This window comes from Tabrizicola sp. (assembly GCF_041919135.1).
Classification (GTDB): domain Bacteria; phylum Pseudomonadota; class Alphaproteobacteria; order Rhodobacterales; family Rhodobacteraceae; genus Tabrizicola.
In genome coordinates, this window is sequence record NZ_JAYRUJ010000001.1 from 213,913 (window position 1) to 269,056 (window position 55,144).

Consider the following 55,144-nt stretch of genomic DNA (forward strand, 5'->3'; position numbering starts at 1 on the left):
ACCGGATGAACGCCTTCGCGCAAAGCCAGGGCCTGCCCGGCATGGGCTATATCTTCTGGCGCGAGGCCGAGGATGGCTCGGGGATGGAGGCGGCCGGCCCGCTCGCCAAGAACATCGGGCCCGAGCGGACCGAGGCGATCCGGCAGCAGCTGGGGCTGGAAAAGGGCGATGCCGCCTTCTTCCTCGGCGGCAAGCCGGAGGCCTTCGAGGCGATCGCGGGCCGGGCACGCAACGTGATCGGCGAGGAGCTGGAGCTGACCGACCGCGACAGCTTCCGCTTCGCCTGGATCGTCGATTTCCCGATGTACGAGACGACCGAGGAGGGGAAGATCGACTTCTCGCACAACCCCTTCTCGATGCCGCAGGGCGGGCTCGAGGCGCTGATGGGCGACCCGCTGAAGGTCCATGCCTACCAGTACGACCTGGCCTGCAACGGCTATGAGGTGATCTCGGGCGGCATCCGCAACCACAAGCCCGAGATCATGTACAAGGCCTTCGAATTGGCCGGCTATCCGAACAGCGAGGTCGACAAGCGCTTCGGCGGCATGGTCAAGGCGTTCAAGTATGGCGCGCCCCCGCACGGCGGCTGCGCGGCCGGGATCGACCGGCTGGTCATGCTTCTGGCCGACACCCAGAACATCCGCGAGGTCATCATGTTCCCGATGAACCAGCGCGCCGAGGACCTGCTGATGGGGGCGCCGTCGGAACCCACGAACGAACAGCTGCGCGAGCTGCGGCTGCGCGTCCTGCCGAAAGAGGCCTGAACGCCCCTTGCCCCGCCCCGCGCCGCGTCCTAGCCTGCGCGGGCAGATGCGGCGGGGGGTGGCATGACGGAACGGAAACTGGGAGCCGTGGTTCAGGGCTGGTCCCCGCCCCGCCGACCCGACCACGCCCCGATGCAGGGGCGGCTGGTCCGGCTGGAACCCCTGAAGGCCGATACCCATGCCGAAGCCCTGCACGCGGGTTTTGCCGGGCATGATTCGCTTTGGGACTACCTCGGCTACGGCCCCTTCGCCTCGGCTGCGGACTATCACCAATGGGCCCGCGCGCGCGAGGATGGCGAGGATCCGCGCTTCTTCGTGCTCTGCGACGCGCAGACCGGACGGCCCGGCGGCATCGCCTCCTACCTGCGGATCACTCCCGAGGCGGGCGGGATCGAGGTCGGCCATATCTGCATCGCCCCCCATCTCCAGCGCAGCGCCGCGATGACCGAGGCGATGTTCCTGATGATGCAATGGGCCTTCGACGCGGGCTACCGGCGCTATGAGTGGAAATGCGACGCGCTGAACCTGCCCTCGCGCCGGGCGGCCGGGCGGCTGGGCTTCAGCTTCGAGGGCGTCTTCCGCCAGCACATGATCGTCAAGGGCCGCAACCGCGACACCGCCTGGCTCTCGGTGATCGACAGCGAGTGGCCCGCCCTCTCGCGCGCCTTCACGACCTGGCTCGCGCCCGCGAACTTCGACGCCGGAGGGCGCCAGCGCACCAGCCTGTCCGACCTCACCGGCCCGCTGCGCGCGAATGACGACCCCGCCCTGCGCGGTCAGACCGGCTGAAGCGCCGTCAGCCGCTCGGCCAGAAGCCGCGACAGCGCCTGCCGCCCGGCCTCGTCCCGCGCCCGGACCGCCGCCGCCTCCAGCGGCGCGTCGCCGATCGTGCGGGCAAGTCCCCGGACGAAGCCCGACAGATAGCCCGCGTCCCCCGCCCCCTCGACCAGCGCGGCCGCCCGGGCCAGGTCGTCGCGCAGCGCCATCGGATCGGCGGGCGGGGCCTCCATCGCCTCGGCCGCGACATCCGGCCCGGTGCCGGTGAGAAGCTGCCGCACCAGCCGCAGGAACCCCGCGATCGAGGGAAAGGGCTTGTCGAAGAAGGCCACCGCCCCCGCGTCCAGCGCCGAAGCCCGGCCATCGGGATCGCCGCTGATCGCCAGGACCGGGATCCCCCCTGCCGCGGCGGCGGCGATCAGCGCCTCCCCCCTTCCATCGGGCAGGCCGAGGTCGGCGATCAGCAGGTCCGGCCGGTAGCTGGCCAGATGCGCCCGCGCCGCCTCCAGCGTCTCGACCCGGCGCAGGCGGGCCCCGGCGCGGGTCAGGATCAGGCGCAGCGCGTCGCTGGCGAAGCGGCTGTCCTCGACCGCAAGCACGGTGAGGCCGCGCAAGGGCAGCGGCGAATCAGAGGGCGGCGGCGGGCCGTCGGGGGGGAAGGGCATGGCGGGCCTCGGTCTGGAACGGGGCCAGATTGCGCCCGCCCCGGTAAACAGCCGGTAAACAGGATTGCGACCACCTCGCGCTTGCCCTAATCCCATGGCCGAAACCCTGCGCGAGGACCAGATGATCGGACGCCTGAACCATGTCGCCATCGCCGTGCCGGACCTGACCGCCGCGGCCGAGCAGTATCGCACCGCCCTTGGCGCCAGGGTCGGCGCGCCGCAGCCCGAGCCCGAGCATGGCGTCACCGTCATCTTCATCGAACTGCCGAACACCAAGATCGAGCTTCTGCACCCCCTGGGCGAGAATTCCCCGATCACCGGCTTTCTGGAAAAGAACCCCTCCGGCGGCATCCATCACATCTGCTACGAGGTCGACGACATCCTTGCCGCCCGCGACCATCTGAAGGCGACGGGCGCGCGCGTCCTGGGCTCGGGCGAGCCGAAGATCGGCGCGCATGGCAAGCCGGTGCTGTTCCTGCATCCCAAGGACTTCAACGGCTGCCTGGTGGAGCTTGAACAGGCATGACCATCACCGGGGCCGTCGTCCTTTACGCGATCGTCTGGTTCGTCACCCTCTTCGTCGTGATGCCGCTGCGCACCCGCACCCAGGAGGAGGAGAACCATGTCGTCCCCGGCACGCCCCCCGGCGCTCCGGCGCATGAGGAGGTCGGCCGCATCGCCTGGATCACCACGCTTTTCGCCACGCCGGTCTGGGCCTTGATCGCGGCGATCATCCTCTCGGGCTGGATCGGCATTGCCGACCTGGATTTCTTCGGCCGGTTGAACCGCTAGCCCGCCCAGACCGCCGGGATCAGCCCGCGCAGCGCATTGCCGGCCCAAAGCCGGACCTTCGGCAGGTCCCCGGCCGGCAGCACCTCCTCCGGGCAGGCCAGCTCGGCCCGCAGCACCCCCGGCAGAAGGCCGCAGGACAAGGGCGGCGTGCGCATCCCCTGCCCCCGGTCGAAGAAGACCGTGGTGATCGAGCCGTCGCAGACCTCGCCCCGCTCGTTCAGGAAGACCAGCTCGTCCAGTCCCTCGGGCAAGGCCGCCCGCGCCCGGTCATAGGCCTCGCGCCGCGTCGATTTCACCCGCAGCCAGGGATCGGCCGAGCGCAGCCTTTCCCCCGCAAGCCCCAGCCGCCACACCGCCTTCGCCGGGGGAAGCGCCGCGACCTGCCACTCCACCCTTCCCTCGCGGTCCAGCGTCAGCCGCAGCCGCGCCGGATGCCCGGGGCCCGTCGCGTCGATCCCGGGACAGTCCCAGCCCAGAAGCTCCGCCGACCGCCGCAGCCGCGCCATGTGCAGCGCCCAGCGCGGGGCCCGCGCCCCGTCCCAGAGCGCCGTCTCGATCAGCTTCAGCCCTGGCTCACCGCCGGCTTCACGAAGCGCGCCTTCCACAGCGCCTCCTCCCATTCGCCTTGCACGCTCGAGCCATGCGTCAGCCCGCCGCCCACATTCATCACGATCTCGGAGCCGCTGACCGAAAGCGTGCGGATCGCCACCGAGAAATCCGCATCGCCTGACGGCGACATCCAGCCCACCGCGCCGCAATAGACCCCGCGCGGCCAGGGTTCGACCTCGCGGATGATCTGCATCGCCCGGATCTTCGGCGCGCCGGTCACGCTGCCGCAGGGGAATAGCGCGGCCATCAGCCCCGGCAAGGTCGGCGGCCCGTCCAGCACGCCCTCGACCGTCGAGGTCATCTGATGCACCGTCGCATAGGTCTCGATGGCGAAAAGCGCCGGCACCCGCACCGTGCCGACCCGCGACAGGCGGCTGATGTCGTTGCGCAGAAGGTCGACGATCATCAGGTTCTCGGCCCGGTCCTTCTCCGAGGCGCGCAGGTCGGCGATGATCGCCGCATCCTCCGCCGCATCCCTGCCGCGCGGCCGGGTGCCCTTCATCGGACGGGTGACGATGCGGTCGCCCTGGACCCGGAAGAACAGCTCCGGGCTGCGCGAGACGATCACCGGCCCGACGCCCAGATCGACAAAGGCCCCGTGCCCGACCGCCCCGGTGCGCCGGAAGGCGCCGAAGAGACCCAGGGGCGTGCCCCGGACCAGCCGGGCGGCCATCGGAAAGGTCAGGTTGACCTGATAGCAGTCGCCCGCCGCGATATAGTCGAAGACCCTGCGCGCCGCATTGCCATAGGCCCGCCGCCCGACCATGGGCGCGGGCGCGGTCATCTCCGTCGCCCGCCCCTCCGCCGCCGCCTGCTCCAGCACCGCGTCGGCGGCCTCGGGCGCATCATAGATGCCCAGGGCGACCAGCGGCCCCGGCCGGCGGCGCGGCATCAGGGGCGCGAGCTTCGGCTCCAGCGCGAACCCCGCCTCATAGGCGACATGGCCCGCGACCCAGGCCCCCCGCGCCCGTTCCGCCTCGGCCCGCTCCAGCGCGCGCATGACCTCGCCCGGCGTCTCGGCCAGGATGACCCGCCGCGGCGCCGTGAACAGCGCGGCCTTGCCGCCCGGTCCATGTTCCAGAAGGATCACACCCGCCCCCATCGTCCCTGCCCCGAGATAGGCCGATCCCGCCCCCCGCGCCAGAGCCTTTCCCGACCCCGGCCCCCGCCTTTGCGACCGGCCCCCCGATCCGCCCCGCGAATCTTTTCGAAAGGATCTGCAAAATCCTTCGAAGGATTTCGCCCCGCCCCGCCGCCGCCGTTTCCCCTTGCGCCCCCCCGGTCTCTCGCTATAACCCGCCCAATTTTGCGCATATGGATGGGGGCTGACATGCCGAAGCGGACCGATATCAAGTCGATCATGATCATCGGCGCGGGTCCCATCGTCATCGGCCAGGCCTGCGAGTTCGACTATTCCGGCGCCCAGGCCTGCAAGGCGCTGCGCGAGGAGGGCTACCGGGTCATCCTGGTGAACTCGAACCCCGCGACGATCATGACCGACCCCGGCCTCGCCGACGCCACCTACATCGAGCCGATCACCCCCGAAGTCGTCGCCAAGATCATCGAGAAGGAGCGCCCCGACGCGCTTCTGCCGACCATGGGCGGGCAGACCGGCCTCAACACCGCCCTCGCGCTCGCCGACATGGGCGTGCTGGACAAGCTCGGGGTCGAGCTGATCGGCGCCAAGCGCGACGCCATCGAAATGGCGGAGGATCGCAAGCTCTTCCGCGAGGCGATGGACCGGATCGGGCTGGAGAATCCCAAGGCCACCATCGTCGCCGCCCCCAAGCTCGCCTCCGGCAAGTACGACATCGCCGCCGGGGTCCGCGAGGCGATGGAGGCGCTGGAATATGTCGGCCTGCCCGCCATCATCCGCCCTGCCTTCACTCTTGGCGGCACCGGCGGCGGCGTCGCCTACAACCGCGACGACTATGAAGCCATCGTGAAATCCGGGCTGGAGGCTTCCCCAGTCGCGCAGGTCCTGGTCGATGAATCCCTCCTCGGCTGGAAAGAATACGAGATGGAGGTGGTGCGCGACCGCGCCGACAACGCCATCATCGTCTGCTCGATCGAGAACGTCGATCCGATGGGCGTCCACACCGGCGATTCCATCACCGTCGCCCCGGCGCTGACCCTCACCGACAAGGAATACCAGATCATGCGCAACGGCAGCATCGCCGTGCTGCGCGAGATCGGGGTCGAAACCGGCGGCTCCAACGTGCAATGGGCGATCAACCCCGCCGACGGCCGCATGGTCGTCATCGAGATGAACCCGCGCGTGTCGCGGTCGTCCGCTTTGGCGTCGAAGGCCACCGGCTTCCCCATCGCCAAGATCGCCGCGAAACTCGCCATCGGCTATACGCTGGACGAGCTGGACAACGACATCACCAAGGTCACGCCCGCGTCCTTCGAGCCGTCGATCGACTATGTCGTCACCAAGATCCCCCGCTTCGCCTTCGAGAAATTCCCCGGCTCGGAACCCAACCTCACCACCGCGATGAAATCGGTCGGCGAGGCGATGGCCATCGGCCGCACCATCCATGAATCGCTGCAGAAGGCGCTGGCCAGCCTGGAAACGGGCCTCACCGGCTTTGACGAGATCGCGATTCCCGGCGCGCCCGAGAAGGCGGCCATCGTCAAGGCCCTGGGCCAGGCCACCCCGGACCGCCTGCGCGTCATCGCCCAGGCCATGCGCCACGGGCTGACGAATGACGAGATCCAGGACGTCACCGCCTTCGACCCCTGGTTCCTGTCGCGCATCCGCGAGATCATCGACACCGAGGCGCAGATCCGCGCCGAGGGCCTTCCCGCGCGTGCCGAGGGCCTGCGCGCGCTGAAGATGATGGGCTTCACCGATGCCCGCCTCGCCCGCCTTACCGGCCGGGCAGAGGCCGAGGTCCGCCGCATCCGCAAGAATCTTGGCGTCACCGCCGTCTTCAAGCGCATCGACACCTGCGCCGCCGAGTTCGAGGCCCAGACCCCCTATATGTATTCCACCTACGAAGCCCCCGCGATGGGCGACGTGGAATGCGAATCCCGCCCCACGGCGGCGAAGAAGGTCGTCATCCTCGGCGGCGGCCCGAACCGGATCGGCCAAGGCATCGAATTCGACTACTGCTGCTGCCACGCCTGTTTCGCGCTGACCGAACGCGGCTACGAGACCATCATGGTCAACTGCAACCCCGAGACCGTCAGCACCGACTACGACACCTCCGACCGCCTTTATTTCGAGCCGCTGACCCTGGAACACGTCCTCGAAATCCTGCGGGTCGAGCAGGAGAACGGCACGCTGCACGGCGTCATCGTCCAGTTCGGCGGCCAGACGCCGCTGAAACTGGCGAACGCCCTGCATGAGGAAGGCATCCCGATCCTCGGCACCACGCCCGACGCCATCGACCTGGCCGAAGACCGCGAACGCTTCCAGCGCCTCCTCCAGGACCTCGGCCTGAAACAGCCGCACAACGGCACCGCCCGCAGCCGGGACGAAGCCTTCGCCGTGGCGAAAGAAGTGGGTTATCCGCTGGTCATCCGTCCCTCCTTCGTGCTTGGCGGCCGCGCCATGGAAATTGTCCGCTCGGACGAACAGCTTGACCGCTACATCTCCACCGCCGTCCAGGTTTCCGGCGACAGCCCCGTCCTGCTCGACTCCTACCTCTCCGGTGCCGTCGAGGTTGACGTGGATGCGTTAAGCGACGGTAAATCCGTGCATGTCGCTGGAATCATGGAACATATCGAGGAAGCCGGGGTCCATTCCGGCGATTCGGCCTGCTGCCTGCCGCCGCATCAGCTCTCGGCCGAAACGGTCGCCGAACTGAAACGGCAGACCGAAGTCATGGCCAGGGCGCTGAACGTCGTCGGGTTGATGAACGTGCAGTTCGCGATCAAGGACGGGGTGATCTACGTCCTCGAGGTGAACCCGCGCGCCTCGCGCACCGTGCCCTTCGTCGCCAAGGCGACCGACAGCGCCATCGCCTCGATCGCCGCCCGCCTCATGGCCGGCGAGCCGCTGTCGAACTTCCCGATGCGCGCGCCCTACCCGGCCGGCGTCGGCCCCGACACGCCGCTGCCCCTGGCCGACGCGAACACGCTCGCCGATCCGCAGACCCCCTGGTTCTCCGTCAAGGAGGCCGTCCTGCCCTTCGCCCGCTTCCCCGGCGTCGATCCGCTCCTCGGCCCCGAGATGCGCTCGACCGGCGAGGTGATGGGCTGGGACCGCAGCTTCGCGCTCGCCTTCCTCAAGGCGCAGATGGGCGCGGGCACGATCCTGCCGACCGAGGGCCGCGTCTTCCTGTCGGTCAAGGACATGGACAAGACCGAGGCCCTGGCCGAGGCCGCCCGCGACCTGGTGGCGATGGGCTTCACCATCGTCGCGACCAAGGGGACGGCGCAATGGCTGGCCGCCGAGGGCGTCGCGGCCGAATCCGTCGCCAAGGTCTACGAAGGCCGCCCGAACATCGTCGACCGGCTGAAGAACAACGAGATCGCGCTGGTGATGAACACCACCGAGGGGACCCAGGCCGTCAGCGACAGCCGCGACATCCGCCGCGTGGCGCTGATGGACAAGATCCCCTATTTCACCACCGCCGCCGCCAGCGTGGCCGCCGTGGCCGCGATGAAGGCGCGCGGCGAGGGCTATGGGGTCCGGACCTTGCAGGGGTAAGAGGCTGCGGGCGAGTCTGGCTCGGGCGCCATTCCCGGCCCCGGCCGAGCCAGCGGCCGTGACAATCCCCTGACGCCCGCGCCCAACCCTTTGGAAACGCTTGCCTCTCCCGGCCTGTCCACCGTGGACAGTCAAAGCCCGTTGATCGGAACCTTCAGGAACCGCTTGCCGCTCTCGTCGGCCTCGGGAAGGTCGCCCCCCCGCATGTTGACCTGCAGCGAGGGGATGATCAGCCGGGGCATCGCCAGCGTCGCATCCCGCGCAGTGCGAAGCTGGATGAACTCCTCCCGGGTCTTGCCGGCGAGGTGGATGTTATGGGCCCGCTCCTCGCCCACCGTCGTCTCCCAGCGGATGTCGCGGCCGTTCGGGCCGTAGTCGTGGCACATGAAAAGCCGGGTCTCGTCGGGCAGCGCCAGTACCTTCTGGATGCTGTCCCAAAGCTGCCCCGCATCCCCGCCCGGAAAATCTGCCCGCGCCGAGCCCCCGTCCGGCATGAACAGCGTGTCGCCCACGAAGGCCGCGTCGCCCATCACATGGGTCATGCAGGCCGGCGTATGCCCCGGCGTATGGATCGCATGGCAGGTCATCTGCCCGACCTTGTAGCTGTCGCCGTCGTCGAACAGCCGGTCGAACTGCGAGCCGTCGCGCTGGAACTCGGTCCCCTCGTTGAAGATCTTGCCGAAAGTGTCCTGCACCAGCGTGATGTTGCGGCCGATCCCGACCCTGCCGCCCAGGGCGCGCTGGATATAGGGCGCGGCCGAAAGGTGGTCGGCGTGGACATGGGTCTCGATCAGCCAGTCCAGCACCAGCCCCCGCGCCCGGATATGGGCGATGATCTCGTCGGCATGGTCATAGGTGATCCGCCCGGCGGCATAGTCGATGTCCATCACGCTGTCGACCACCGCGCAGGCATTGGAGGCGGGGTCCTTCACCACATGGCTGATCGTGTTGGTGGCCGGGTCGAAGAAGCTGGTGACCTCGGGTTTGACGGATAGATCGACCTGCATCGGGTCCTCCTGCGATCAGAGCGGCCGGGTCGCGACCGGGGGACGCGAGCGCAGCCAGCGTGCGACGAACATGCCCGCGACCAGCGCGGCGATGAAGATATGGACATCGAGGGCCCCGGTTCCCAGTGCGGGCAATGCGCCGCCGGGACAAAAGCCTGCGATGCCCCAGCCCAGCCCGAAGGTCGCCGAGCCGAGGATCAGCCTGCGGTCGATCACCCGCGTATCCGGCAGCTGGAAGCGGTCCGCCATCCGGGGGGCGGGATTGCGCAGCACCAGCCGGTAGCCGGGAACCGCGACGCCCAGGGCGCCGGCCATCACGAAGGCGAGGCTTGGGTCCCAGGTCCCGGCAATGTCGAAGAAGTTCAGCACCTTGGCAGGGTTGATCATCCCCGAGACCGTGATGCCCAGCCCGAAGATCAGGCCGATGGCGAAGGCGGAGAGAAGGCGCATCTCAGACCCCGTGCCGGATGAGGAAGACGGTCAGCACGGCCGAGGCCATGAAGCTGGCGGTGGCCACCATCGACCGGCGCGACAGGCGCGCGAGGCCGCAGACCCCGTGGCCCGAGGTGCAGCCGCCGCCATGGCTCACGCCGACACCCACGATCAGCCCGCCCAGGGCCACCGCCCAGCCCGGCACCGGCTGGTCCAGCACCGGCCGCTCGCCGGTGGCCAGAAGATGGACGAGCGGCCCCGTCATCATCCCCGCGATCACCGCCGCGCGCAGGGTCCAGTCTGCCGCGTCGCCCAGACGGAACAGCCCGCCCAGAATCCCCGTGGCCCCAAGGATACGGCCATGCACCGCCAGCAGCAGCACCGCCGCTGCTCCGATCAGCGCGCCGCCCGCAAGCGCGGCCCAGGGTGTGAACTCAGTCTCCATAGGCTTGGTCCCGCAGGTTCCAGCCGCCCGGGCGGCATTCGCCCCATGATGCCACCAACCGGGACCGCTGGACAGACCGGAACCGGAGAATCCTCGCGCGCGCGGCGGGACGGTAGAGGCTGCCGGGTCCGCCTGCACCGGGGCGGCCGGGTTAACCCCATGCATTCGTTGTTGTTTCATCCCGGCCGCGTGGATCGTGCAAATCCTTCGCAATAGGTCCGTCGCCGGGCGACAGATTGTTAACGCTTGCGCCGTAACGTCCAGAACACACGCGGAACAATCCCCGGATCTGGAGCATGATGCCATGAGACATTCCTGCAACGTCGCCGCCCTGCTGCTTGCCGCCTTCCCCGCGCAGGCCGGGGATCTGGAAGACCGGATGGCCACCTTCGTCACCGACGAGGTCAAGGCCTGGTTTTCCGATCCGACCGTCGTCGCCATGGTGCAGGAAGCCAACCTCGGCAATGCGGCCCTCACCCCCGGCGACATCGACGCGCTGGAGGCGCGCTGGCAGGCCGAGGTCGGCACCAATGGCGAACTGGTCGCGGCGATCACCGACAATGCCGCCTCGGTCTATCTGCGCGAACGGATCATGGCCTCGGGCGGGAAGGTGACCGAACTGATCGTCATGGACGCCAGGGGGCTGAACGTCGCGGTCAGCGAGCCCACGTCGGATTACTGGCAGGGCGATGAGGCGAAGTATCGGCAGACCTATCTCGTCGGGCCGGCCGGCCTGCATGTCTCCGAGGTCGAGCTGGACATGTCCACCCAGATCTACCAGGCGCAGGTTTCCTTTGCGCTGACCGAGCCGACGACCGGCCAGCCCATTGGCGCGGTGACCGTCGGGCTGAACGCCGAATCCTTCTGACCCGCCCGCCTGCGCGGCCCCAGAACGGGAGATTTCCATGCAATCGCATCCTCGGACCTCCGGGCTCAGATCGCTGTTCGTCAAGATCACCGGCGTGACGGCAATTTGCGCCGCGTGTGCGGCAGGCACGTTGACGGCCCTCAATCATGGCGCGAACCGCGCACAACTGGGTCAGATCGTGCGGGATCGGGTATCGACCGAAACGCCCGACCTGGCCGACGAGATCGCCGGCAGCCTGCGCTTTGGCCGCCCCGACAAGGTGAACGAGGCTTTTGCCCATCTCCTCACGCATTCCAGGGGCATCGCCGCCCTGGCAATCGCGGTGACACCGGACGGCGCACTCTTCGGCTATTCGGACCAGGCCACGGCGACCGATCCCGCCATGACCGAGCTTGCGCGCCGCGCGCTGGACGAAAACCGCCTCGTCACGGCCGAGGACGGCTTTGCCGCGGCCGTTCCCGTCCTTTTCGGCGAGAACGCCGATGTCGTCGGCGCGGTCGCGACGCGCTGGACGCCGGAACCGCTGGTGCAGCGGCTGCGCGAGCAGGAGTTCAAGGCGATCACGATCTCGGCCGCGGCTTTCCTGGCGGCCGTCCTTGCCTTCATGTTCTTCGTCAGCCGTGTCGTCACCCGGCCGCTTGGCCGGATCCGGTCGGTGATCCGCAGCTTCGCCGACCGCGACTATTCCGGTCCCGTCCCGATGCAGGACCGCGGCGACGAACTCGGCGCCATCGCCGCCTCGCTGGAGGAATTGCGCGACACACTGGCCCGGGCCCAGGCCGCCGAGCTTGACAGCACCTGCAAGAGCGCGGCCTTCATGGGATCGTCCGTCGCGATGATTCTGGTCGATCGCGACATGGCGGTCACCCATTTCAATCCCCGGATGGTCGAGCTTTTCCGGGCGCATGCGGCAGGGTTGCGCGCCCGCGTCCCGGGGTTCGATCCCGACAACATCCTCGGCCTCAAGGTCTCGCAGTTCCAGATCGAGCGCCAGCACGCCCCTGCCAGCGGCGAGATGCACAATCCCGGCCTGGCCACCTTCAGCACGGTCATCACCGTCGGCGAGGCGCGCCTGTCGGTTTCCGCCTCAGCGATCCGCAACAGCCAGGGCGAGGCGGTCGGCCATGTCATGGAATGGGTGGATGTCACGCAGAGCTGGCTTAACTCGGCGGTGATCCAGGCGATCGAGGCGAACCAGATCAAGGCCGAATTCGCAGTGGACGGCACGCTTCTTGCCGCGAACACGCCCTTCCTGACCATCATGGGCCAGACCCTGGAAGGGGCCCGCCGCAAGACGCTTGCCGAGATGCTCGGGATCCCCGGCGGCGATGCCTCCGCCATCTTGCGTACGATCGTCCAGGGGGAAGCCTATTTCGGGATGATGGAGCTTGTCCGCGCCGCCGGAACGCCGGCCATCGTCGACGGCAGTCTCGGCTGCGTCAAGGATCATCACGGGTGCCCGGTAAGAATCCTGCTGCTCGGCAAGGACGTGACCCGCGCCGAGGCCGAGCTGGACTCCGCCCGTCGCCTGCGCGCCGAAGCGGAACAGCAGCAGGCCGCCGTCGTCGAGGCGCTGCGTCAGGGGCTGCGCAAACTGAACGCGGGCGACCTGACCGCCCGCATCGACGTGCCCTTCGCCGGCAATTACGAGGACCTGCGCCAGGACTTCAACAGCACCGTCCTCAGCATGTCCAGGGCGATCCGCGCGATCCTGACCAATGCCGAGAGCATCTCGAACGAGGCTCGCGACATCAGCCTGACCGCCGAGGGCCTGTCGCGCCGCACCGAAAGCACGGCCGCCACGCTGGAGCAGACCGCGGCGGCCCTGGACCTCCTGACCGCCTCGGTCAAGGCGACGGCGGACAGCGCCGAACGGGCGGACCAGGCGGTCAGCACCGCCAAGGCCAATGCCGAGAGCAGCAGCAAGGTCGTGGTCGAGACGGTCTCGGCGATGGACCAGATCGCCGGCTCCTCCGAGCGGATCACCTCGATCATCAAGGTCATCGACGACATCGCCTTCCAGACCAACCTCCTGGCGCTGAACGCCGGCGTCGAGGCCGCACGGGCCGGGGACGCGGGCCGCGGCTTCGCGGTCGTCGCCTCGGAGGTCCGGGCGCTCGCGCAACGCTCCTCGGACGCCGCGCGCGAGATCAACGACCTGATCGCGAACAGCGGCACCCAGGTCCGTCGGGGCGTGACGCTGGTGGACAAGACCGGCGAGGCGCTGAAGCAGATCGCCGACTCGGTCTCCGAGATCGCCGGGCTCGTCTCGGACATCGCCGTCGCATCGCGCAAGCAGTCGGCAAACCTGCTGGAGATCAACACGGCCGTCACCCAGCTGGACCAGTCCACGCAGCAGAACGCGGCGCGGCTGGAGGAAACGACTGCCGCAAGCGAGGGGCTGACCAAGGATGCCGTGGCCCTGGTGGGAACCATGTCGCAATTCAAGGTGCAGGCCGAGGGGTCTGCGGACCCGGTCCTGCCGTTCCGCGCCAGCCGCGGACAGGCCGCCCGCACCGAACCGGCCCGCAGCACCGTGACGCCGATCAAGGGCTCCGCGGCCCTGGCGCCACAGACCGAACCGGGGGGGTGGGAGGATTTCTGACCCAGCCCCGGCGGACCTGGCACCGGGTCCGCCGGATTCCCCGATCCCCGCAGGCAGGAAACGAATGATGTTCAATGCCCGACCAGATGGCAGACTCCACGACCGTCCGACCTATGTCCATGTGGTGCAGGGCGAATTCGTGGTCTCGGATCAGCCCGGCACGGTCCTCACGACGATCCTGGGCTCCTGTGTCTCGACCTGCATCTGCGATCCGATGGCTGGCGTCGGCGGAATGAACCACTTCCTGCTGCCCGACAACGGACCGGGCAACGGTCGGCAGTTCCGCTATGGGCTTTACGCGATGGAGCTGCTGATCAATGGCCTGCTGAAGAAGGGGGCCAGCAAGGACCGGCTCGAGGCCAAGCTTTTTGGCGGCGCGATGATGAATGACGGGCTTGGCCGGATCGGGGCCGCGAATGCCGCCTTTGCCCGGCGCTTCCTGGCCGACGAGGGCATCCGTTGCCTGGCGCAGAGCCTGGGCGGCACGCTTGCCCGGCGGGTGCGTTTCACGCCGACGACCGGCCAGGCCCAGCAGCTGATCGTGCAACCGGACGCCCTGGCGCCACAACCGCCCCCCCGGGTTCCAGCGCGGAGCGACGACGATGTCACCTTCTTCTAGATTCCCGGGCCGCCGGGCCGGAGCAAGACCCGAGAGGAACGTCCCATGAGCGAGATCCTGCAGCTTCCCGAAAGGCTGGACTTCGACGCCGCGCGCGATCTCTACGGCCGGCTTCTGGCCCTGCGCGGCCGACCGATCTCGATCGACGGCTCGGCGGTCCGCACCGGCGGCACCCTGGCCGCGCAGATCCTGCTGGCCGCCGCGCGTGACTGGCGCGCGGCCGGCCTGCCCTTCACCTTCGCCCCCTCGGTCGCCCTGCGGGACGTTCTCGATCGGCTGGGCGTCCTGTCCGAGATCGCGCAAGAGGAGGCGACCGCGTGATGCTGACCATTCTGGCAATCGACGATTCCCGCACGATCCGGGAGATGCTGCGGGAAACGCTGCGCAACGCAGGCTTCGACGTCCATGTCGCGGTGGACGGCCTCGACGGGCTGGAGAAGCTGCGGGAGGTCGCCCCCGACGTGATCATCACTGACATCAACATGCCGCGCATGGACGGATTCGGGGTGATCGAGGCGGTCCGCGCCGGCAACTCTCATGCCGCGCTTCCGATCCTCGTGCTGACCACCGAAAGCGCAGCCGACCTGAAGGAACGGGCGCGCAAGAGCGGTGCCACCGGATGGATCGTCAAACCGTTCGACGACGCCAAGCTCGTCTCGGCGATCAAGCGCATCGCAGGCCATTGAGGTCACCATGAGTTCCTCGATCGATATCCGCCAGACCTTCTTCCAGGAATGCGAGGAACTGCTCGAGGCGCTGGATGACGGGCTGAACGCGCTCGCCTCCGCCAGCGAGGACGGCAGCTTCGAGTCCGAGACGGTGAATGCGGTCTTCCGCGCCGTCCATTCGATCAAGGGCGGGGCGGCCGCCTTCGGGCTGGAGGCTCTGGTCCGCTTTGCCCACCAGTTCGAGACCGCGCTGGACGCGATGCGCTCGGGCAAGCTGATGTCCGCGCCCGACATCATCCGCATCTTCCTGCGTTCGGCCGATTATCTGGCCGACCTGATCTCCGGCGCCCGCGACGGAGCGCCACCGACCAGCACCTCCGGGTCCGACCTGATGGAGCGTCTGGCGCAACTCGTCCCCGCGAACGGCGCGCGGATGCCGACCGCGGCAGCGCCCCCCGCCGCTCCTCCTGCGCCCGAGGCGGACGATCCGGGCTTTCAGCCGATCGCACTCGCCTTCGACTTCGCGCCCGAACCGGAAGGCCCGGCGGGATACGCGATCAGGTTTGCGGCGTCGAAGCAGCTTTACGCCAGCGGCAACGACCCGGTGCACATGTTCCGCGCCCTGGCCGAACTTGGCGCGCTGGAGACCAGGGCCGACACCACCGCGCTGCCGCCGCTGGAGGAAATGGACTGGGCCTCCGCCTATCTGACCTGGGACCTGGTCCTGCGGACGACGGAATCGCAGCAATCCGTCCATGAGATCTTCGAATTCGTCGACGGGCTTTGCACACTGGAGGTCGGTGAGATCGAGGCTGTCGCGCCAGCGACCGCCGCGCCAGCGCCGGAGCCGGAGGCCCTCCAGGCGGCCGAGCCTGTCGGGGGAAGCCGTCCCGTCGCACCGCGCCCGGGCGCCGCCAGGTCTGGCGCACAGGGTGGGCAGAAGGGCTCGGTCAGGGTCGATCTGGAACTGGTCGACCGGCTGATCAACATCGTGGGCGAGCTGGTGATCAACCAGGCGGTGCTTGCGCAATGCGTGCAGGATGCCGGGATCGGGGCGCAAAGCGACGTGGGCGCCGGGCTGGACGAATTTCGCAACCTCGCGCGGGAGTTGCAGGAGAATGTCATGGCGATCCGCGCGCAATCGGTGAAGCCGCTGTTCCAGCGCATGGCCCGCATCGTGCGCGAGGCTTCGGATCTTGCCGGAAAGACGGTCGAGTTCATCACCGAAGGCGACGCGGTCGAGGTCGACAAGACCGTGATCGAGCGGCTGGTCGATCCGCTGACCCATATCATCCGCAACTCGGTCGATCACGGGCTGGAACCGGCGGCGGCGCGGCAAGCGGCCGGCAAGCCCGCGGCCGGTCGCATCTGCCTGTCGGCGGCCCATCGCTCGGGCCGGGTGCTGATCGAGGTCACCGACGACGGTGCCGGGATCAACCGCCCGAAAGTGTGGCAGATCGCGGTCGACAGGGGGCTGATCCCGCCGGATGCGGTGCTGGGCGACGCTGAGATCGACAAGCTGATCTTCCTCCCCGGCTTCTCGACCGCTGCAAAGGTGACCGATCTGTCCGGTCGCGGCGTCGGGATGGATGTGGTGCGCAGCGCAATCCAGGGCCTCGGGGGCCGCATCAACATCACCTCTTCCCCCGGCAAGGGCACCACGATGTCGATCAGCCTCCCGCTCACGCTGGCGGTGCTGGACGGGATGGTGGTCGATGTCGCGGGCCAGACCATGGTCGTGCCGATCACCGCGATCATCGAGACGCTGCGACCGGCGGCGGCCGACATCCACCCGGTCGCCGGCGCCGGCAAGGTGGTCGCGGTGCGCGAGAAATTCGTGCCGATCATCGACCTGGCCGAGACTTTCGGCCACCGCCCGGCCAGCCCGGACTATTCCGGCATGGTGCTGCTGCTGGTCGAATCCGGCGGGAACGAACGCTGGGCCCTGGCGGTGGACCGCATCCATGACCAGCGCCAGGTGGTGATCAAGGGGCTGGAGGCGAACTACGGCCATGTGCCCGGCGTCGCCGCGGCGACGATCCTGGGCGATGGCAAGATCGCCCTGATCATCGATCCCGATGAAACCGCGCAGCGCAGGCGGCCCCAGACCGCCTTCGCCCCCGCCCTTCTGACCGAGGAGATGTGACATGTCCGCAGCAGCGGAGCTTTCAAAGGCCGACGACCGCGAACTGGTCAGCTTCCGGGTCGGCGGGCAGGATTTCTGCGTCGACATCATGGCGGTGCGCGAGATCCGCGGCTGGACCCCGGCCACCGTCCTGCCGCACGCACCCGCCTATATTCTCGGGGTGATCAACCTGCGCGGGGCCGTGGTGCCGATCGTCGATCTTGCCGCGCGCATGGGGCTGGAGCCGATCCGCCCCGATGCCCGACATGTCATCGTGATCTGCGTCGTCGACCATCAGACCGTGGGCTTCCTCGTCGACGCCGTTTCGGACATCCTCAGCGTGAGGCATTCGCTGATCCAGCCGACTCCGGCGGTCTCCTCGGACATCACCCGCGCCTTCTTCGAGGGCGTGATCGCGATCGACCAGCGCATGTTGCGGCTGATCGATATCGAGGCCGTCCTGCCCCCGATCGCCACCCGGCAGGAGCGGCCATGACCACGCCCGCTCCGCTGACCGCCGGCTGGTCGCGGCCAGGTCGCGACCTGTCCTATACGCCCGAGGATTTTCAGCGGATCGCCCGGTTCATGTATGACGCCACCGGAATCCGGCTGACCGAAGCGAACGAGCGGATGGTCTATGCCCGGCTGGCCGGGCGGGTCCATGACCTCGGGCTCGACGGTTTCTCGACCTATGTGGACAGGGCGACATCTTCCCTGGCGGGAGAGGAGCGCGACCGTCTGATCTCCTCCCTCACGACGAATACCACGCATTTCTACCGGGAAAGCTATCATTTCGACTATCTGGCCGGGCAGATCATCCCGGATTTCATCACGCGCGCCCGCGCCGGAGAGCGGATCCGGATCTGGTCGGCGGGCTGCTCGACCGGGGAGGAGGCCTATAGCATCGCGATATGCCTGCTGCAGCATTTCCCCGAGGCGCCGCAGCATGACCTCAAGATCCTGGCCACCGACATCGACCGTGCCGTGCTGGCCCGGGCGGTCACGGCCCTCTATCCGCCGGGCAGCCTGCGGGGCGTGCCGAAGGCGCTGATCGACAGCTGTTTCGATCCGGTCCCGGGCGGCGATCTTCGCACGCCCCGGCCGCAGATCAAGGCGATGGTGACCTTCCGGCCGCTCAACCTGATCGGCCATTGGCCCTTCAGCGGGCGTTTCGACGCGATCTTCTGCCGCAACGTCGCGATCTACATGGACGGCCCCACCCAGGAGCGGATCTGGACCGGCTTCCATCAGGTGCTGCGTCCCGGCGGTCACCTCTTCATCGGCCATTCCGAGCGGCTTTCGCCCTCGTTGAAGGGCCGTTTCACTATGGTGGGCAATACCATCCACCGACGCAACGGCGACCCGGCCAGGGGCCGGTGACCAGGGATCAGGAGCAGGACATGGCACTCAAGGACAGCATCTCGATCATGGTGGTCGACGACATGGCGACCAGCCGCAGCCTGATCATCATGGCGCTGGAGGAAATGGGGATCAGGAAGATCGACTTCCGCAAGGACGGGGCCGAGGCGCTGCAATCGCTGGTGGCGAACCCGGTGCATCTGGTGATCTCGGACTACAACATGCCGGGGATGGACGGGCTGGGCCTGCTGAAGGGCCTGCGCGAGAACCGGGTCACCGCAAGGATCGGCTTCGTCCTGGTCAGCGGCCGGATGACACCCGAGATCATGAACGCCGGCAAGGCGCTTGGAATGAACAACTACATCCAGAAGCCCTTCAGCACCCCGCAACTCAGGGCCTGTCTGCAGGCGGTGGTCGGGCCGCTTTGATGACCGGACCGCAGCCCCCCGGGACCATCCCGCTGCGCGATCTCTTTGCCACCCTGGCGGAACAGCTGCGGCAACAGGCGCTGCAGGGGCGCGGGATCGAGGATCGCGTCGGCGACGTGATCCTTGACGGCGCCAGCGGGGCAGAACGGCTGCGCAACTCGTTGCAGGGGCTGGATCATATCGTCCAGACCCTGAACGAACTGTCGCATTTCCTCGACGATGTCGCGCTGGAAACCGATGGCCACCTGCGGCTGGCGGTCGCGGGTCCGGCACGGCGGCTGCGGCTGCGCAAGCTTGCCGAGGCGCTGGGGGCGCGGCGGGAGCCGATTGGCCAAACTCCCCTGCATGCGGCGGGAGAGGTCGATCTCTTTTAGCCGGTGCAGGCTTCCCATGCGGCAGATGGCGGGCAAGGACGGCAGGTCGGTCCGGTTCACCGGGTTCGCCTCCGTCCAACGCCTCCTTTTGCGCTTGCCAGCCGGGCAGGTCAGCCGGCCCCGCCCTGGATCCGGCGCCCCGTCGCATCGTCGAAAAGATGTGCCTTCCCCGCGGGCCAGGTCAGGTGGATCCTCTGGCCGGGGCGGAAATCGTGACGCTCGGTGAAGACGGCGCAAAGCGGCATCCCGGCGACCCGGGCATAGACCTGGATATTGGCGCCGGTCGGCTCGACCACCTCGACCTCGGCGGCAAGGCCGGCGCCATCGGCCGACAGCACCAGATGCTCGGGCCGGATGCCGAAGACCACCGCCTGCCCCGCCGCGCCCTGCCCCGGCGGCGCCAGGCGGCTGCCGTCGGGCAGGACAACCGCGCCCTGCTCCAGCTTGCCGCGCAGGAAGTTCATCGAGGGAGAGCCGATGAAATCGGCCACGAAAAGGTTGGCGGGGGTGTCGTACAGTTCCAGCGGCGTGCCGATCTGCTCGATGTTGCCGGCGTTCATCACCACGATCCGGTCGGCCATGGTCATCGCCTCGATCTGGTCATGCGTGACATAGACCGAGGTGGTCTGGAGCCGCTGGTGCAGGGCCTTGATCTCGGTCCGCATCACCACGCGCAGCTTGGCGTCGAGGTTCGACAAGGGCTCGTCGAACAGGAACACCTGCGCGTCGCGCACCAGGGCGCGCCCCATCGCCACCCGCTGCCGCTGGCCGCCCGAAAGCTGCCGGGGCGAGCGTTCGAGGAATTTCGACAGGTTCAGGATCTCGGCCGCCTCGCGCACCTTGCGGTCGATCATGTCCTTGGCCATCCGCTTCAGGCGCAGGCTGAAGCTCATGTTCTCGTAGACCGACATATGCGGGTAAAGCGCGTAGTTCTGGAACACCATGGCGATGTCGCGCGCCTTGGCCGGCACGTCGTTGACCACCCGGTCGCCGATCAGGATGTCGCCGCCCGAGATCGTCTCCAGCCCCGCGATCATGCGCAGGAGCGTCGACTTTCCGCAGCCGGAGGGGCCGACCAGCACGACGAATTCCCGGTCGCGGATCTGCAGGTCGATCCCGTGCAACACCTCCATCGCACCGTATTTCTTCCTGACCCCGCGGATGGTGACAGAGGACATCGTTCAATCCTTATTAGGCAGCAGGGCCTTGTTGAGCAGTCTGGCGTTGTGAAGCGGCCGGGTCATTTGACGGCACCCAGCGCCATGCCCCGGATGAGGTAGCGTTGCAGCCAGGAGAACACGATGGCGACCGGAACGGTGGCCAGGACGGTCGCGGCCATCACATGGTGCCATTCGACCTGGTAGCGCCCGGCGACCTGGGCATAGATCTGCACCGGCAGGGTGAAGTCTTCGGACGAGCGCATCATGGTCAGCGCCAGGACGAATTCGTTCCAGCTGTTGATGAAGGTGAAGATCGCGGTCACCACCATGGCCGGCACGGCCAGCGGCAGGAAGATGCGGACCAGGCTGGTCAGGTGGCTGGCCCCGTCCATCCAGGCGGCCTCTTCCAGGTCGCGCGGGATCGAGTTGAAGTAGCTTTGCAGCATCCAGATGGTGAAGGCCATGTTGAAGGCGGCATAGGTCAGCACCAGCGAGTTCAAGTCGTTGACGAGGCCGAGGCTCATCATCAGCCGGAAAAGGCCCAGCACCAGGACGATGGGCGACATCATCTGCGTCATCAGCAGGAAGGTGCGATAGGCCCCCTTGCCCGCGAAACGATAGCGCGACATCGCATAGGCGGCCGGGATCGACAGCAGGAGCGCCACGGCCGTGGCCGCGACGCTGACGTAAAGGCTGTTCAGAAGCGCCCCGCCGAAATTGGTCTTGACCCACATCTCCGAAAAGTTCTCCCAGCGGAATTCGCTGAAGCCCCAGGTCGGCGGATAGGTGAAGAGTTCGGCCCGGGGGCGCACGGCGGTGACGAACATCACGCCGAAGGGGAACAGGATCACCACCATCAGCGGCGACAGGATCGCCCAGTAGATCAGGCTGCGCTTCAGCTTGCCGGTCATGCCTTGACCTCCTCTTCCGGGGCGGCATCGTCGCGGTCGTTGCGGCTGACCAGGGCGACGTAAAGCATGGTGAAGGCCAGAAGGACGAAGAACATCACCAGCGAGATCGCCGCCGCCTTGCCGAGCTGCCCGAAGCGGAAGGCGAGCTTGTAGAGGTAGGTGACGAGGATGTCGGTGCCATTGGCCGGCCCGCCCTCGGTCATCACCCAGATGATCGGCAGCGAGTTGAAGACGTAGATCACGTTCAGCACGATGGCGATGTTGATGAAGGGCTTCATCAGCGGCAGCGTGATGTGGCGGAACTGGTCCCAGCCCGAGGCGCCGTCCACCACTGCCGCCTCATAGGCGTCCTGCGGCATCGACGACAGCCCGCCCAGCAGGATCGTGGTGGTGAAGGGGATCGAGACCAGGATGCCGACCAGGATCTCGACCACGAAGGCGGTCGAGGCGGTGGCGAGCCATTCGACCGGCTGGTCGATGATGCCCGCGTTCATCAGCGTGGCGTTCAGAAGTCCCGCGCGCCCGTTCAGCGCCCAGCGCCAGACCACCGCCGTCATGGTCAGCGAGATCGCCCAGGGCAGCATGATGATCACCCGCGCCAGGCCGCGACCGTGGAAATCGTCGTTCAGGATCATCGCCACCGGCATCGAGATCGCCAGCGTCCCGCCCACGACCGCGAAGGTCCAGATGCCGGTGCGCCAGAGCGATTCCCAGAACAGGGGGTCGGCAAAGACCTCGTGATAGTTCTCGCCGCCGTTCATCCCCGTCAGCTTGCCGAAGCGGCTGACGTCCTGCATCGAGGTCCAGGCGAGGTCGAAGATCGGGTAGCCGATGATCGCGACCGCAAGCGCCAGGCCCGGCAGGATCATCATCAGCGGCACGGATTTCTGGAAGCGGTTTGCCATGGTTCCCCCGGCCCCGCACCTTGCGGGGCGCCTCGTCGTTCGGGCAGGAGAGAGCGGCGCGGGGCCGCTCTCTTTCTGGTCAGGATCAGAGACCGCGGATCTTGTTGATCTCGCCCGCGGCAGCCTTCAGCCCGTCTTCCGGGGTGACTTCGCCGAGGTAGATCTGCTGCATGGTCCGCACGGTCACGTCGGCGATCTCTTCCCAGTTCGCGATGGTGGGGGCGAACTTGGCATAGGGCAAGCCGGCCGCGAAACCGGCCACGTCCGGGTCCTCGGTGAAGTAGGGCAGCGCCGCCACGTTCTTCGTCACCGGCAGGAAGCCCTCGCCCATGTCGAACTTCTCGCGCCATTCATCCTTGTAGGCGAATTCGATGAACTTCCACGCCGCTTCCTTCGCGTCCGAATCCGCGAACATCATCAGCGTGTCGGTGACACCATAGGTCGCCTTGGCCTTGCCTTCCGGGAAGGGCAGGATCTGGTACTTCAGGTCCGGCGCCTCGGCCTTGATCTGCGGGATCAGCATCGGGAAGGTGAAGATGGTGCCGACCTTGCCCTGCTTGAACAGGTTGAACACATCCTCGCGGGTGTAGTTCGTGGGCGAGGGCTGGGTCAGCCCCTCGTCGATCATCTTCTTGTAGAGATTCGCCGCCTCAAGCGCCTCGGGCGTGTCAAGGCCGCTGGTGCCGTCGGCCTTGAGGATGTCGCCGCCATGGGTCCAGAGCGAGTAGTAGTAATAGGCGTCGGTCTCGATCTCCTTGCCTTGCAGGCCGAAGGCGAAGGTTTCCGGCAGCGCCGCGATCTTCTTCGAGGCCTCGTAAAGCTCGTCCCAGGTCTTGGGCGGGCTTGCCCCGGCCTTCTCGTAGAGATCCATGTTGACCATCATCGCCCGGGCCGAGGCCGCGACCGGCAGGCCCATGGTCTGGCCCTCGATCACGCCCGGCGCCATGAAGGTGTCGATGAAGGTGCCCTTGAACTCGGGCGTCAGGTAGCCGTCAATCGGCTCGGCCACGCCCTGCGAGGCGAAATCCAGCAGCCAGCGGGTGCCGATGATCGAGATGTCGGGCGCGCTGCCGCCGGCCACATCGGTGGTCAGCCGCTGCAGAAGCGTGTCCCAGGGAACGACCTCGATGTTGATCTTGATGTCGGGGTTCTCGGCCTGGAAGGCGTCGGCGACTTCCTGGAAAAAGGGGCCGGTCTTCGAGCTGTATTCGGCGACGGTGAAATCGACGACGGTCTCGGCCGAGGCAAGGCCGGCCATGCCCAGGCTGAGGGCCAGGATCGCCGTCGACGTCCGGAAGGGATGGGTCATGTGGAGTTGTCTCCTGTTGGTGTTACGGGATTCGCGGTGCTTGTTCCGAAGCGGCTTCTGCTGGCCGTTCTTGATGGGCCCACTGTGAAGTCCGAAGCCCGGCAATAGAAATTGAATTAACGCATGGGGGTATGTTGGCCCTGCATAGGATTGAAAAGCAAAGGGAAACACGGTTCCCTGGAACAGGATGGGGCGCCCGGCCTTGCGGCGGGGCGCCCCGAATCCGGCGTCGCGCGATGGCGGCGGGTCAGCCGTTCGGACCGGGCCAGTCATGCTCGGGCGCATAGCCCAGCAGGCGGCGCGCCTTGTCGATCGACAGAAGCGTCTCGCGCCCCCTCACCGGGCCGCGCAGCTCGACCCCCGGGAAGATCTCGGCCATCAGCCCGGCGCTGTCGCGGGTCATCACCGTATTGGCGTTGGCGATGATGAAATGCTCCGCGCCCTCGATGTCGACATGCAGCGACCGGCGCACCGCCTGGGCCGCGTCGCGGGCGTCGATATAGCCCCAGAGGTTCCATTCCCGGAAGCGCGGCGTATCCTGCCAGCCGGCGAAGCGGGCATAGTCCTGCGGCTCCATCACGTTCGACAGGCGCAGGCCGATGAAGGTGGTGCCGGGGTTCCAGCGGGCCATCTGGCGGGCCATTTCCTCGGACAGGTCCTTGGACAGCGCATAGGCGCTTTCCGGCCGCATCGGGTGATCCTCGTCGATCGGCGCGTAGGCGGGGGGATTCGCGGCGCTGAGCGGCAGGCCCAGCGTGGTCTCGGACGAAGCCCAGACGATGCGCCGCACGCCCGCCCGCAGGGCCGCGTCGAAGACGTTGTAGGTCGAGACGATGTTGGTGCGGAAGGTCAGTTCCTCGGGATTGGTGTCCGGCACCGGGATCGCGGCCAGATGCACCACGGCATCCGGCGTGCGGAACTGGCGGAACGGATGGTCCTTGCCGCCGGTCCATTGCATCGCATCCATCACCTGGCCGAAGTCGGTCAGGTCGACCCGCAGCATCGGGCAGACCGGATCGGACGAGGGCGCCATGTCCACGTTCAGCACGGAATAGCCGCGCTCGACCAGATGGCGGCAGACCGCCCGGCCCGCCTTGCCGCTGCCCCCGGTGACGACGATGTTCTTCATCTGCGGCTCTCCCTTCAATGCATTGCACATCGCTCAAGCCAGCCCATGCCGGGCGTTCCCCACCCGTCCGGCACCAGCGGCGAACGATGCGCCAGACTTCCTTAGACTGCCCTCCGCCCGCAGGCGAATGCGTTTCCCGAATGCCGCCATGCCGGCAAGGCATTGGCCGCCCCGCCGCCCCGGCGATAGCGTCAGGGCAGGAAACGGGGCGCCCTGCCCCTGCGGTCGGCTGGCGCGCAACCGCGCGCGATGGAGGCAAGCGTTGCTGCGCGGCATGTTCGTCTATCCCTGGGACCTGCAGGACGAGGGCACGGCCGAGGTCGCCGCCCGGCTGACCGGGACCGGGCTGAACGCGGTCTCGCTTGCCACCGCCTATCACGCGGGCAAGTTCCTGCGCCCGCATGCGCCGCGCGGCCGGGTGTACTTCCCCGAGGACGGCACCGTCTATTTCCGCCCGGATCCCTCGCGCTATGGCCGGCTGCAACCGCAGGCGGCGCGGATGGTCCGCGACCACGACGCGCTGGCCGGACTCGCCCGCCATGCGCCCGGGTTGCAGGTCACCGCCTGGACCGTGGGCCTGCACAACTCGCGCCTGGGGGCGGCGCATCCCGACCTGGCCTGCCAGACGCCCTTCGGCGACGTGCTGGTCAACGCGCTCTGCCCCTCGCAGCCCGAGGTCCGGCGCTATCTGACCGCGCTCTGCCTCGACACCGCCGCCCAGCCGGGCGTGCGCGAGGTCGCGATCGAGACGCCGGGCTTCCAGACCTTTCGCCACGGCCACCACCATGAGTTCGAGCTGCTGGACCTGCCCCCGGCGGCCGAGACGCTGCTGGGCATCTGCTTCTGCCCCGCCTGCCTGACCCGCGCCCGCGAGGCCGGGCTGGACGGCCAGGCCCTGGCGGCCGAGGCGCGGCGCGCGCTCGACGCCTTTCTCGCCGATGGCGGCGCCCCCCTGCCCGACCCGCGACACGATCCCGACTGGGCCGCCATGCAGGATCTGCGGGCCGAGACCGTGACCAGCCTCGTCCGCGAGATCCGCGAGGCCCTGCCGCGCGGGACCGGGCTGTCGATCATCCCCTCGGTCCAGACCCCGAACAGCCTGTGCTGGCGCGAAGGCAGCGACCTGGCCGCCCTGGCCCGCGCCGCCGACCGGCTGGAGGTGACCGCCTACCAGCGCGGGGCGGAGGCCATCGCCGCCGACATCGCCGAGGTCCGCGCCACGGCGGGACCAGAGGCCAGCCTTGGCGTCATCCTGCGCCCGACCTGGCCGCATGTGACCGGCGCCGAGGAGCTTGCCGCCTGTGTCGCCGCCGCCCGGGCCGCGGGGGCGGACCGGATTTCCTTCTACAATTACGGGCATATGCGGCTTCAGTCCCTGGACTGGGTCGCGCGCGCCCTGTGACAGATCCGACCGGAGGACGCCTTGCCCAGACATCACACCACCACCGCCCTCGTGACCGGCGCCGCCCATGGCATCGGCCGCGCCATCGCCCGGCATCTGGCGCGGGAAGGCGCGGCCGTGGCCGTTCTGGACCTTGACGCCGAGGGGGCAGCCGAAACCGCCCGCCTGATCCAGGCTGCGGGTGGCACCGCCTTTGCCACCGGATGCGACATCACCGACATGGCGGCCGTCACCGCCGCCCTGGACGCCTGCGAGGCGGCGATCGGGCCGCTGACGCTGCTGGTCAACAACGCCGCCTTCACCGATGCGGGCGACCTGGCCGGGATCGGGCTGGAGGCATGGCACAAGGAGATCGACGTCAACCTGAACGGCGCCTATCACTGCCTGCGCGCTGTGCTGCCCCGGCTGCAGGCGCGGGGCGGCGGGGCGGTGGTCAACATCGCCTCGGTCAACGGGGTGCGCTACTTCGGCAATCCGGCCTATAGCGCGGCGAAGGCGGGGCTGATCAACCTGACGCAATCGGTCGCCTCGGAATACGGCCGCCACGGCATCCGCTGCAATGCGGTGCTGCCCGGCTCGGTCCGCACCGACAACATCACCTGGAAGATCCGGCAGGAGAAGGACCCGCAGGTCTTCGAAAAGCTTGCCCGCTGGTATCCGATGGGCCGGGTGGCGGAGCCCGAGGACATCGCCAGGGCGGTCTCGTTCCTCGGCTCGGACGAGGCCGGCTACATCACCGGCGTCGCGCTGCCCGTGGATGGCGGGCTTCTGGCCGGGATGAACGTGATGATCGGCGAATTCATCCTGGAATCGCAGTAGGAGGCGGCCATGCTGATCATTTCCGAATCCCTCGCGCAGCAGCTGGTCAGCGTCGAGGAGGCGATCGAGGCGGTCGCCGGCACCTTCGCCGCCATGGCGCGGGGCGAGGCCCGCAACTACCCCGTGGTGCGCGAGGTCCTGGGCCATGCCGGTGCGGTCTATGGCGTGAAGGCGGGCGGCGATGTCTCGGCCCCCTTCCTGGGGCTGAAGGCCGGGGGCTACTGGCCGCACAACCTGGGCCGGGGGCTGACCAACCACCAGTCCTCCACCCTGCTGTTCGACCCCGACACCGGCCGCGCCTCGGCGCTGGTCAGCGCGAACCACCTGACCGGAATCCGCACCGGCGCGGCCTCGGCCCTGGCCACGCGGGAGTTGTCGCGCAAGGATGCCTCGGTGCTGGGGATCATCGGCACCGGCGCCCAGTCGCTGCACCAGCTGCGCGCCACGATGGCGGTGCGGCGAATCGCGAAGGTGCATGCCTGGGACATGAACCCCGAGACGAGCGCCCGCTTCGCCCGGACTCTGGGCGAGATGGGCATCGACTGCGCGGCGGAACCCACGGCCGAGGCGGTCGCCCGCGCGGCCGAGATCATCGTGACCGTCACCCCCTCGCAACAGCCGATCCTGATGCGCGACTGGATCCGCCCCGGCACCCATATCAGCGCCATGGGCGCCGACACCAAGGGCAAGCAGGAGCTGGACCCCGCCCTGGTCGCCGCCGCCCGGGTCTTCGTGGACGAGGCGGCGCAGGCGATCAGCATCGGCGACTGCCAGCACGCCTTCGCCGCCGGACTGATCGCGCCGGCGCAGCTTACGCCGCTGGGCGCGGTGCTGGCCGGCATGGCGACGGGTCGGCAGTCGGCCGACGAGATCACGCTCTTCGACGGCACCGGCGTCGCGCTTCAGGATCTGGTGGTGGCCGACCTGGCCGTGCGGCGCGCGCGGGACAGTGGCCAGGGCATCGAAGTCGACTACTAGACCATCCGGCCCCGGCGCTTTTCCTCCCGGACGCCGGGGCGGAAAGGCCCCGTCTTCTTGCGAAGGCGGGGCCGTTTTCGCCGCTCAGTCCTGCGGCGGGGTCCAGTCGACCTCGGCGTCGATCGGGAACACCGGGCGCGGCATGAAGCGGAAGTCGAACCGCGTCAGCACCGGAGAGGTCAGGCCGGGCACATCGACCTCGATCACCTGCGCGGGCGGGAAGAACTCGTCGAAGCCGGCCCGGAAATGGCCGCGCGACTTGACGACCACGGCCCGCGCCTTGCCGATGTCGAGGCCCATCATCTCCAGGAAGATCGGATCGGCGCATTGCGTGCGGATCGAGATCACCACCACCTGGATGCCGCCCAGGTCCAGCAGCACCGACAGCCCCAGGTTCATCCGCCGCCCGGCATAGAAGCCCCGGCGACCGACGCAATCGCCGTCGCGGATCGCGATGACGCGGGCATCCGCCTCGAACCGGCGCGAGTAGTCGTCGGGCGGCACCCGGTTGAACACCGCGCGGAAGCGGGAACCCTGCCCCAGCGTCGCCGCCTCCTGCGCCAGCGCCGGATCGTTGATCACCCCGACGATCACCCCGGTCGCGCCGGCCTTGTGCAGCGCCTCCAGGATCCACATCGTGTTGCCGTTGCCGCCGCCGCCCGGATTGTCCGACACATCGGCCAGGATCACCGGCGGAAGGGACGGATCGGCCCCCACCGCCAGCACCCGCCGCACCGTATCCTCCAGCCCGGTCAGCTTCGGCACGAAGCGCCTGTGCTGGTTCCAGGCGAAGCGCGCGATCCGGTTCGCGGCCCGCCGCGCGCTGCCGTCCCGCAGGCGTGAGGTCACGATGATCGCCAGCCCGTTCTTCGGCGTGTCGCTATAGGCGAACCCGCCCAGGATCGAGACGTTGATCACCTTGTCGTCCAGCTGCGACTGGCCGAAATTCATGATGTCGGCATAGGGGCCGGCCTCGGTCAGCAGGGTGACGGTCGGTGGCACCAGCGGCAGGCGCAGGAAGGCGACCTCGGGCTTCATCCCGGCGAAAAGCTCGTGCAGGATCGCGGCAGCATCGCGCCCGCGCTCCAGCATGTCGACATGCGGGTTGCTCTGATAGGCCACGATGGCATCCACGCTGGCCATCATCCGTTCCGAGACGTTGCCATGCAGGTCCAGCGTCGCCACCACCGGCACCTCCGGTCCGACGATGGCCCGCACCGCCGCGAAGATCTCGCCGTCCGGGTCGGTGCTGGCCGTGGTGATCATCGCCCCGTGGTTCGAGATGTAGACCGCATCCAGCGGTAGCGCCGCCGTCAGCCGGCTGCGGATCTCCTGCATCGCGGTCTCGAAGAAGGCGTGGTCCAGCGGCCCGCCCGCCTCGACCAGGCCGACGAGGATCGGCACCGGGGTCCAGTCGTCGCGGCTGTCCATCTCGGCGCGAAAGCCCCGGATCTCGGTCGGCAGCTTCGGGTCCGGGCCGTAGAGGTCCTCGAGGACCTCGTCCCCGGCAAGGTAGACCCGCTTGAGATAGTCCTCCTCGGTGACGACGGGGGCAAAGCGGTTGCTCTCGAGCATCAGGCCAAGGATCGCGACGCGGCGGGGGGCGTTCGTGGGCATTCCTGTATTCCCGGTCCAGGTGTCTGGGGAAACGATAGGCCGCGCCGGCGCCCGGCCGCCAATGCAAGGTCGGTCTAGCGCGATGCGCCTGCGGCATGGTCGCCGCCACATGCGTTTGCCGCATGGCGGTATCGGCATTCGGCATTCGCCACGCCCCGCGCGGGTGAATACCTTGCGCCAGACGGCGAAGGTGGAGCGGATGACACAGACGGTGCGGCCCTACTGGCAGAACTACATCGATGGCGCCTGGGTCGATGGCGGCGACGGGAGGCGGATCACCGTGACCGATCCCGCGCTGGACGAGCCCATCGCCGAGGTCGCGCGCGGGACCGCCGCCGACATCGACCGCGCCGTCGCGGCCGCCCGGCGTTGCTTCGACAGCCGCGTGCTGCGCGACCTGCGCCCGCATCGCCGCGGCGACCTGATGCTCGAGGTCGCGCGCCATCTGGGCGAACTGGCCGAGGAGATCGCACTGGTCGAATGCCGCGACAACGGCAAGACGCTGGCGGCGGGCCGGGCCGAGGTCGCGCTGACCCGGCGCTATCTCCAGTATTATGCGGGTCTGGCCGACAAGCTCGAGGGTCGGCAGATCCCGCTCGGGGCGGGCTATGTCGACTATACCACCCACGAACCCTATGGCGTTTCGGCCCAGATCGTGCCCTGGAACGGCCCCCTGCCGGTCGGCGCCCGCTCCATCGCCTGCGCCATTGTCACCGGCAATACCGTCGTCCTGAAATCGCCCGAGGATTCGCCCCTCAGCCTGTTCCTGCTGGCCGAGGCCTGCCACCGGGCCGGCGTCCCGGCCGGGGCGGTGAACATCGTCTGCGGCTATGGCTATGAGGCCGGGGCCGCGCTGGTCGGCCATCCCGACATCGACCATATCGTCTTCACCGGCTCGGTCGAGACCGGGAAAAGCGTGCTGCGCGCCGCAGCCGAACGGGTCATTCCCTGCGTGATGGAACTTGGCGGCAAGTCCGGCGCCATCGTCTATCCCGACGCCGACCTGGAGCAGACCGCCGCCTCGGCCACGCGGGGCATCTTCCACCATGCCGGGCAGATCTGCTCGGCCGGGGCGCGGCTGATCGTGCATCGCTCGATCCATGACGAGCTGGTGGATCGCGTCGCCGCACTGGCCAGGGCCCGCAGCGTCGGGCCGGGAGTGGAGGGCTGCGACATGGGTCCGCTGATCAACGCCCGCCAGCTGGATCGGGTCGAGGCGCTGTGCCGCGCCGGTGTTGCCGAAGGGGCGACGCCTGTCATCGGCGGCGCACGGGTGGCGCAGCGCAAAGGGCATTTCATGGCGCCCACCATCTTCACCGGCGTCCGCCCGGACATGCGCATCGCGCAAGAGGAATTCTTCGGCCCGGTCCTTGTCGTCCTGCCCTTCGACACGCCGGAGGAGGCGCTTTCGATCGCCAACGGCACCGATTACGGTCTGGCGGCGGGTGTCTATACGCGCGACCTGCGTCTGGCGCACTGGACGGCCGAGCGGCTGGTCGCCGGGCAGGTCTATGTCAACGAATGGTGGGCCGGCGGGGTTGAAACGCCGTTCGGCGGCATGAAACGCTCGGGCTATGGCCGCGAGAAGGGGCAAGAGGCGCTGCTCGGCTATGTCCAGACCAAGAATGTCGGCATCCGCTACTGACGCCACGGGAGAATCGCATGCATGACCTGATCCTGAAGGGCGGCCGGGTGATCGACCCGGAACAGGGCCTCGATGCCGTGCTGGACCTGGCCTTCGCGGGTGGCAAGGTCGCCGCCCTCGGCCCCGATCTGGGGCGGGAGGCGCGCGAGGTCCGCAATGTCGCGGGCCGCATCGTCACGCCGGGGCTGATCGACATGCATTCCCATGTCTACTGGGGCGGCACCTCGCTGGGCGTCGATGCCGAGACCATCGCCAAGCGCAGCGGCACGACGACCTTCGTCGACGCGGGCAGCGCCGGGGCGGGCAATTTCGCGGGCCTGCGCAAGTTCATCGTCGAACCCGCCGCGCCGCGCATCCTGGCCTATCTCAACATCTCCTTCCCCGGCATCTTCGCCTTTTCCAAGACCGTGATGATGGGCGAATGCGAGGACCTGCGCCTTCTGGACAGCCGCGAATGCCTGGCCCTGGCCGAGAAGAACCTGGACCTGATCGTCGGGATCAAGGCCCGCGTCGGCGCGCGGGCGGGGGGCAGTTCCGGCCTCGCGCCGCTGCACCTGGCCATCGAGGTGGCCGAGGAAATGGACCTGCCGGTCATGGCGCATATCGACTTTCCGCCGCCCGGCCGGAAAGAGGTGCTGGACGCGCTGCGCCCTGGCGACGTGCTGACGCATTGCTTCCGCCCCTTCCCCAACGCCCCGATCACCAGGGGCAGCCGCATAAGGCAGGACATCCTGGACGCGCATGCGCGGGGCATCATCTTCGACATCGGCCACGGCTTCGGCGGCTTTGCCTTCAAGTCCGCCCGCCCGATGCTGGCCGAGGGGATCCTGCCCGACGTGATCTCGTCCGACGTGCATGTCCTGTGCTGCGACGGCCCCGCGCATGACGTGCTGGCGGTGATGTCCAAGTTCATGGCGCTTGGCATGTCGCTGACCGAGGTGATCCGCGCCACGACCCAGAACCCCGCCCGCGCCCTGCGCCGGCCCGAGCTTGGATCGCTGAAACCCGGCACGCCCGGCGACGCGACGATCCTGGAACTGGCCGAGGGAAGGTTCGAGCATGTCGACGTCTCGGGCGAGGTGATCCTGGCCGAGACCGGCCTTGTCAGCCGCGGCATGGTGCTGCGCGGCCGATGGTGGGCCGAGGGCGGCGCGGGCTGAGCGCCCGCCCGCCGCTTACAGGCAGGTATAGCCGCCGTCGATCACCAGCCCCGCGCCGGTCATGTAGCGGGCGGCGTCGCTGGCCAGATAGACCGCGAGCGGACCCAGATCCTCGGGTTCGCCCAGCTTGCCCATCGGGATGGTCTGGACATAGGCCTCGATGGTCGCGGGATTCTTCTCGGCCCAGATCCGGTTCGGCTCGGTCGCGAAGATGCCGGGGCAGATCGCGTTGACCGTGATCCCGTGCCTGGCCCAGTCCACCGCCAGCGAGCGGGTGAGCATCAGGACGCCCGCCTTCGCCGCCTCGTAATGCCGGCCCTGGATGTTGCGCCCGGCGACCATCGCGTTGATCGAGGCGAGGTTGATGATCCGCCCGCCGGCGCCGCGCCGGATCATCGCGCCGCCCATGTGCTTGCAGCACAGGAAGGTCGAGGTCAGGTTCAGGTCCAGCAGCTGCTGCCACTGGTCCAGCGCCATCTCCTCCAGCCCCAGGTTCACCCGCCGCCCGCCGATGTTGTTGACCAGGATGTCGAAACATCCCGCTTCCTCCAGCGCGCGGGCGCAGGCGGCCTCGCAGGCGGCGGGGTCGGCCATGTCGGCGACGATGGTCACCACCTTGCGGCCCAGCGCGCGGATGTCGGCGGCGGTCCGTTCCAGGCTTTCGGCGCTGCGGGCGGCCATGGTGACATCGGCCCCGGCCTCGGCCAGCGCCAGCGCGATCTCGCGGCCGAGGCCCCGGCTGCCGCCGGTGATGAACACGGTCTTTCCGTCAAGACGGAGGCGGTCGAAGACGCCCATGCTTGCGCTCCCTTTCGGTTGAAATGGTGTCACCAGCCGTTGACGCGGGGCCAGAAATCCGCGACGCGCCGCGGGTCGGCGGGATCGACGACGCGGTAGCCGTCATGCATCGCCGCGGTCATGCAGACATGGTTCGGCAGCACCCGCACCCGCGCGCCCACCGGCAGTTGGTCGAAGGGGAACGGCCCGTCGCTGACCAGCATCCCGTGTTCCTGGTAGACATGCCCCACCCGCAGCCGGCCGATCCGGCGCGAGCAGGTCTCGTCCATGATCATGCCGAAGCCCACATCCTCGGCCAGGCCCGGCGCGCCGGTGCTGCGGTCCTTCGACAACGCCAGTCCGCCCGCGTCGATCAGCGCCGCGTCCAGGTCGGGCCGGTGGCCGATCACCGTGGCCAGGACCGAGACCGCGATATCCTCCAGCCCGTGCGAGGCGATCTCGTGCTGGAACACGTCGCCGAACATGTAGACGCCGCAGCGCATCTCGGTCAGGCCGTCGACATTCCGCCCATGCACCGCCGTGGGGGTCGAGCCCGCGCTGACCACCGGACAGGGCAGCCCCGCCGCGCGCAACTGGTCCGCGGCGGTCACGGCGGCCAGGCGCTCCTCCTCGGCGACCCGGTGCAGATCCTCCAGGCTCCGGCAGTGATAGGAGTTCCCGGCATGGGTCAGCACCCCGGCCAGCCGGGTTCCCGGCAGCACGTGCAGCGCATGGCCAAGGTCCACCACCCCGGCGCTGCCCGCGATCAGGCCCCCGCGCCGTTCGCCCGAGTCGAGTTCGACCAGCAGGTCGACGACCACCCCTTCCGCCACGGCGGCGCGGCTGATCGCCTCGGCCATGGCGCGGCTGTCGGTGATCGCGCCCAGCCGCACCCCGCGCCGGATCAGCCGCGCGACGCGGGGCAGCTTCTCGGGCACCAGCCCCACCGCATAGGTGATGTCGTCGATGCCGTGGTCGGCGAAATACTCCGCCTCCTTCAGGGTGGAAACGGTGATCCCGCCGAAGTTTCCCGCCAGCGCGATCCGCGCCACGTCGATCGATTTCGCCGTCTTCATGTGCGGCCGCAGCTTGACCCCGGTCCCGGCATAGCGGCCCGTCATCCGGGCCGCGTTCCGCTCCAGCCGGCCCCGGTCAAGGATCAGACAGGGGGTTTCCAGGCTGGCAAGGGTGGTCATGGCAGGCTCCGGGCAAGGTCAGGCCCGGCAGGCGGCGGGCGGTCCCGGTCAGTTAACCCCGGTGCAGCGGTGCTGGCCAATGCAAGCTGCGGCACCCGTCATGCCTTTGGCGCATCAGCCCCAGCCGCAATCCTCTTCGCCCGGCAGCAGGGTCCAGAGTTCCTCGGCCATGTCGGGCAAGGGATCGCGCGACCGGATCATCCGCACCTCGACCGGAATGTCCCAATGCTTGTCCCCGGCCCGCACCAGGGTCCCTTCGGCGAATTCGCGCGTGAGATGGCTTTCCGGCAGCCAGGCCGTGCCCCGCCCTTCCGAACTCATCGCCTTCAGCACCGCCGCCATATGCGACACGAACACCCGGTTCAGATGCAGCGGTTCCTCCCAGGTCGCGATCATGTGCTCCACCACCCGCCCGATGGCCGAGGTCTCGGCATAGGCGAGGTAATGCACCGGCTCGTCCTCGGTGCCGGGAAGCTGATCGACGGGATGGCCCTCGGTATCGGGCAGGGTCACCGGCACCAGCCGGTCGCGCATCACGATCTTCGAGGTGAAATGCTCGGTCGGCAATTGCATCGGGATCACCGGATGGGTGTAGCTGATCAGGAACTGGCACTCGCCCCGTTGCAGCATGTGGATGCATTCGTTGAACTGGCTGGTGTCCAGCCTCGTGTTGAACGTGTGGCTGCGCAATTCCAGCGCCCGCAGCCAGCCGGGGAAGAAGTTCAGGGACAGGCTGTGCGTCGCGGCAAAGCGGATGGTCTGCGAGCTGACCTCGCCGATCCGCCGCGCCTCCTCGCGCCCCTGGTACAGGCGGCGCAGCACATCCTCGGCCACCGGGCGGAAGCGTTCGCCGGACAGGGTCAGCGTGATCGGCTGGGTCGTGCGGTTGAAAAGCTGCGCCCCGACCCATTCCTCCAGGCTTTTTATCCTGCGGCTGAAGGCGGGCTGCGTCGTATAACGCGCCTGAGCGGATCGCGAGAAGTTCCGGGTGTCGACAAGGCTCAGGAAGTCTTCCAGCCAGCGGCTTTCCATTCCGTCAACTCCATGCTGTCGCGGGACGCACTAGATCAAGGCCCTGGCCGCGAGTCTATCGCGGCTTTTGGCCGGGACCGAATGCGGGGCGGTCGATCCCGACCTTGCAGTCCAGCCGCGACTGCGCGGGTGAGGGGCGAGGGCTGAGCCGGAGGACCCCGATCCGTGACGCGCGCTGCCCATCGGCCGCCTGCCCCGCTCAGGTCACGCGCCCGCGCGCATCGACCGGCACCTGTTCCAGCCTGCCATCGGCGCCCTCGATCCAGATCCGGTCGAACAGGTTCGAGACGACGCAGACATGGTTCGGCACGATCCGGATCCGCTGGCCCACCGCCAGCGGCCGGGAAGGATCGACCTCCAGGACGCCATGCTCCTCGCTCAGGCCCGTGATCTGGATTTCCGGATGGCCAGGCACATGGCCGTGGCCGGTCAGGCCCAGCAGGTCCGAACTCAGCACCTTGGAGCCCGCGTCGATCACCGCCCGGTCCGGGGTGGGCGTGCTGACCACCGTCGCCAGCACCTGCCCCGCGCAATCCTCCCAGCCGCAGGTGCCGCGCTTCACCAGCGAGCGGTCGTTGTAGATGTAGGTCCCGGCGCGATACTCGGTCAGGACGCCCCCGGCTTCCGAGGCCCACATGTCCGGGGTTCCGCCCGAGGTGACGGTCGGGCATTCCAGCCCGTTCTCGCGCAGCAGATCGCGGGCCGCGCGCAGAAAGCGCGCCGCCTCTTTCGCGCCACCGGCGGCGGGATAGGTCATCAGCCCGCCGAAGTTCAGGCCGGGCGCGGCCGTGATGCCCCGGGCCAGCGCCAGCGCCTCCTGCGGGTCCTGCACCCCGCAGCGCCGCCCGCCGGTGTCGCATTCGACCAGCACCTCCAGCGGGCGCGGCGCGGCAACGAAGGCCGCCGAGAGGCCCGCCACCACCTCCGCGTTGTCGGCGGTGACGGCCAGCCGGGCCAGCCGGTCGGACAGGGCGCGCAGCCGGGCCAGCTTGGCGGTGCCAAGGATGTTGTAGGTGATCAGGATGTCGTCCAGCCCGCCCTCGGCCATCACCTCGGCCTCGCCGATCTTCTGGCAGGTGATCCCCTTCGCCCCCGCCGCGACCTGGGCCTTGGCGAAACGGATCAGCTTGTGGGTCTTGATATGCGGCCGCAGGTGCAGGCCCACCCGGTCGCAATGGTCCTGCAGCGCGCGGATGTTGCGCAGGGCCACGGGTTCGGTGACGACGAAGGCCGGGGTTTCGATGCTGTCGATCGTGTCGGACATGGGTTCCTCCGGTTCAGGCCTTCAGCCAGTCCTTGAACAACTCGCCATATTCCGGATGCCAGCGCGAGAGCGGCGGCCGGTTCTCGGCGATGTCGCCCGCCGCCCAGAGGATGCGCCTGGCGTCGGTCGCGCGGTCCACCTCGTTGTCCGGGCAGAGGATGTAGAAATCCCCCCGCTCGACCGAGGCGAAAAGGAACTCGACCACCTCCTCGGGCGTCCAGGCCCCGGCGGGCTTTTCCCCGCGCCCGCCCGCGGTCAGCGGCGTCCAGACGAAGCCGGGGATGAACAGCCGCGCCTCGACCTTGCCGCCGGGCATGTTGCGCAGGGCGTGCTGCAGCGCCTCGGTGAAGACCTTCACCCCGGCCTTCGAGACATTGTAGGCCGGATCGCCCGGCGGCGTGGTGATCCCCTGCTTCGAGCCGGTGTTGATGATCAGCCCCGGCTCGCCGCTCTCCAGCATCCGGGGCGCGAAGATCTGCGCGCCCCGGATCACGCCCATCATGTTGACCGCGAGGATCCGGTCCCAGTTGCCCTCGACGTCGAAGATCGAACTGCCCGGCTGCATCCCGGCGTTGTTCATCAGCACATTGACCGCGCCCCAGTCCGCCGCCACCCGATCGGCCAGCGCCCGAAGCTCTTCGGCCTCGGCCACGTCGATCGGCACCGCCATCACCTCGTCCGCCAGGGCGCCATCCTCCAGAAGCAGCGCCCGCGCGGCCTCCAGACGGGCGTCGTCCAGATCGGCCAGACAGAGCCGCAGCCCCGACCGCGCCAGATGCCGGGCCGCGGCCAGCCCGATGCCCGAAGCCGCGCCGGTGACGACGGCCACGCCGCCCTTCGCAAGTGCCGGATGCATGTCTGATCTCCCCCCGCTGGCGGCCCGCCAGACCGGCCGCCCCTGGAATAGACCACGGCCTGCGCCCTGCCGCCAATGCCGAATGTCATGGCCGCCCCGCCGGCAGAGAGCCGCACCATGTCGCAAAATCGCCAGCCCGCTTCGTCGCCGTGACTGTGGCAAGGGCCCGGAGGGCGGCAGATGACGCATCCGCATCGCTTGGAGGCCAACCATGAACGAAGTCACCAGAACCGCCCGCGCCGGGGGCCGTGGCGCCCGCCGTGCAATGCGCTCGGCCCCGGATTTCGAGATGCTCCCCGCCCTCAAGCGCGGCATCCCGGAATGCGAGGTCATGGACCAGGGCCGGGTCGAGCAGATCGACGATGCCTCGATGCGGATCCTGGAGGAGGTCGGCGTGATCTTCCGCGACGGGATCGCGCTTGCCGACTGGAAGCGGGCAGGCGCGAAGGTCGAGGGCGAGCGCGTCTATCTGGACCGCGGCCTGGTGCGGGAACTCATCTCCACCATCCCCTCGGGCTGGACCTACCGCGCCCGGAACCCCGACCGCTCCCTCCCCTTCGGCGGCAAGCAGTCGATCTTCGTGCCGATGACCGGCGCGCCCTTCCTGCGCGACCTCGACGACGTACGCCGCTGGCCGACGATCGCCGACCTGAACATGTTCCACAAGCTCGCCCACATGTCGCCCGCGCTGCATTCCACCGCGCATCACATCGTCGAGCCGATGGACATGAAGGTCAGCCACCGGCACCTGCACATCACCTATTCCTCGATGAAACATTCCGACAAGACCTTCATGGGCATGACGACCAGCGGCAAGAATGCCGAGGACGTGATGGACATGTGCGAAATCCTGTTCGGCCGCGACGTGATGGAGGAGACGCCGGTGACCACCGGCAACTGCAACGGCAACTCGCCCCTTGTCTGGGACGAGACCATGCTGTCGGCCATGCGCGCCTTCATCCGACGCAACCAGCCCGTCCTCTGCTCCCCCTTCGTCCTTGGCGGCGCGAACACTCCGGCCTCTGTCGCCCCGGCGGTGGCACAACTGAACGCCGAGGCGCTCTCGGCGCTGGCCTATACCCAGGTCATCCGCAAGGGCGCGCCCGCGATCTACGGCCACTATCTTTCGACCGTTTCGATGAAATCCGGCGCGCCGATGGCGGGGACGCCCGAGATCAGCCTGATGAACTTCATGATCGGCCAGATGGCGCGCTTCTACAACGTGCCGTGGCGGACCTCGAACCTTCTGGGCGGGGCAAAGACCTTCGACGCGCAAGCGGGCTATGAAAGCGCCATGACGATGAACGCCGTCCTCCATGCCGGGGCCAACTACATCTGGCACTCCGCTGGCTGGAACGAGGCCGGGATGCATTGTTCCGTCGCCAAGTTCGTGGTCGATGCCGAGATGTGCCAGATGGGCTACCGCATGGCGGAAGGCCCGCGCTGGGACGATTTCGACGCCGCGATGCAGGCGGTGCGCGACGTCGGCCCCGGCGGCCACTACCTCGGCCATCCGCACACGCTGGAGAACTTCGAGCGCGCCTTCTTCATGCCGAAACTCTTCGACAACAATTCGATCGAGCAGTGGCAGGCCGAGGGTTCCGTCGAGATCACCCAGCGCGCCCTTGACCGGGCGAAGCAGCTCCTCGCCGATTATGAGGAGCCGAAGCTGGACGAGGGCGTGAACGAGGCCCTCCTGGACTACATCGCCCGCCGCGAACGCGAGATCCCGGCCGTGGACGAGTTGAACACCGAATACTGAGCCTTGGATCCGGCCTCCTTCCGGGGGCCATTTCTTCGCGATGGAGAGGCGATTGCCCCAGACGATGCACGCAGTCCTGCTGACCGGCCACGGCGGCTATGAGGCGCTGGAGTATCGCACCGATGTGCCGGTGCCGCAGCCGAAAGCGGGCGAGGTGCTGATCCGCGTCGCGGCGGCCGGGGTCAACAACACCGACATCAACACCCGCACCGCCTGGTATTCCAGGGCCGTGACCGACGGGTCGAATGCCGGGGGCGCGGGCGGGTTCGCGGCGGCGGAGGACCGGGATGCCAGCTGGTCGGGCGTGCCGCTGGCCTTCCCCCGCATCCAGGGCGCCGATGCCTGCGGCCGGATCGTGGCGGTCGGTGCGGGCGTGCCGGAGGCGCGGATCGGCGAGCGGGTGCTGGTGCGCAACATGCTGCGCTCGCCCGTGGGCTGGCGGCCCTGGGAATGCTGGACCTTCGGCTCGGAATGCGACGGCGGTTTCGCGCAATATGCCCTGGCCCCCGCGCGCGAGACCTATGCCGTCCGCTGCGACTGGTCGGATGCCGAGCTGGCCTCGATCCCCTGCGCTTGGTCGACGGCGGAGAACATGCTGCACCGGGCGGGCGTCGGCGCCGAGACAGTGCTGGTCACCGGCGCCTCGGGCGGGGTGGGCTCGGCTGCGGTGCAGCTGGCGAAGCGGCGGGGGGCCAGCGTGATTGCGGTCGCGGCAAGGGCGAAGGCCGCCGAAGTGCAGGCGCTGGGGGCAACCCGGGTGATCGACCGCGACGCCGACCTGCTGGCGGAACTCGGCGCGGGCAGCGTCGACGTGGTGATCGACATGGTGGGCGGGCCGGGGGTCGCGACCCTGCTGACGCTCCTCCGCCCCGGCGGGCGCTTTGCCATCGCGGGGGCAATCGCCGGGCCGATGGCCGGGATCGACCTGCGCACGCTCTACCTCAAGGATCTGGCGATGTTCGGCTGCACCTTCCAGGAGGATGCGGTCTTCGAAAACCTGATCCGCTACATCGAGGCGGGAGACATCCGCCCCCTCGTCGCCCGCACCTACCCGCTGTCGGACATCGTCCAGGCGCAGAAGGATTTCCTGTCCAAGGCCCATGTCGGCAAACTGGTCCTGATCCCCCCCGGGGACGCCGGATGAAGATTGCCCGCATCGAACTCTACATGCCGCACCTGCCCTATTCCGGCGGGGTCTACCTTCTGTCCGGCGGGCGGGAATACCGCGGCTTCGACGCCGCCATCGTCCGCGTCCTGGCCGATGACGGCACCGAGGGCTGGGGCGAAAGCACCCCCTTCGGCGGCACCTATATCGCCGCCCATGCCAAAGGCGCGCGGGCGGGGATCGAGGAGATCGCCCCGCATCTGATCGGCCGCGACCCGCGCCAGACCGACCGCATCCATGACGCGATGGACGAGGTGCTGGTCGGCCATCTGCACGCCAAGGCCGCCATCGACATCGCCTGCTGGGATCTCCTCGGCAAATCCCTGGGCCGTCCGGTCTGCGAACTGCTGGGCGGATCGACCGGGGTGCCGATGGGCACCATCTCCTCGATCTACGCGGGCGATCCCGAGGACATGCGCGCCCGGGTCGCCGACCACCGGGCAAGGGGCTACCTGGGCCATTCGATCAAGATCGGCGCGCATGACAGCGAGGGCGGCCCGGCGCTGGATGCCGAGCGCATCGCCGCCTGCTTCGCCGACCGTCGCCCCGGCGAATATTTCATCGCCGATGCCAATGGCGGGCTGATCCCGGAAACCGCGCTTCGGATGCTGGGGATGCTGAAGCCCGGCCTGGATTTCGTGCTGGAAGCGCCCTGCGCCACCTGGCGCGAGACCTTGTCGCTGCGCCGCCGCTGCCCGGTGCCGATCATCCTGGACGAGCTGGTGCAGGACGACGAAAGCCTTGCCCGGCTGATCGCCGACGATGCCGCCGACGGGATTGGCCTCAAGATCACCAAGGCCGGGGGCCTCACCCCCTCGCGTCGCCAGCGCGACATCTGCCGGGCGGCTGGGCTGACGATCAGCGTGCAGGACACCACGGGCTCGGACATCGCCTTCGCCGCGATCACCCATATGGGGGCCACCGTGCCGCCGCGCCTGTTGCGCTGCATCCTGAACAGCCGGGACATGGTGACGCTGAAGACCGCAGATTTCCAGCCGCAAGCCCGCAACGGCGGCATCCTGCCCCCCGACCTGCCAGGTCTGGGGATCACCGTGAAGACCGACGCCCTGGGCGAACCCGTGGGCTTTTGGGGGAATTGATGAAGATCACCGAACTGCATATCTACGCCCACGACCTGCCGGTGAAGAACGGCCCCTACCGCATGGCCATGACCGAGGTCTGGACCCTGCCCACCACATTGGTGAAGCTGGTCTCGGACAGCGGCCATGTCGGCTGGGGCGAGACCTGCCCGGTCGGCTCCACCTATGCCGAGATGCATGTCGACGGCGCCCGCGCGGCGCTGACGGCGATGGCACCGGGCCTGATCGGCGCCGAGGTCGCGCCGTTGCCGCTGCATCAGCGGATGGAGAGCCTGCTGAACGGCCACAACTACGCCAAGGCCGCCATCGACATCGCCGCGCATGACCTGATGGGCCGGGCGCTGGGGGTTTCCGTCGCAACCCTTCTGGGCGGGGCGCTGACCACCCTTGTGCCCTCCTACTATTCCACCATCGTCGGGGCGCCGGACGAAACCGCCCGGATCGCCGCCGAAAAGGCCGCCGAGGGCTATCCCCGCCTGCAGATCAAGGTCGGCGGGCGTGCCGTGGAGGAAGACGTCGAGACGGTCCGCAAGGTCTGGGAGAAGATACGCGGCAAGGGTGTGCGCATGGCGGTGGACGGCAACCGCAGCCTGACCACCCGCGATGCGCTGACCCTCTCGCGCGAATGCCCGGACATTCCCTTCGTGATGGAGCAACCCTGCAACACGGTCGAGGATCTGGCAAAGATCCGGCCGCAGGTGCGGCACGGCATCTACATGGACGAAAACAGCATCAACCTGAACACCGTCGTCACGGCGGTCGGCACCGGGCTGGTCGACGGGTTCGGGATGAAGGTGACGCGGATCGGGGGCCTGCAGCCGATGCGGGTCTTCCGCGACCTCTGCGCGGTGCGCAACCTGCCGCACACCTGCGACGACAGCTGGGGCGGCGACATCATCGCGGCGGCCTGCACCCATGTCGGCGCGACGGTCCAGCCGAAGCTGATGGAGGGGGCGTGGCTGGCCCAGCCCTATATCGACGGCCACTACGACTCGCGGCGCGGCGTGAAGATCGAGGGCGGACATATCCGCCTGCCCGAAGGGCCGGGCCTGGGCGTGGTGCCGGACGAAGGGATGTTCGGGGCCCCGGTGGCTTCGTTTGGATGAGGGAAAGATGAGCGATCTCAAGGGCAGGAAGGCGCTGGTCACCGGCGCGGCGGGCGGCATCGGCGCGGCGGTCGTCAAGGCGCTGCGGGCGCAAGGCGCGCTGGTGGCGGTGGCCGACCGCGACGTGTCGGGGGTGGAGGCCGAGGCGCACCTGCCGGGGAACCTGCTTGAAGGCGCCTATGCCGACGGCCTGCCTGCGGCGGCGAAGGCCGCTTTGGGCGGTCTGGACATCATCGTCAACAACGCCGGCGTGATCACCCGGGGCAAGGTGGACGAGACCTCGGACGCCGACTGGGATCTGTCGGTGGGCGTGAACGTGGAAGCCCCCTTCCGCATCTGTCGGGCGGCGATCCCGCTTCTGGGGCCGGGGTCGGCCATCGTCAACGTGGCGTCGTGCTGGGGCCTGCGGCCGGGGCCGGGCCATGCGGTCTATTGCATGACCAAGGCGGCAATTGCGTCGCTGACACAATGCATGGGGATGGACCACGCCGACAAGGGCATCCGCATCAACGCGGTCGCCCCGAACGAGGTGAACACGCCGATGCTGCGGACGGGCTTTGTGAAGCGAGGCTTTGACCCGGATACGGCGGTGGCGGAACTCGGCAAGACGGTGCCCTTGGGCCGGATCGCGGAGCCGGAGGACATTGCCGATGTGATCCTGTTCCTCGCCTCGGATGCCGCGCGCTACATCGTGGGCACGGTGGTCGAGGTGAATGGCGGGAAGCCGGTGAAATGAGCGGGGGAAACATGCGCTTCGCAGGCAAGGTCGCGCTGGTCACCGGCGGGCGGATGGGCATCGGCCTCGCCATCGCCCGCAGGCTTCGGGACGAGGGCGCGCGGGTCTTCACCGCACAACGCGGGCAGGATGCCGAGTTCGAGGCCGTTGAGGCGGATCTTGCAGATCCCGATTGCCCGGCGCTGGTCGTCGCCGAAGTGATCGCGCGCGCCGGGCGGCTGGACGTGCTGGTGAACAACGCCGGCTTCATGCAGGAGGCGCGGGCCGAGGACATGTCGCTTGCCGACTGGAACCGGATGATCGCCATCAACCTGACGGCGCCCTTCCTGCTGATCAAGGCGGCGCTCCCGCATCTGCGCAGCGCGCGGGGGGCCGTGGTCAACATCGGCAGCATCGAGGGCATCGGCTGCAACCCGCACCACGCCGCCTATTCGGCGACGAAGGCCGGGCTGCACGGGCTGACGCGGGCCATCGCGGTCGACCACGGCGCCGAGGGCATCCGCTGCAACGCGGTCGCACCAGGCTGGATCGACACCGACCTGGCCGAGGCCTATATCGACAGCTTCCCCGACCCGGCCGCTTTTCGGGCCAACATCGCCCGCATCCACCCGGTCGGCCGCACCGGCAAGCCCGAGGATGTGGCGGCGCTGGTGGCCTGGCTGGCCTCGGAAGAGGCGGGCTTTGTCGCCGGTCAGGTCTGGACCATCGACGGCGGACGGATGGTGCAGCTGTCGCTGCCGTGACGGGTTAAGAAAGCCCTGACGCCCGCAGCCATGTGATTGCGAGCGTCAGGTTTTCAGGAAATGTCCACCGTGGACAGGGTCTCTCACGCCCAGATGTCGCCCAGCGTGTAGCCATTGGGAAGCGGATCCTCGGGATCCAGAACCAGCGTGTTGAACCCGGAAATCCAGGCCCGGCCCGAGATGGTGGGGACCACCGCCTTGCGGTCCCCGATCCGGGCCTCTTCAACCAGCCGCCCGGTGTAGACGGTGCCGAGGATCCCCTGATGCCGGAAATCCCGGTCCAGCGGCAGTTCTCCCTTGGCATGCAGGACCGCCATCTTGGCGCAGGTGCCGGTGCCGCAGGGGCAGCGGTCGATGGCGCCGGTCCAGGTGGCGGGATCGTCCCAGTTCAGCGGGCCGGTCGCCATGGTGACGGCGTTCTTCCAGTCGGCCCCGGGGTCGTCGGAGGGGCCGGAGAGCTGCGAGATGGTGATGCCGACGCCGGGATAGTCGGGGTGTGCGACCGGAAGCTGCTCGTGTGCCGCCTGCCGGATGAGGGCGGAGACGCGGGTGATCTCGGCACCGTGTTCCGGGATCAGCTCCAGCCCCTTGAACTGGCGGACATCGGCGATGACGTAGAACATGCCGCCCCAACCCACGTCCACCCGGACCTTCCCGAGATGCGGCACGTCGATCTCGGCGTCGAGATGCGCGGCGAAGGCGGGGACGTTGCGGAAGGTGACGGCCTTCACCTTGCCGCCCTGACAGTCGGCCCTGACCCGGATCAGCCCGGCGGGGGCTTCGAGGGTCAGTTCGGTTACAGGCTCCACCATCGGCAGGATGCCGGTTTCCAGAAGCACGGTCGCGACCGCGATCGTGTTGCCGCCCGACATCATCGGGTATTCGACCTGCTCCATGATGATATAGCCCGCCTGCGCCTCGGGGTGGCTGGGCGGCACGAGAAGGTTGCAGCAATGCGCCGGGTAGCCGCGGGGTTCGCGCAGCATCAGGAGGCGAAGCTGGTCGTCGTTCGCCTCCAGCCAGCGCATCTTTTCCTGCACGCTGGCGCCGGGGATATGGCCGACGCCGCCGGTGATCACCCGCATCGGGATGCCGGAATGGGTGTCGACGGCATTGATCATGCGCTTGAAGGTCATCGGTCGGTCCTGATCACTCCGCCCCGGCGCGCCATTCCTTGAAGCGGAGGAAGGCGTTTGCGCCGAGGGTGGAGAAGGGTTTCGGGGGGAGTCTCGTCGGCTGCGCCTCGGCCGCGAAATGGCGGGTGGTGTCGGTCTGAAGGCCCAGTGCCAGTTCGGCCGCCGCGATGCCGGTCAGCGTGCTCCGCGCCGTGCCAAGGCCGTTGCAGACCGTGGCGGCGAAAAGGCCGGGTTCCAGTTCGCGGGCGATGGAGACGGCGTTGCGGGTGAGGCAGAGGTGGCCTGCCCAGGTATATTCCTGCTTCACCCCGGCAAGGGCGGGGTAGCGGTCGGCGAACTTCTGGCGGTGGACGGCGGCGGTGCGGGCAAGGGCGGCGTCGGAGGGCTCCATCCCCGGCAGGAAGCTGGCGCAGGTGCGGGTGATGACGCGGTTGCCGCCCAACGCGGTGTCGATCCGGCGCATGGTGGTGCCCATCGGGTCCGATGGCGTGACGCCCCAACGCGGCTGGCCGCCCAAGGCTTTCAGGGTTTCGGCGGGCAGGTCGACGGTCATCGAGGCGTAGAGGAAGACGTGCATCAGCCGGTTCTGCGCGAAGCCGAAGCTTTCCAGATGGCCGTTGTTGGCGAGGATCACCTTGCCTGCGCTGACTGTCCCGTGCGGGGTGGTCAGGGTCCAGCCGTGGCCAGTGCGGGCGAAGGCGGTGACCGGGGTGTTCTCCCAGATGCCGACACCCGCCGCCCGGAGGCCTTCGCCGAAACCGCGCACGAAGCCGGCGGGTTGCAGCATCACCGTGCCGGGGGTGTAGAGACCGGAGACATAGTGCCGGCTGCCGGTGAGCTGATACATGCCTTGGGCGTCCAACCGTTCGTTCGGCTCGCCGAGGGAGGTCAGGTGGTCGGCGTAAGAGCGGTTCAAGGCATCGGCGGTGTCGGAAGCCGCGCCGTTCACCTTGCCGACGGGATCGAAATAGTCGGCTTTGATGCCGTAGTCCTGAACCGCGCCCCTGGCGAAGGCGATGGCCTGGCGGTTCAGCGCGATCATGCCCCGGTCGTCGCCGTGCCCGGCGTAGTCGTCCGAGGTCAGCTCGTGCGGCAGGTCGATCATGAAGCCGGAGTTGCGGCCCGAGGCCCCCTCGGCGAGGCGGGAGGCCTCAATGACGGCGATGGCAAGCGTCGGGTCGATCTGGCGCAACCGGCGGGCGGCTGAAAGACCCGCGAAGCCACCGCCGATGATCGCGACATCGACGGTCCGGTTGCCGGGAAGAGGCACGGGGGCGGGTTGGCCGGGCAGGATGGCGGACCAGGCGGCGGGGCCCTTGTGGACGGGGGTGCGGCGGGCTTGATGCGTGGTCATGTCCGTCCCTTGGGGTCGCTCAGCCCGAGGCGGCTGTGGAAGGCGTCGAGGCCCTGGCGCAGGCTGTCCTTCGCCGGGGCCATCGCGGCGCGCAGGGTGGCGTTCAGGCCGCCTTCGGTGGACAGCTTTTTCAGCGCGGTGGCAAGGTCGCCCTGTTGCGCCCGTTCCGGCAGGTAGCCGCGGATCATGGCGGCGATATAGGCCTCGGCGGCGGCGGGGTTGCCGGTGTGGGTGGCAAGCCAGTCGACAGCGGTGAGCAGTTGGTCGAGGATCGGCGAGCAGAGCGCGGAGGCGCCGAGATGGGCATTGAGGGCGGCCTCGGACGGTTGCGGCAGGATCAGGTTGCGGACGCCGAAGAGCGAGTCGAGCACCGGAGAGGCCGGGTAGACCGGGAGGGGGCAGCCGCCGACGGCGATGGGCGGAAGCGGGATGGTGATCGCGATGTCGGTCGCGGGGGCGCAAAGCTGGCGGAGCTTGGCCAGCGGGGCGTCGACCATGACCGAGATCACGGACTGGTCGGCGCGGAAGGGAAGGCCGGGCAGCACCTCCTCTGCCACCCGGGCGAGGAGGCAGAGGAAGACCACGTCGGACCTGGCGACCACGTCTTCGTTGGGCGCGACGGTGACGTCGGCAACCTCGGCCGCAAGGGTCGCGGCCACGGCGGCGTTGCGGGGGGAGACCAGGATCCTGTGACCCTGGCCTTGCAGGCCGCGCACCATCGCGGCGGTGATCTCTCCGGTGCCGAGGAAGCCGAGGCGCATGTCAGTCGACGGCTTCGTCCGCGTCATCGGCCAGATCGACCCAGATCGTCTTCACCTGGGTATACTGGTCATGGGCCTGGATGCCGTTGTCGCGACCGCCGAAACCCGATTGCTTGAAGCCGCCGAAGGGGGTGGAGATGTCGCCCTCGCCGAAGGAGTTGACGGTCACCGTGCCGGCCCGCAGGGCGCGGGCGCCACGCAGGGCGCGCTTGACGTTCGACGTGAAGATGCTGGCGGCAAGGCCGTATTCGGTGGAGTTCGCCAGCGCGATGGCCTCGTCGAAGCTGTCGACGGTGAGGACGGAGAGGACGGGGCCGAAGATTTCCTCGCGGGCCTGTTTCGCGTCGCGGGAGACTTCGAGGATCGTGGGCTCGACGAAGCCCTTTTCGGCCTTGCCGCCGAGGATGACCTTGGGGCCTTTGTCCAGATAGCTGCACACCTTGTCGTAATGGCCCTTCGACACCAGCGCGCCGACGCGGTTGGCGGGATCGAGGGGATCGCCCATCGGCCATTCCCGGGCATGGGCCACGATGCGTTTCAGGAGCGCGTCCTTCACCCCCTTCTGCACGATCAGTCGCGAGGAGGCGGAGCAGTTCTCGCCCATGTTCCAGAAGGCGCCGTTCACCACATGCGCCGCCACCCGGTCGAGGTTCTCGGCATCGTCCAGCACCACGGCGGGGTTCTTGCCGCCCATCTCCAGCGTGACCTCTTTCAGGTTCGACTCTGCGGCATAGCGCAGGAAGCGGCGGCCGGTTTCGGTGGAGCCGGTGAAGGACACCGCGTCGATGTCCATGTGCCGCCCGATGGGTTCGCCCACGTCGGGGCCGGTGCCCGGGACGACGTTGAAGACGCCCGCCGGAATGCCCGCCTCCATCGCGAGTTCGGCCATGCGCAGGGTGGTGAGCGGGGTTTCCTCGGCCGGTTTCACGATGACCGAGCAGCCTGCGGCCAAGGCCGGGCCGATCTTCCAGGCCAGCATGAGAAGCGGGAAGTTCCAGGGCAGGACCAGGCCGACGACGCCCACGGGTTCGCGCACGACCATGGCGATGTGGTTGTCGGATGCGGGGGCGACCTGGTCGTAGATCTTGTCGATCAGCTCGGCGTGCCAGGTCAGGCAGTTGATGGTTTCCGGCACGTCGACCTGTTCGCAGTCGTAGATCGTCTTGCCGCTGTCGAGGCTTTCCAGCACCGCCAGTTCGCGCGCGTTGCGCTTCACCAGCTTCGCCAGCTTGATCAGCACCTCTTTCCGTTCCTTCGGATGCAGGCGCGACCAGCGGCCGTCCTCGAAGGCATCGCGGGCCTTCGCCACGGCAAGATCCACGTCCTCGGGCCCGCAGGCGGCGACCTTGGCCAGCACCTCCCCGGTGGCGGGGTTCAGCGTGTCGAAGGTCTTGCCGCTGATGGCGGGGCGGAAATGGCCGTCGATGAAGGCGGTCGTCGGGAAGGAAAGACCGGCGGCGATTGCCTTGTATTCTTCGGTGGTCAGGAGGCTCATGGCTTACTCCGCAACGATCTGGGCGATGGTGGTCTTGAGGACGCGCACGGTCTGTTCCAGCTGGCGCTTGTCGTCCTTGTTCAGGCCTCTGAGCGGCGGGCGCGGGGGACCGGCGTATTGGCCCATCATCTCGCAGCCGTGCTTGATGCACTGGATGAACTTGCCGCCCTGCTCCAGCACCCGCATCAGCGGCATCAGCGCCGACATGATCCGGCGGCCCTTGTCGAAGTTCCCCTCGACCGCGCAGGCCTTGTAAAGCGCAAGGTGTTCGGCGGGCAGGAAGTTGGACCCGCCACAGACCCAGCTGCGCGCGCCCCAGGCAAAGAATTCCAGCGCCTGGTCGTCCATGCCGCAGGACATCTGGATATGGGGATAGTCGCGGGCCAGCAGGTGGACGCGGTTGATGTCGCCCGAGCTTTCCTTGATCGCGCAGAAATTGGCGGACCGGCCGACGCGGTCGAGGAACTCCTCGCCCATGTTGATGCCCATCCGGCCGGGATAGTTGTAAAGCATGATCGGCAGGCCGGCGGCGCGGTCGATGGCCAGCGCGTTCAGCGCGTTTTCCTGTTCGGTCGGGACCGAATAGGGCGGCGAGCCGACAAGGATGCTGTCGGCGCCGATCCTGGCGGCATGTTCGGCCATGGTCAGGCTGTCCTCCAGCCGGATCGCCACGGTGCCGACCATCAGATGCGTCCGGCCCTTGGTCACCTCGCGGGCGAGCGAGGCCATTTCCAGCCGCTCCTGCATCGACTGGGCGTAATATTCGCCGGTCGAGCCGCCGTTGATGATGCCGTGAACGCCCTGGGCGATCAGGTAGTCGAGTTGCGCGACGAATGCATCGCGGTCGATCGAGCCATCCTCGCGATGCGGCGTGATGGCGGGGGTGTAGATGCCTTCGAAGTTCATGCGACTCCTCGTTGATCATCAGCCTCGGGCGCACGGCCAAGCGGGCTCTGGATGCTGGGGGGGGTGACAAAGCTTTCGATCTGGGCGCGCGACAGCTCCCAATGGGCCACCGCCAGGTCGGCGGCGGCATCGGCATCGCCGGCCTCGATCAGGGCGATGAAGGTGTCGTGCTGGTCGGCGGCGGTGGCCGAGACGCAGGCCATCGCCTCCTTGCGCGGATTGTAGAAGGTCATCCCGATGCGGGTGTGGTCGATCAACAGCCGCCGCAGGCTGGGCATCAGGAATTCGTTGTCGGCCATCTCGCCGATCACGGAATGGAACCGCTGGTTCCACAGCGCCCGGTCCGAGGCATTGCCCGAGGCAATGGCCATGCGGAAGGAAACCTGCGTGTCCTTCAGCCGCGCGATCTGGGCCGGCGTGGCATGTTCGGCCGCCAGCCGCGTCACGGCGGCATAGATCATCGGGGCGGCGACGAAGAAATTGCGCAGCGTCTTGTGCGACATCGGGGCCACTTGTGCGCCCCGGTTCTCATGCAGCACAACATAGCCCTCGCCCTGCAACTGGCGCAGGACCTCGCGCAGCGGCGGGCGCGAGATGCCATAGGTTTCGGCCAGTTCGGTCTCGTCGAGATAGGCGCCGGGCTCCAGAATCTGGGTCAGGACCTTGCGGCGCAGGTCCTCGATGCACTGGGTCTTCTTGCTGCGCGGTTCTGCATTCACTGGATGATCTCCTGCCTGACCCTGGATTGACGCCATTCGTGAATCAGGTAGCCCGCCCTCTGTGTAGTCGCATAAAATACATATTGTCTACAGCAAAGTTTTGTGTTTTTAGTCCACCAAACCGGGGGGAGATTCTGCATGGCCGAGGCCCGAGAGGACGTGATCCGCTGCGAAGGCATCTGGAAGATATTCGGCGACAAGTCGCGTCAGGCGATGGAGGCCGTCCGGTCCCAGGGCCTGTCGAAGAAGGACATCCGCGAGAAATTCGACTGCGTGGTGGGCGTCCAGAATGCCAGCTTCACCGTCGGCCGGGGCGAGATCTTCTGCATCATGGGCCTGTCGGGATCGGGCAAGTCGACGCTGATCCGCCACATCAACCGGCTGATCGAGCCGACCTCGGGCGCGGTCTATATCGAGGGCGAGAACGTCAACGCGATGAACGCCGAGGCCCTGCGCAAGCTGCGGGCCGAGAAGATCGGCATGGTGTTCCAGTCGATGGCGCTGATGCCGCACCGCACCGTGCGCGACAACGTGGCCTTCTCGCTCGAGGTGCGCGGCAAGTCCGAGGCCGAGCGCGCGCGGGTCGCGGCCAAGGCGATCGAGATGGTGGACCTGACCGGCTGGGACGCGAAATATCCCGACGAGCTTTCGGGCGGCATGCAGCAGCGCGTGGGCCTGGCCCGGGCGCTGGCGGCGGATCCGACGATCCTTCTGATGGACGAGCCGTTCAGCGCGCTCGACCCGCTGATCCGGCGGCAGTTGCAGGGCACCTTCATGGAGCTTTCGGCCGAACTGCACAAGACCACGGTCTTCATCACCCATGACCTGGACGAGGCGATCCGCATCGGCGACCGCATCGCGATCATGAAGGACGGGGTGCTGGTGCAGATCGGCACGCCGGAAGAGATCGTGACCGAGCCGGCCGACGACTATGTCGCCGAATTCGTCGCCGGCATTTCCAAGCTGGACCTGGTGACGGCGGCGCGGATCATGCAGCCCTTCGCGGCCTATACCCAGGCGCATGGCCCGCAGGACAGCGGAACCTGGCCGGTCGGACGGCCGGAGATGAACCTGAACGACCTCGTCGACCTGGCGGTCGGCACCGACCATCCGATCCTGATCGCGGCCGAGGGCAGGCCCGTCGGCGTGGTGACCAAGCGCGCGCTTCTGCGCGGCATCCAGGGACGCGAAGAAGAGAGGGCTGCCTGATGGCCGACAAGACCTTCGACTGGCTGAACCCCTTCGCCTCGATCGACCTCGGCATCGCCAGCTGGGCGGACGGGATCAAGCAATGGGCGATTTCCAACCGCGACCTGATCCAGCCGACCAAGCGGTTCTTCGAGACGGTGATCACCGGCATCGAAAGCGCGCTGCATGCGGTGCCGCCCCTGGTGATGCTGGCGGTGCTGGTGCTGGTGGCCTGGCAGACCGCAGGGCGGCGCGCCGCGATCCTGGTCGCGGCCTGCCTGCTGATCCTCGGGATCCTGGCGCCCGAGGCCTGGAACCTGGCGATGACCACGCTGGCCATCGTGATCGCCTCGGTCATCCTTTGCGTGCTGATCGGCCTGCCCTTGGGCGTGCTGGCCGGAAAGAGCGATCGGTTCGAGGCCTTCATCCGCCCGGTCCTGGACACGATGCAGACGATCCCCGCCTTCGTCTATCTGGTGCCGGTCGTGATGATGATCGGGATCGGCAACGTCTCGGGCGTCATCGTCACCATCATCTTCGCCCTGCCCCCGCTGGTCCGCCTGACCTCGCTGGGCATTCGCGGCGTGAACCCCTCGGTGGTCGAGGCCGCGCGGGCCTTCGGGGCCTCGCCTGGCCAGATCCTGCGCAAGGTCGAACTGCCGCTGGCGACGCCGACGATCCTTGCCGGGCTGAACCAGACGATCATGCTCTCGCTCTCGATGGTGGTGATCGCCTCGATGATCGCGGTGAAGGGGCTGGGCAACGAGGTCTTGCGCGCGATGGGGCGGCTGGATGCCGGCAAGGCCATCGTCGGCGGCCTGGGGATCGTGATGCTGGCCATCGTGCTGGACCGCATCACCCAGGGCCTGGGCCGCTCGGGGCGCGACAAGGGACACCGCCACTGGTGGCAGACCGGGCCCGTCGGCCTGCTGACCGGACTTTTCGCAAAACGCGGCTGAAGAACCTGCGAGCAAAAAGAATCCGACTGTAAAATCAACAAGGAGACACCACTGATGAAGATGTTCACCCTCACCACCGCGCTGGCGCTCTTGCTGGCAGGACCGTCCCTGGCGCAGGACCCGAACAAGCCCGGCGAGGGCAAGGATCCGGTCCGCGTCGTGATGCCGGCGCAGATCGAGGAGCACTTCCACCACTATGTGCTGCTGCGCGCGCTGCAAGAGCTGGGCTACGAGACCGCCGAGCCGATGGAGGCCGAATACCAGACCATGCACATCGCCATCGGCGGCGGCGATGCGGACTTTACCGCGAACCACTGGCACACGCTGCACCAGGCCTTCTACGAGGAATCGGGCGGCGCCGATGTGATGACCAAGGTGGGCGTCCTGATCGAGGGCGCGCTGCAGGGCTATCTGGTCGACAAGGCCAGCTATGACGCCGGCATCACCGACATCTCGATGCTGAAGGACCCGGAAGTCGCCAAGAAGTTCGACACCGACGGCGACGGCAAGGCCGATCTGGTCGGCTGCACCCCCGGCTGGGGCTGCGAGCGGGTGATCGAGCATCACCTGACCGAATACGGCCTGCGCGACACCGTGACCCACAACCAGGGCGCCTATCAGGCGATCATCGGCGATGCCATCGCCCGGCATGCCAACGGCGAGCCGATCGTCTATTATACCTGGACACCCTACTGGGTCTCGGGCGTGCTGGTCCCGGGCAAGGATGTCGAATGGATGACCGTGCCCTATACCTCGCTGCCCGAGGGCGGCGACCAGAACACCACGGTCGACGGCAAGAACGTCGGCTTCGCGGTCGAGAACGTGGGCGTCCTGGCCCGCAACGACTTCCTCGAGGCCAACCCGGCCGCCGCGAAACTGTTCGAAGTGGCGAAGATCCCGGTCAACGACGTCTCGGCCCAGGCGCTGGAAGTGTCGAAGGGCGCCAACAGCGACGAGGCGATCTGGGCCCTGGCCGACAAGTGGATCGTGGACAACCGCGCCACCTTCGACGGCTGGCTGACCGAAGCCCGCGCCGTGGCGCAGTGACACCGGCCGACTGAGCCCGGGGGCCGCCCGTCGCGGGCGGCCCCCTTTTGCATGGAGCGAAGGCAGATGACCGGGACCGCGCACTACACCTTCTTTCTCCTGCGCGAATTCACCCATCTCGCCTTTTCCTGCGCCGTGGAACCGCTTCGCATCGCCAACTACGTCTCGGGCCGGCCGCTCTACCGCTGGACGCTGGCCAGCGAGGACGGCCACAGCGCCACCTGCTCGAACGGCTCGGTCACGCTGACCGATCAGGGGCTGGAGCCGACGCGCCATGCCGACCGGCTGTTCGTGATCTCGGGCACCAATGTGCAGAACCTGACCTCGGCGCCGGTGCTGGCCTGGCTGCGGCGCGAACGGGCGGCCGGCACGCCGCTTGGCGCGATCTGCTCGGGCGCCTATGTGCTGGCGAAGGCGGGATTCCTGGACGATGTGGAGACCGCCGTCCACTGGGCCTGGCACGACCTTTTCACCGAGGAATTTCCCGATGTCCGCCTGGTGCGCAATGTCTTTGCCGCGCGCGAGAAGATCATCACCGCCTCGGGCGGCACGGCGGCCGCGGACCTGATGCTGCACCTGATCGGCCGCGACCATGGCAAGAACCTTGCGACCGAAGTGGCCGACCAGATGGTCTACAACGCCGTGCGCGAGGGGACGGCGGCGCAGCGCGTCTCGATCCAGTCGCGGCACGGGATGCGCAACCAGCACCTGATGCGGGCGATCGCCATGATGGAGAAGACGATCGAGACCCCGATCTCGCCCAGCCTGATCGCCGAGGACCTCGGGATCTCCACCCGGCAGCTGGAGCGGCTGTTCGGACGCTACCTGAACTCCACGCCGAAACATTACTTCATGGAGATGCGGCTGCACCGGGCGCAGAACCTGCTGCTGCAGACCGAACAGTCGATCACCGAGATCGCGATGGCCTGCGGGTTCCAGACCACCTCGCATTTCTCGCGCGTGTTCCGGGCGCATTTCGGCACCTCGCCGGTGCAGAAGCGCGTCACGCGGGGCTGAACAGGGTCAGGTGTTCGACCAGCCGCCGTCGATCACATGCGCCACCCCGGTGGTGAACGAGGATTCGTCCGAGGCAAGATAGACCACCAGCGCCGCGATCTCCTCGGCCGCGGCCAGGCGCCCGGTGGGCTGGCGGGCCAGAAAGCTGGCGCGCGCGGTCTCATAGTCGCCGCTGTCCCGCATCCGCTGGCGCAGCGAGGGCGTGTCGACCGTGCCCGGACAGACCGCGTTGCAGCGGATGCCCTTCGCCACGAAATCGGCCGCGATCGCCTTGGTCAGGCCGATCACGCCGGCCTTGGTCACGCCATAGACCGCCCGGTTCGGCGCCGCGATGATCGACCCCGCGACCGAGGCCATGTTGATGATGTTGCCGTGCCCGCGCGCCAGCATCCCGGGCAGCACCGCCCGGCACATGCGGAACATCGCCGTCAGGTTCAGGTCCAGGCTGAAGGCCCAGGTCTCCTCGTCGCAGTCCAGGATCGTGCCGTTCGCCACGAAGCCCGCGCAGTTGAACAGCACATCCGGGGTGCCGATCGCCGCGAAAATGGCCGTGATCGCGGCCGGGTCGCGCACGTCAAGCACCCTCGTCTCGC

54 protein-coding genes (2 of these 54 running past the window's edge) are annotated in these 55,144 nt (G+C 68.2%); 30 read left to right on the forward strand and 24 right to left on the reverse strand.

Annotated features, from left to right (window positions below):
* Positions 1-764: the end of an aspartate--tRNA ligase gene (gene aspS / locus ACE3UA_RS01015; protein ID WP_374641596.1), read on the forward strand. It extends 1,033 nt beyond the left edge of the window; 764 of the gene's 1,797 nt are visible here — the last part of the coding sequence; its start codon lies off the left edge, out of view; it ends in the stop codon at positions 762-764.
* Positions 765-827: 63 nt separating this feature from the next.
* Positions 828-1,553 carry a GNAT family N-acetyltransferase gene (locus ACE3UA_RS01020; protein WP_374641598.1) on the forward strand — a complete coding sequence of 242 codons (726 nt, stop codon included), beginning with the start codon at positions 828-830 and terminating at the stop codon, positions 1,551-1,553.
* Here ACE3UA_RS01020 and ACE3UA_RS01025 read toward each other — a convergent pair.
* Positions 1,541-2,206 carry a response regulator gene (locus ACE3UA_RS01025; protein ID WP_374641600.1) on the reverse strand — a complete coding sequence of 222 codons (666 nt, stop codon included), beginning with the start codon at positions 2,204-2,206 and terminating at the stop codon, positions 1,541-1,543. The two genes, ACE3UA_RS01020 and ACE3UA_RS01025, sit on opposite strands and share 13 nt — an antisense overlap.
* 121 nt (positions 2,207-2,327) lie before the next feature.
* Here ACE3UA_RS01025 and mce point away from each other — a divergent pair, with 121 nt between their 5' ends.
* Together mce and ACE3UA_RS01035 are read left to right on the forward strand one after the other, a co-directional pair.
* Positions 2,328-2,732 carry a methylmalonyl-CoA epimerase gene (mce, locus tag ACE3UA_RS01030; protein ID WP_374641925.1) on the forward strand — a complete coding sequence of 135 codons (405 nt, stop codon included), beginning with the start codon at positions 2,328-2,330 and terminating at the stop codon, positions 2,730-2,732.
* Positions 2,729-2,998: a DUF1467 family protein gene (locus tag ACE3UA_RS01035; RefSeq protein WP_374641602.1), complete on the forward strand. Its 270-nt coding sequence runs from the start codon at positions 2,729-2,731 to the stop codon at positions 2,996-2,998. The genes mce and ACE3UA_RS01035 overlap by 4 nt, the downstream gene beginning before the upstream one ends.
* Here ACE3UA_RS01035 and ACE3UA_RS01040 read toward each other — a convergent pair.
* Together ACE3UA_RS01040 and ACE3UA_RS01045 are read right to left on the reverse strand one after the other, a co-directional pair.
* Complete coding sequence (locus ACE3UA_RS01040) at positions 2,995-3,603, reverse strand: aminotransferase class IV family protein (protein ID WP_374641604.1); 609 nt, start codon at positions 3,601-3,603, stop codon at positions 2,995-2,997. The two genes, ACE3UA_RS01035 and ACE3UA_RS01040, sit on opposite strands and share 4 nt — an antisense overlap.
* On the reverse strand, positions 3,561-4,697 hold the full coding sequence (locus tag ACE3UA_RS01045) for an aminodeoxychorismate synthase component I (RefSeq protein WP_374641606.1): 1,137 nt from the start codon (positions 4,695-4,697) through the stop codon (positions 3,561-3,563). Before ACE3UA_RS01045 ends, ACE3UA_RS01040 begins: the two co-directional genes overlap by 43 nt.
* A gap of 240 nt (positions 4,698-4,937) precedes the next feature.
* On the opposite strand from ACE3UA_RS01045, the gene carB reads away from it, so the two are divergent.
* A complete protein-coding gene (carB, locus tag ACE3UA_RS01050; protein WP_374641608.1) occupies positions 4,938-8,267 on the forward strand; it encodes a carbamoyl-phosphate synthase large subunit in 3,330 nt (1,109 codons plus the stop codon).
* A gap of 131 nt (positions 8,268-8,398) precedes the next feature.
* Here carB and ACE3UA_RS01055 read toward each other — a convergent pair whose 3' ends face one another.
* The 3 genes from ACE3UA_RS01055 to ACE3UA_RS01065 are packed head-to-tail and all read right to left on the reverse strand — an operon-like array spanning position 8,399 to position 10,151.
* A complete protein-coding gene (locus ACE3UA_RS01055) occupies positions 8,399-9,274 on the reverse strand; it encodes an MBL fold metallo-hydrolase (RefSeq protein ID WP_374641610.1) in 876 nt (291 codons plus the stop codon).
* A gap of 15 nt (positions 9,275-9,289) precedes the next feature.
* Positions 9,290-9,724 carry a DUF6691 family protein gene (locus ACE3UA_RS01060; RefSeq protein WP_374641612.1) on the reverse strand — a complete coding sequence of 145 codons (435 nt, stop codon included), beginning with the start codon at positions 9,722-9,724 and terminating at the stop codon, positions 9,290-9,292.
* A gap of 1 nt (position 9,725) precedes the next feature.
* Positions 9,726-10,151, reverse strand: coding sequence for a YeeE/YedE family protein (locus tag ACE3UA_RS01065; RefSeq protein ID WP_374641614.1), 426 nt, complete (start codon positions 10,149-10,151; stop codon positions 9,726-9,728).
* Between the two features lie 304 nt (positions 10,152-10,455).
* On the opposite strand from ACE3UA_RS01065, the gene ACE3UA_RS01070 reads away from it, so the two are divergent.
* The 10 genes from ACE3UA_RS01070 to ACE3UA_RS01115 all read left to right on the forward strand — a co-directional run bounded on the left by ACE3UA_RS01070 (position 10,456) and on the right by ACE3UA_RS01115 (position 19,197).
* Positions 10,456-11,019, forward strand: a complete 564-nt coding sequence (locus ACE3UA_RS01070) for a hypothetical protein (protein WP_374641616.1) — start codon at positions 10,456-10,458, stop codon at positions 11,017-11,019.
* Between the two features lie 178 nt (positions 11,020-11,197).
* Positions 11,198-13,624 (forward strand): methyl-accepting chemotaxis protein, encoded by a 2,427-nt coding sequence (locus ACE3UA_RS01075; protein ID WP_374641618.1) that lies wholly within the window; start codon positions 11,198-11,200, stop codon positions 13,622-13,624.
* Positions 13,625-13,691: 67 nt separating this feature from the next.
* Complete coding sequence (locus tag ACE3UA_RS01080) at positions 13,692-14,243, forward strand: chemotaxis protein CheD (RefSeq protein WP_374641620.1); 552 nt, start codon at positions 13,692-13,694, stop codon at positions 14,241-14,243.
* 45 nt (positions 14,244-14,288) lie between these two features.
* Positions 14,289-14,564 carry an STAS domain-containing protein gene (locus tag ACE3UA_RS01085; RefSeq protein WP_374641622.1) on the forward strand — a complete coding sequence of 92 codons (276 nt, stop codon included), beginning with the start codon at positions 14,289-14,291 and terminating at the stop codon, positions 14,562-14,564.
* Positions 14,561-14,929 carry a response regulator gene (locus tag ACE3UA_RS01090; RefSeq protein WP_374641624.1) on the forward strand — a complete coding sequence of 123 codons (369 nt, stop codon included), beginning with the start codon at positions 14,561-14,563 and terminating at the stop codon, positions 14,927-14,929. The genes ACE3UA_RS01085 and ACE3UA_RS01090 overlap by 4 nt, the downstream gene beginning before the upstream one ends.
* A 7-nt stretch (positions 14,930-14,936) precedes the next feature.
* Entirely contained in the window at positions 14,937-17,057 is a 2,121-nt protein-coding gene (locus tag ACE3UA_RS01095; RefSeq protein ID WP_374641626.1) for a chemotaxis protein CheA, read from the forward strand.
* Between the two features lies 1 nt (position 17,058).
* The gene (locus ACE3UA_RS01100; protein WP_374641628.1) at positions 17,059-17,532 is read left to right on the forward strand and encodes a chemotaxis protein CheW; all 474 of its coding nucleotides are present in this window, start codon (positions 17,059-17,061) and stop codon (positions 17,530-17,532) included.
* A complete protein-coding gene (locus ACE3UA_RS01105; protein WP_374641630.1) occupies positions 17,529-18,416 on the forward strand; it encodes a protein-glutamate O-methyltransferase CheR in 888 nt (295 codons plus the stop codon). Before ACE3UA_RS01100 ends, ACE3UA_RS01105 begins: the two co-directional genes overlap by 4 nt.
* Positions 18,417-18,436: 20 nt before the next feature.
* On the forward strand, positions 18,437-18,823 hold the full coding sequence (locus tag ACE3UA_RS01110; RefSeq protein WP_374641632.1) for a response regulator: 387 nt from the start codon (positions 18,437-18,439) through the stop codon (positions 18,821-18,823).
* Positions 18,823-19,197 carry a hypothetical protein gene (locus ACE3UA_RS01115; RefSeq protein ID WP_374641634.1) on the forward strand — a complete coding sequence of 125 codons (375 nt, stop codon included), beginning with the start codon at positions 18,823-18,825 and terminating at the stop codon, positions 19,195-19,197. The genes ACE3UA_RS01110 and ACE3UA_RS01115 overlap by 1 nt, the downstream gene beginning before the upstream one ends.
* Positions 19,198-19,307: 110 nt before the next feature.
* Here the strand turns inward: ACE3UA_RS01115 and ACE3UA_RS01120 are convergent, their stop codons facing one another.
* The 5 genes from ACE3UA_RS01120 to ACE3UA_RS01140 form a co-directional block, all read right to left on the reverse strand.
* Positions 19,308-20,375, reverse strand: a complete 1,068-nt coding sequence (locus tag ACE3UA_RS01120; protein WP_374641636.1) for an ABC transporter ATP-binding protein — start codon at positions 20,373-20,375, stop codon at positions 19,308-19,310.
* A gap of 62 nt (positions 20,376-20,437) precedes the next feature.
* Complete coding sequence (locus tag ACE3UA_RS01125) at positions 20,438-21,268, reverse strand: carbohydrate ABC transporter permease (RefSeq protein WP_197641842.1); 831 nt, start codon at positions 21,266-21,268, stop codon at positions 20,438-20,440.
* Positions 21,265-22,173, reverse strand: coding sequence for a carbohydrate ABC transporter permease (locus ACE3UA_RS01130; protein WP_374641639.1), 909 nt, complete (start codon positions 22,171-22,173; stop codon positions 21,265-21,267). Before ACE3UA_RS01130 ends, ACE3UA_RS01125 begins: the two co-directional genes overlap by 4 nt.
* A gap of 85 nt (positions 22,174-22,258) precedes the next feature.
* Positions 22,259-23,482, reverse strand: a complete 1,224-nt coding sequence (locus tag ACE3UA_RS01135) for an extracellular solute-binding protein (RefSeq protein WP_374641641.1) — start codon at positions 23,480-23,482, stop codon at positions 22,259-22,261.
* Between the two features lie 247 nt (positions 23,483-23,729).
* On the reverse strand, positions 23,730-24,611 hold the full coding sequence (locus ACE3UA_RS01140) for an NAD-dependent epimerase/dehydratase family protein (RefSeq protein ID WP_374641643.1): 882 nt from the start codon (positions 24,609-24,611) through the stop codon (positions 23,730-23,732).
* Positions 24,612-24,873: 262 nt separating this feature from the next.
* Between ACE3UA_RS01140 and ACE3UA_RS01145 the strand changes: the two genes are divergently transcribed.
* Genes ACE3UA_RS01145 through ACE3UA_RS01155 form a run of 3 tightly spaced genes read left to right on the forward strand, consistent with a single transcriptional unit; the run spans position 24,874 to position 27,810 of the window.
* Positions 24,874-26,013, forward strand: coding sequence for a hypothetical protein (locus ACE3UA_RS01145; RefSeq protein WP_374641645.1), 1,140 nt, complete (start codon positions 24,874-24,876; stop codon positions 26,011-26,013).
* 21 nt (positions 26,014-26,034) lie between these two features.
* Entirely contained in the window at positions 26,035-26,832 is a 798-nt protein-coding gene (locus ACE3UA_RS01150; RefSeq protein ID WP_374641647.1) for an SDR family NAD(P)-dependent oxidoreductase, read from the forward strand.
* Between the two features lie 9 nt (positions 26,833-26,841).
* Positions 26,842-27,810 (forward strand): ornithine cyclodeaminase family protein, encoded by a 969-nt coding sequence (locus ACE3UA_RS01155; protein WP_374641649.1) that lies wholly within the window; start codon positions 26,842-26,844, stop codon positions 27,808-27,810.
* Between the two features lie 84 nt (positions 27,811-27,894).
* Here the strand turns inward: ACE3UA_RS01155 and ACE3UA_RS01160 are convergent, their stop codons facing one another.
* On the reverse strand, positions 27,895-29,427 hold the full coding sequence (locus tag ACE3UA_RS01160) for a M81 family metallopeptidase (RefSeq protein ID WP_374641651.1): 1,533 nt from the start codon (positions 29,425-29,427) through the stop codon (positions 27,895-27,897).
* Between the two features lie 199 nt (positions 29,428-29,626).
* On the opposite strand from ACE3UA_RS01160, the gene ACE3UA_RS01165 reads away from it, so the two are divergent.
* Both ACE3UA_RS01165 and ACE3UA_RS01170 read left to right on the forward strand, forming a co-directional pair.
* The gene (locus ACE3UA_RS01165; protein WP_374641653.1) at positions 29,627-31,072 is read left to right on the forward strand and encodes an aldehyde dehydrogenase family protein; all 1,446 of its coding nucleotides are present in this window, start codon (positions 29,627-29,629) and stop codon (positions 31,070-31,072) included.
* A gap of 17 nt (positions 31,073-31,089) precedes the next feature.
* The gene (locus ACE3UA_RS01170; protein ID WP_374641655.1) at positions 31,090-32,232 is read left to right on the forward strand and encodes an amidohydrolase/deacetylase family metallohydrolase; all 1,143 of its coding nucleotides are present in this window, start codon (positions 31,090-31,092) and stop codon (positions 32,230-32,232) included.
* Positions 32,233-32,247: 15 nt separating this feature from the next.
* Here the strand turns inward: ACE3UA_RS01170 and ACE3UA_RS01175 are convergent, their stop codons facing one another.
* The 5 genes from ACE3UA_RS01175 to ACE3UA_RS01195 form a co-directional block, all read right to left on the reverse strand.
* On the reverse strand, positions 32,248-33,030 hold the full coding sequence (locus ACE3UA_RS01175) for an SDR family NAD(P)-dependent oxidoreductase (RefSeq protein WP_374641657.1): 783 nt from the start codon (positions 33,028-33,030) through the stop codon (positions 32,248-32,250).
* Positions 33,031-33,059: 29 nt separating this feature from the next.
* Entirely contained in the window at positions 33,060-34,205 is a 1,146-nt protein-coding gene (locus tag ACE3UA_RS01180; protein WP_374641659.1) for an alanine racemase, read from the reverse strand.
* Positions 34,206-34,319: 114 nt separating this feature from the next.
* Positions 34,320-35,237, reverse strand: a complete 918-nt coding sequence (locus ACE3UA_RS01185; RefSeq protein WP_374641661.1) for a LysR substrate-binding domain-containing protein — start codon at positions 35,235-35,237, stop codon at positions 34,320-34,322.
* Positions 35,238-35,436: 199 nt separating this feature from the next.
* Complete coding sequence (locus tag ACE3UA_RS01190; protein ID WP_374641663.1) at positions 35,437-36,501, reverse strand: D-TA family PLP-dependent enzyme; 1,065 nt, start codon at positions 36,499-36,501, stop codon at positions 35,437-35,439.
* Between the two features lie 13 nt (positions 36,502-36,514).
* Positions 36,515-37,357, reverse strand: a complete 843-nt coding sequence (locus ACE3UA_RS01195) for an SDR family NAD(P)-dependent oxidoreductase (protein WP_374641665.1) — start codon at positions 37,355-37,357, stop codon at positions 36,515-36,517.
* 211 nt (positions 37,358-37,568) lie between these two features.
* Between ACE3UA_RS01195 and ACE3UA_RS01200 the strand changes: the two genes are divergently transcribed.
* From ACE3UA_RS01200 to ACE3UA_RS01225, 6 genes are all read left to right on the forward strand, one after another.
* Positions 37,569-39,119, forward strand: coding sequence for a trimethylamine methyltransferase family protein (locus ACE3UA_RS01200; RefSeq protein WP_374641667.1), 1,551 nt, complete (start codon positions 37,569-37,571; stop codon positions 39,117-39,119).
* A 64-nt stretch (positions 39,120-39,183) separates the two neighbouring features.
* Positions 39,184-40,263 (forward strand): alcohol dehydrogenase family protein, encoded by a 1,080-nt coding sequence (locus ACE3UA_RS01205; RefSeq protein ID WP_374641927.1) that lies wholly within the window; start codon positions 39,184-39,186, stop codon positions 40,261-40,263.
* The gene (locus ACE3UA_RS01210; protein ID WP_374641669.1) at positions 40,260-41,384 is read left to right on the forward strand and encodes a mandelate racemase/muconate lactonizing enzyme family protein; all 1,125 of its coding nucleotides are present in this window, start codon (positions 40,260-40,262) and stop codon (positions 41,382-41,384) included. Before ACE3UA_RS01205 ends, ACE3UA_RS01210 begins: the two co-directional genes overlap by 4 nt.
* On the forward strand, positions 41,384-42,490 hold the full coding sequence (locus tag ACE3UA_RS01215) for a mandelate racemase/muconate lactonizing enzyme family protein (RefSeq protein ID WP_374641671.1): 1,107 nt from the start codon (positions 41,384-41,386) through the stop codon (positions 42,488-42,490). The genes ACE3UA_RS01210 and ACE3UA_RS01215 overlap by 1 nt, the downstream gene beginning before the upstream one ends.
* Positions 42,491-42,497: 7 nt before the next feature.
* Positions 42,498-43,226, forward strand: coding sequence for an SDR family NAD(P)-dependent oxidoreductase (locus tag ACE3UA_RS01220; RefSeq protein WP_374641673.1), 729 nt, complete (start codon positions 42,498-42,500; stop codon positions 43,224-43,226).
* 11 nt (positions 43,227-43,237) lie between these two features.
* On the forward strand, positions 43,238-43,969 hold the full coding sequence (locus ACE3UA_RS01225; protein ID WP_374641675.1) for an SDR family NAD(P)-dependent oxidoreductase: 732 nt from the start codon (positions 43,238-43,240) through the stop codon (positions 43,967-43,969).
* An 83-nt stretch (positions 43,970-44,052) separates the two neighbouring features.
* Here ACE3UA_RS01225 and ACE3UA_RS01230 read toward each other — a convergent pair whose 3' ends face one another.
* Genes ACE3UA_RS01230 through ACE3UA_RS01255 form a run of 6 tightly spaced genes read right to left on the reverse strand, consistent with a single transcriptional unit; the run spans position 44,053 to position 50,340 of the window.
* Positions 44,053-45,105, reverse strand: coding sequence for a proline racemase family protein (locus ACE3UA_RS01230; protein ID WP_374641677.1), 1,053 nt, complete (start codon positions 45,103-45,105; stop codon positions 44,053-44,055).
* Between the two features lie 13 nt (positions 45,106-45,118).
* A complete protein-coding gene (locus tag ACE3UA_RS01235; RefSeq protein ID WP_374641679.1) occupies positions 45,119-46,459 on the reverse strand; it encodes an NAD(P)/FAD-dependent oxidoreductase in 1,341 nt (446 codons plus the stop codon).
* A complete protein-coding gene (locus ACE3UA_RS01240) occupies positions 46,456-47,220 on the reverse strand; it encodes an NAD(P)-binding domain-containing protein (protein WP_374641681.1) in 765 nt (254 codons plus the stop codon). Before ACE3UA_RS01240 ends, ACE3UA_RS01235 begins: the two co-directional genes overlap by 4 nt.
* 1 nt (position 47,221) lies before the next feature.
* Entirely contained in the window at positions 47,222-48,715 is a 1,494-nt protein-coding gene (locus tag ACE3UA_RS01245) for an aldehyde dehydrogenase (RefSeq protein ID WP_374641683.1), read from the reverse strand.
* Between the two features lie 3 nt (positions 48,716-48,718).
* Positions 48,719-49,621 (reverse strand): dihydrodipicolinate synthase family protein, encoded by a 903-nt coding sequence (locus ACE3UA_RS01250; RefSeq protein ID WP_374641685.1) that lies wholly within the window; start codon positions 49,619-49,621, stop codon positions 48,719-48,721.
* On the reverse strand, positions 49,618-50,340 hold the full coding sequence (locus ACE3UA_RS01255; RefSeq protein ID WP_374641687.1) for a GntR family transcriptional regulator: 723 nt from the start codon (positions 50,338-50,340) through the stop codon (positions 49,618-49,620). The genes ACE3UA_RS01250 and ACE3UA_RS01255 overlap by 4 nt, the downstream gene beginning before the upstream one ends.
* A gap of 138 nt (positions 50,341-50,478) precedes the next feature.
* On the opposite strand from ACE3UA_RS01255, the gene ACE3UA_RS01260 reads away from it, so the two are divergent.
* From ACE3UA_RS01260 to ACE3UA_RS01275, 4 genes are all read left to right on the forward strand, one after another.
* Positions 50,479-51,549, forward strand: a complete 1,071-nt coding sequence (locus ACE3UA_RS01260) for a glycine betaine/L-proline ABC transporter ATP-binding protein (protein ID WP_374641689.1) — start codon at positions 50,479-50,481, stop codon at positions 51,547-51,549.
* Complete coding sequence (locus tag ACE3UA_RS01265; protein ID WP_374641691.1) at positions 51,549-52,487, forward strand: ABC transporter permease; 939 nt, start codon at positions 51,549-51,551, stop codon at positions 52,485-52,487. The genes ACE3UA_RS01260 and ACE3UA_RS01265 overlap by 1 nt, the downstream gene beginning before the upstream one ends.
* Positions 52,488-52,541: 54 nt before the next feature.
* Positions 52,542-53,534 carry a glycine betaine/L-proline ABC transporter substrate-binding protein ProX gene (gene proX / locus ACE3UA_RS01270; RefSeq protein ID WP_374641693.1) on the forward strand — a complete coding sequence of 331 codons (993 nt, stop codon included), beginning with the start codon at positions 52,542-52,544 and terminating at the stop codon, positions 53,532-53,534.
* A gap of 66 nt (positions 53,535-53,600) precedes the next feature.
* A complete protein-coding gene (locus tag ACE3UA_RS01275; RefSeq protein ID WP_374641695.1) occupies positions 53,601-54,551 on the forward strand; it encodes a GlxA family transcriptional regulator in 951 nt (316 codons plus the stop codon).
* 6 nt (positions 54,552-54,557) lie between these two features.
* Here the strand turns inward: ACE3UA_RS01275 and ACE3UA_RS01280 are convergent, their stop codons facing one another.
* Positions 54,558-55,144, reverse strand: the 3' portion of a protein-coding gene (locus ACE3UA_RS01280) for an SDR family oxidoreductase (protein WP_374641697.1). It continues 145 nt past the right edge of the window; only the last 587 of its 732 coding nucleotides appear in the window; the start codon falls outside the window, past its right edge; the stop codon is at positions 54,558-54,560.

Excerpts from the sequence above, each read along its gene's own strand:
- ACE3UA_RS01100 (WP_374641628.1), top strand. The coding sequence starts at position 17,059 with ATGTCCGCAGCAGCGGAGCTTTCAAAGGCCGACGACCGCGAACTGGTC.
- ACE3UA_RS01055 (WP_374641610.1), bottom strand. The coding sequence starts at position 9,274 with ATGCAGGTCGATCTATCCGTCAAACCCGAGGTCACCAGCTTCTTCGAC.
- ACE3UA_RS01245 (WP_374641683.1), bottom strand. The coding sequence starts at position 48,715 with ATGAGCCTCCTGACCACCGAAGAATACAAGGCAATCGCCGCCGGTCTT.
- ACE3UA_RS01035 (WP_374641602.1), top strand. The coding sequence starts at position 2,729 with ATGACCATCACCGGGGCCGTCGTCCTTTACGCGATCGTCTGGTTCGTC.
- ACE3UA_RS01210 (WP_374641669.1), top strand. The coding sequence starts at position 40,260 with ATGAAGATTGCCCGCATCGAACTCTACATGCCGCACCTGCCCTATTCC.
- ACE3UA_RS01160 (WP_374641651.1), bottom strand. The coding sequence starts at position 29,427 with ATGCCCACGAACGCCCCCCGCCGCGTCGCGATCCTTGGCCTGATGCTC.
- ACE3UA_RS01225 (WP_374641675.1), top strand. The coding sequence starts at position 43,238 with ATGCGCTTCGCAGGCAAGGTCGCGCTGGTCACCGGCGGGCGGATGGGC.
- ACE3UA_RS01085 (WP_374641622.1), top strand. The coding sequence starts at position 14,289 with ATGAGCGAGATCCTGCAGCTTCCCGAAAGGCTGGACTTCGACGCCGCG.
- ACE3UA_RS01180 (WP_374641659.1), bottom strand. The coding sequence starts at position 34,205 with ATGACCACCCTTGCCAGCCTGGAAACCCCCTGTCTGATCCTTGACCGG.
- ACE3UA_RS01170 (WP_374641655.1), top strand. The coding sequence starts at position 31,090 with ATGCATGACCTGATCCTGAAGGGCGGCCGGGTGATCGACCCGGAACAG.
- carB (WP_374641608.1), top strand. The coding sequence starts at position 4,938 with ATGCCGAAGCGGACCGATATCAAGTCGATCATGATCATCGGCGCGGGT.
- ACE3UA_RS01185 (WP_374641661.1), bottom strand. The coding sequence starts at position 35,237 with ATGGAAAGCCGCTGGCTGGAAGACTTCCTGAGCCTTGTCGACACCCGG.
- ACE3UA_RS01260 (WP_374641689.1), top strand. The coding sequence starts at position 50,479 with ATGGCCGAGGCCCGAGAGGACGTGATCCGCTGCGAAGGCATCTGGAAG.
- mce (WP_374641925.1), top strand. The coding sequence starts at position 2,328 with ATGATCGGACGCCTGAACCATGTCGCCATCGCCGTGCCGGACCTGACC.
- ACE3UA_RS01140 (WP_374641643.1), bottom strand. The coding sequence starts at position 24,611 with ATGAAGAACATCGTCGTCACCGGGGGCAGCGGCAAGGCGGGCCGGGCG.
- ACE3UA_RS01265 (WP_374641691.1), top strand. The coding sequence starts at position 51,549 with ATGGCCGACAAGACCTTCGACTGGCTGAACCCCTTCGCCTCGATCGAC.
- ACE3UA_RS01175 (WP_374641657.1), bottom strand. The coding sequence starts at position 33,030 with ATGGGCGTCTTCGACCGCCTCCGTCTTGACGGAAAGACCGTGTTCATC.
- ACE3UA_RS01275 (WP_374641695.1), top strand. The coding sequence starts at position 53,601 with ATGACCGGGACCGCGCACTACACCTTCTTTCTCCTGCGCGAATTCACC.
- ACE3UA_RS01095 (WP_374641626.1), top strand. The coding sequence starts at position 14,937 with ATGAGTTCCTCGATCGATATCCGCCAGACCTTCTTCCAGGAATGCGAG.
- ACE3UA_RS01190 (WP_374641663.1), bottom strand. The coding sequence starts at position 36,501 with ATGTCCGACACGATCGACAGCATCGAAACCCCGGCCTTCGTCGTCACC.
- ACE3UA_RS01205 (WP_374641927.1), top strand. The coding sequence starts at position 39,184 with ATGCACGCAGTCCTGCTGACCGGCCACGGCGGCTATGAGGCGCTGGAG.
- ACE3UA_RS01230 (WP_374641677.1), bottom strand. The coding sequence starts at position 45,105 with ATGACCTTCAAGCGCATGATCAATGCCGTCGACACCCATTCCGGCATC.
- ACE3UA_RS01165 (WP_374641653.1), top strand. The coding sequence starts at position 29,627 with ATGACACAGACGGTGCGGCCCTACTGGCAGAACTACATCGATGGCGCC.
- ACE3UA_RS01080 (WP_374641620.1), top strand. The coding sequence starts at position 13,692 with ATGTTCAATGCCCGACCAGATGGCAGACTCCACGACCGTCCGACCTAT.
- ACE3UA_RS01025 (WP_374641600.1), bottom strand. The coding sequence starts at position 2,206 with ATGCCCTTCCCCCCCGACGGCCCGCCGCCGCCCTCTGATTCGCCGCTG.
- ACE3UA_RS01130 (WP_374641639.1), bottom strand. The coding sequence starts at position 22,173 with ATGGCAAACCGCTTCCAGAAATCCGTGCCGCTGATGATGATCCTGCCG.
- ACE3UA_RS01110 (WP_374641632.1), top strand. The coding sequence starts at position 18,437 with ATGGCACTCAAGGACAGCATCTCGATCATGGTGGTCGACGACATGGCG.
- ACE3UA_RS01195 (WP_374641665.1), bottom strand. The coding sequence starts at position 37,357 with ATGCATCCGGCACTTGCGAAGGGCGGCGTGGCCGTCGTCACCGGCGCG.
- ACE3UA_RS01235 (WP_374641679.1), bottom strand. The coding sequence starts at position 46,459 with ATGACCACGCATCAAGCCCGCCGCACCCCCGTCCACAAGGGCCCCGCC.
- ACE3UA_RS01120 (WP_374641636.1), bottom strand. The coding sequence starts at position 20,375 with ATGTCCTCTGTCACCATCCGCGGGGTCAGGAAGAAATACGGTGCGATG.
- ACE3UA_RS01155 (WP_374641649.1), top strand. The coding sequence starts at position 26,842 with ATGCTGATCATTTCCGAATCCCTCGCGCAGCAGCTGGTCAGCGTCGAG.
- ACE3UA_RS01250 (WP_374641685.1), bottom strand. The coding sequence starts at position 49,621 with ATGAACTTCGAAGGCATCTACACCCCCGCCATCACGCCGCATCGCGAG.
- ACE3UA_RS01220 (WP_374641673.1), top strand. The coding sequence starts at position 42,498 with ATGAGCGATCTCAAGGGCAGGAAGGCGCTGGTCACCGGCGCGGCGGGC.
- proX (WP_374641693.1), top strand. The coding sequence starts at position 52,542 with ATGAAGATGTTCACCCTCACCACCGCGCTGGCGCTCTTGCTGGCAGGA.
- ACE3UA_RS01240 (WP_374641681.1), bottom strand. The coding sequence starts at position 47,220 with ATGCGCCTCGGCTTCCTCGGCACCGGAGAGATCACCGCCGCGATGGTG.
- ACE3UA_RS01125 (WP_197641842.1), bottom strand. The coding sequence starts at position 21,268 with ATGACCGGCAAGCTGAAGCGCAGCCTGATCTACTGGGCGATCCTGTCG.
- ACE3UA_RS01020 (WP_374641598.1), top strand. The coding sequence starts at position 828 with ATGACGGAACGGAAACTGGGAGCCGTGGTTCAGGGCTGGTCCCCGCCC.
- ACE3UA_RS01065 (WP_374641614.1), bottom strand. The coding sequence starts at position 10,151 with ATGGAGACTGAGTTCACACCCTGGGCCGCGCTTGCGGGCGGCGCGCTG.
- ACE3UA_RS01135 (WP_374641641.1), bottom strand. The coding sequence starts at position 23,482 with ATGACCCATCCCTTCCGGACGTCGACGGCGATCCTGGCCCTCAGCCTG.
- ACE3UA_RS01105 (WP_374641630.1), top strand. The coding sequence starts at position 17,529 with ATGACCACGCCCGCTCCGCTGACCGCCGGCTGGTCGCGGCCAGGTCGC.
- ACE3UA_RS01060 (WP_374641612.1), bottom strand. The coding sequence starts at position 9,724 with ATGCGCCTTCTCTCCGCCTTCGCCATCGGCCTGATCTTCGGGCTGGGC.
- ACE3UA_RS01215 (WP_374641671.1), top strand. The coding sequence starts at position 41,384 with ATGAAGATCACCGAACTGCATATCTACGCCCACGACCTGCCGGTGAAG.
- ACE3UA_RS01115 (WP_374641634.1), top strand. The coding sequence starts at position 18,823 with ATGACCGGACCGCAGCCCCCCGGGACCATCCCGCTGCGCGATCTCTTT.
- ACE3UA_RS01200 (WP_374641667.1), top strand. The coding sequence starts at position 37,569 with ATGAACGAAGTCACCAGAACCGCCCGCGCCGGGGGCCGTGGCGCCCGC.
- ACE3UA_RS01070 (WP_374641616.1), top strand. The coding sequence starts at position 10,456 with ATGAGACATTCCTGCAACGTCGCCGCCCTGCTGCTTGCCGCCTTCCCC.